Raw genomic sequence first — 57,671 nt, forward strand, 5'->3', positions numbered from 1 at the left:
CGCCAGCCGTGGCGCGGCCCAGGCGGCTAACTCAGCCAGGGTTACCGTATCTTTTAAGGTCACCAGCGCCACCGGACGATGACCAAACTCCTCATCCGCTAGCGGCACGATAAACAGCTGCTCCACTGCCGGATGGGCCTGCAACACCGCCTCGATCTGCTCCGGCTGGATCCCTTCTCCGGCAGAGAAAAACTGATTATCCAGGCGACCGGTCAGATGCAGTCCTTCGTCATCCAGCCAGCCCGCGTCGCGGGTGATAAACCAGCCGTCCACGCCGGGCAGCGGCAGCAGCTGACCACCCTGCCAGTAACCGCTGGCCAGCGCAGCAGAGCGCACCTGTACTTCACCCGCCGCCACTCTGAGCTGATGTCCCGCCAGTGGCCGCCCCACACCGCCCCGCCCGTCAGCCCTTCTGGCGGTGACGGTGGAAGCCGTTTCCGTCATACCATAGCCGCACCAACAGGCGATACCCGCCGTTTCAGCGCGCCGGGTCAGTTCTGGCGGAATGACCGCACCGCCCAACAACACCCTGCGCAGACGGTGCGGCAGGCGTGGCTGTTGTAACAGCCGCCAAAGCTGCGTGGGCACTAACGAGGCAAAAGTCGCCGGTTCCAGCGCCTGATGCAGCGGCGCACCCTCCGACAGCGTCAGGCTGGCACCCACGGTTAACCAGCGCCAGAGGATCCCCTGCCCTGACACATGATAAAGCGGCAGAGAGAGCAGCCAGCAGTCGTCAGCGCTGAAATTCATCTCCGCCACCACGCCAGCGGCGCTGGCAAGGTGAGCCTGAAAGGTATGCGCCGCCGCTTTGGGCAGACCAGAAGATCCCGAGGTTAAGGTCAGCGTTGCCAGCGCCTGCGGCTGCCAGCTGACGTCGGTTTCTCCGGCCAGGGCGTTCATCGCCAGCGCAGCCAGCTCAGGCGGCGGTTCGCCGTTAAGCGTCAGAGCAAAATCGATGTTTAATGCCGGCAGAAGCGCGGCGACCTGGGCCGCCGGTAGCTGAGGATTTAACGGCAGTAAACGTGCGCCGCATTGCAGTAAAGCAAGATAAGCCAGCACCGCGCGCTGGCTGTTGGCCGCTTTCAGTACCACTCCGCACCCCGCGCTGACGCCCTGGCGATGAAAGCCGACGGCCAGCGCATCCACCCGTTGCGCCAGCTGTGACCAGTTCAGTCGCTCCCTGCCGGAATGCAGAGCGGTCTTATCTGGCTGTAACCGCGCATATTGTCGCCAGGGCCAGTCATCCGGTCCTGACGACGCACTGGCTCCCGGCGGCGGGCAACCGGCTACATCGTTCAGCCCTGCCACAGTACCTCCAGTTCACGGGCCTCAAGCAGCGGTTGCTGACAGCCAGGCCAGCGTCGCACCAGCTGCTGCGCCATCAGCTCCAGCGTGTCCAGACCGGGTAAAGATTCCGGGGTCAGCCAGGCAGCAAGACGAGCCAGTTGCGTCAGACCCAGGCTGGACTCCAGTGAGGAGCTGATCACCACGGCGATACCTGCCCGCTGAGCCTCTGTCACCAGCGCCCTGATATGCGCAAGGCTTCCGGTCAGCGACGGCTTAATGACAATCGCCGCCAGATGCGGTTCGGCCCGCGGCCGGTAGCCCGGATCCCGCACGCTCTCGTCCCATGCCAGCGCGATGCTGCTCTCCTCAGCAAACGCCTGAGATTCCTGCCGGGTCCGGCAGGGCTCCTCAATAAAGGCAATGCGTGAACGCAGTGGTTTCGCCACCGAGCTGGCGAATTTACGCGCCTTTTCGGCGGACCACTGGCGATTGGCATCCAGCCGCAGGGTCAGCGAGGGAATAGCTTCCAGCAGCAGACTGACCATCATCGCATCGCGCACCGCTTCATACATGCCTACCTTCATCTTCGCCACCGGACAGGGCTGCTGGCGGAGCTGTTCAAACAGATCTTCCGGGTCGCCAGTACATAGCGTGGCGCTGGAATATTGTGCCGCCTGCGGCAACTCACCATGCAGTTCCGCCAGCGCACAGCTCAGACCAAACGCCACCGATGGCAACGGACCGTCGGCCACCACGTTTTCCCCTGAGCACCAGCGTTGCAGCCACGCGGTGGTCCGGGCCTGCGCGTCACTGAGCGTCTCCTGGCTGAAACCCGGCAGCGGGGCAATTTCGCCCCAGCCCTGCTGCTGATCCTCAGTCAGTTTTACCAGCAATCCGGCACGCTCCTTCAGCCGCCGGTCACGGAGTACGGTGCCGGCCGCCAGCGGGATACGGTAAGAAAACAGCGTTGCGCGACGCATTACGGATTACGCTTAAATTTGCTGAAGTCAGGCTGGCGTTTTTGATTAAACGCATTGCGCCCTTCCTGCCCCTCTTCGGTCATGTAGAACAGCATGGTGGCGTTGCCTGCCAGCTCCTGTAAGCCAGCCTGACCGTCGCAATCGGCATTGAGTGCCGCCTTCAGGCAGCGCAGCGCCATCGGGCTGTTTTGCAACATTTCCCGACACCAGCGCACCGTTTCCCTTTCCAGTTCTGCCAGTGGCACCACGGCGTTAACCAGCCCCATCTCCAGTGCCTGTTGCGCGCTGTACATCCGGCACAGGAACCAGATTTCACGCGCTTTTTTCTGCCCGACGATCCGCGCCATGTAGGCCGCGCCCCAGCCGCCGTCAAAGGAGCCGACTTTCGGTCCGGTCTGACCAAAGCGGGCATTATCCGCAGCAATGGTTAAATCACAAAGCATATGCAGTACATGCCCACCGCCGACGGCATAGCCCGCCACCATGGCCACCACCGGCTTGGGGCAGCTGCGGATCTGTCGCTGAAAATCCAGCACGTTAAGATGATGCACGCCCGCTTCATCACGATAACCGCCGTAATCCCCACGGATTTTCTGATCGCCACCGGCGCAGAATGCCTGATCGCCTTCTCCTGTCAGCACGATCACCCCGATACCTGCGTCATGTCGGGCATCGTCCAGTGCCAGCAGCATCTCTTTTACCGTCTGTGGGCGAAATGCATTACGGACCTGTGGACGATTGATGGTAATTCTGGCGATGCCGTCGGGCGATTTTGCATAGCGAATGTCAGTGAAGTCAGCAGCAGAGTCGTGCCATTCCACCGGGGCATACAACATTTCTTCTTGCGGGTAGATCATGATAACTCCTCATAGTGGCTAAGCTTTCGCGCCAACAGCCTGGCGAAAGCCTGCGGATTAGCGCGATGCGCGTTATGGCCGGCCTGGGGAACAAGGTCAAAATGCAGCGCGGCCTGCTGTGCCAGCTGGTGAAATTTGCGGTCACGCTCACCGCACAGATAATAAAAACCGGGAAGTGATTGCAGGTCGTTCAGCAGGCAGGGCTGGTGGGCCAGGGACGTGGCCAGCAGGGTGCTGGCAAGCGCATCAGCATGATGGACGCTACGCAGCAGGACCAGCGCCTGTCGCTGTGCCGGGGTGAGATCGGCAAAAACCGGCTGGCGATACCATGCGTCCAGCGTCAGACGCAACGGCTGCCGACTGAACGTCTCCGCCCAGCGCTGGTCATGCGCCAGCCTGTCACGCCGCGCCGTCGCCGAATCAAGGCCATAATGGCCGCCTTCAACAACGATTCCCTGCAATCCGCGAGGCGCATGGCGACAGGCGTAATACATTGCCGCCCGGCCACCCAGTGAATAGCCAATCAGCCAGTAGCGTTGCAGCCGGTGATGGTACAGAGTGGCGCTCAGTTGTTCACAGAGCTGGTCCATATCCTTAACCCGCCGGGCGGCAGATCCACCATGACCGGGCAGATCAATACTCAACTGCGGCCAGTCAGTAAAGCAGGACTGCACCGGCTGCCAGTCCTCTCCACTACCAAGAAATCCATGTAACCAGACCAGCACAGGCCGGTCATTGTGGTGTAACCCCTGCCAGCGGGCATGGAGGATCATACCCTTTCCCCTGGGTCTTTCAGGCTGCGAGCCCCCTCATCCCCGGCTACGCAGAGTTCAACCAGCGTGGCACCACCGTGTTGCCATCCGCTGGCAACCGTCTCCTTCAGCGCCTGCCAGCTGCGGGGTTGATGATAGTCCAGCCTGAACATCGCGGCGGCAGGGGCAAAACTGACCTGCTGCGGCATGGCAAAAAGGCGTTGCCGTTCGGCTTCTGGCGTTGGCAACATACTGAAAATCTGTCCGCCGTTGTTATTTACCACGATCAGCACCAGAGGGGCCGTAACCTGACGCAGCAGGGCCAGGCTGTTAAGATCGTAAAGCGCAGAGAGATCGCCCAGCACCACCAGCAGCGGTCTGGCCCTTCCCCGCTGGATACCGGCCGCAGTGGCGATCAGGCCATCGATACCGCTGGCACCCCGGTTAGCGAAAACCGGGTAAGCGGCGGGCAATCGGGCAAAGGCGTTAGCCAGCCGCACGGTCAGGCTGTTGCCCAGAAACAGGCCGCCGTGCACAGGCAACAGCGCCGGTAAACGGGCGGCCAGTTGGGCTTCACCAAAAGTGGAGAAGGCTTCACCCGCCGCGCGATGCGTCTGCTCTGCCAGCCCGCGGAGAAAACCACACCAGGCAGGACGTGAAACAGCCGGGTGCCGGGCCAGCCAGCCAGAAATATCCGCCGTAATCCGCAGGCTGCGATGATAAGCGGGATCGCGGTGACCAGGCAGCGGCTCAATCAGCCACCAGGCTTCAGGTGTTATCTCCGCCAGCCAGCCGGTAAGCTGTTTCCCAACCAGATGACTGCCAAACTGCACCACCAGAACCGCGCGGTTCAACGCCTGCTGTGCAGCAGGCTGATGCAGCCAGCGTTCGGCGCAGGGCAATGGGTTGCCGGTCTGGGACTGCACATCAGCCAGCAATGGCCAGCCCAGCATTTCCGCCCACTTCGCAATGGCGACCCCCTCTTCTGCGCTGACTTTACCCACAATCACCAGCCCGTCGCGCTGTCGCCATTGCGACCAGTCCGCCACCACAGGCACCGGCGGGGTAGCAGGCATGGTCGTCCAGGGTTGGTTGTCGTGCCACCACTCTCCCAGCGGTTGATGCCAGGCCTGGTGAGCAGTGGGATCGCCACCGTACAACGGCTCGGCGAAGGGGCAGTTCAGATGGAGCGCGCCAGCCAGATGCTGTTGCAGCAGACCGTCCACGGCGGCCACCAGCCAGCGGGCAGGAATGTCAGGAGAAGGTAGCGGAAGATTGAGTACGCCACTGACGTGGCTGCTAAACAGGCCAGGCTGCTCAATGGCCTGATTCGCACCGCAGTTGATCAGCTGCTGAGGGCGATCGGCGCTCAGTACCACCAGCCGTTCGCCGCTCAGTCGCGCTTCGGCTACCGCCGGAAAAAGGTTAGCCAACGCCGTACCGGACGTCACGATGATGGCTACCGGCTGCCGGGTCGCTTTTGCCAGCCCCAGAGCCAGATAGCCCAGACCGCGCTCGTCGAAGTGGGTATGACAGAGGAATTTGTCGTTATCTGCGGCAGCAAGCGTTAGCGGAGCCGAGCGGGAACCTGGAGCAATACAGAGATGCTGTACACCGTGGCGTGTCAGGGCTTCAAGAATGACGGCAGCCCAGCGACGGTTAAAGATGCTGTGTGACATAACCCACCCCAGATCAAATTAATCGGATGAGTATAGTCTCGTGTTTCAAGCACAATTTTGATTTAAGCCAGGGTTGACGGGGGTTTGCGGCCAGTGGAAAGTAAAACGGGCGCCCACCAGGACGCCCGTAAACAGCCATCAACGAACTTAGCGGCGGGCCAGCAGTAAACCGACAACCAGTCCCAGGGTGGCACCCACGCCGATACCCTGCCACGGTTTTTCATGGACATAGTCATCCGCACGGTAGACAGCCTGCTTAGCACGGTAGTAATAGGTGTCAGAGGCGTTACTGATGCGCGATTTCACCTCCTTCAACGACTTTTCTGCTTTCGCTTTCAGCTCGATGTATTTCTGGTCAGCCGGATCGCCGGAAGACTTCAGAACTTCTTCCAGCGTTTCGCTCAGCAACGCCAGATCATCATCCAGGTGCGTCTCTAGTGGTTCAGTCTTTGTAGCCATACCATCTCCTTGTGCAAATTGACCTCCTGAGTATAGACACTTTTAGCCGGACCGCCGGACAGCGCCGCCAGGAATCGCCTGATAATGCTGTCTGTCACGCGCTGTTGGACAGGAGAGGTTTTACCTGGAAGTAAAAAAAACCGGCCACGACAGCCGGTGACCGGATCAGGTCTTGAAAGGATGCTCGGGGTGACAGGGCAGATTACTTAGCAAACATCTGACCAATATCTTTAAAGGCTTTGAACTCCAGCGCATTACCGCTGGGATCATAAAAGAACATGGTGGCCTGTTCGCCAGCCTGCCCTTTAAAACGGATATAAGGCTCAATTTCGAAGGCAATATTAAAATCACGCAGGCGCGCGGCCAGCGCTTCCCACTCCTGCCAACTCAGTACCAGCCCAAAGTGCGGCACGGGCACACCATGACCATCGACGGCATTTTTATGCAGCGCCTGTGGTGCGACCTCTGAGGGATGCGCATGGATCACCAACTGGTGACCGTAGAAATCAAAATCCACCCACTGCTCACTGGAACGGCCTTCTTTTAAGTTGAAGACCGTGCCGTAGAAATGGCGGGCAGCCGCAAGATCCGTAACCGGGATAGCCAGGTGAAACGGGCAAAGCGCCATGTCCGATCCTTAAATGAGAGGTTGTGTGTCGGGTATGTTAACGATAATATTTTTTATGAAAAGCGAATATTATTAGTTTGATTCAATCAATATTTTGATGAGTAGACCATGTTGCGGGAACTGAAAACCTTTATCACCATCAGCCAGTGCGGCACCTTTGCCGCCGCAGGACAGCAGATTGGCCTGACACAATCCGCCGTCAGCGCGCAAATGCGCATTCTTGAACAGGCGCTGGGGATGAAGCTGTTTGACCGTTCTGGGCGGGCGGTGGCGCTGAATGCTAACGGTAATCGTGTGCTCCCCCTTGCGCAGGAGATGCTGACCCTCTTCGAACGCATGGCACAACCCGAAAGCCTCAGTGAATATCGTGGAGCAATAAAAATCGGTGCCATCGCCTCGGTGCAAACCGGCATACTGCCCGCCGTGCTGGTTACGCTACGCAGCCAGGCACCAAAGCTGGAAACCAGGCTGGTCCCGGGCGTCTCTTTCAGCCTGCTGAGCCAGGTGGACGCAGGCAATATCGATCTGGCCGTGGTGATTAAGCCCGGCTTTACACTGACCAAAGATCTCTGGGCAGAAACGCTGTTGAAAGAGCCTTTTGTCCTGATTGTTCCCGCCGATGTAGACGGTGATGATCCGCTGCGGCTGATCCGCGAACATCCTTTTATCCGCTACGATCGCACTTCATTTGGCGGCAGACTGGTCAGCCAGTTTCTGCGGGAACAACGGCTGGAACCCCAGCTGGCACTGGAAATTGATGAGATAGATGCCATCGCGAGAATGGTGGAGATGCGCCTTGGCGTGGCGCTGGTGCCGCTGGCAGGGCTGTGGGTTGAACGCACCAGCGCGGTGCGCATCGTCCCGCTGGGTGAGCTGACCTTTTACCGTGAACTGATTGTGGTGATGCGCCAGGCTAATCGCCATGCTCCGCTGCATCAGTTTATTGCCGCAGCGCTGCAACAGCAGGCCCGACTTTGCAATGCAGAAACATCGTAAAAAAAGAATATAAATCAGCGTAAAACGCAGCTTTACCAGGAATTATCTGATAAGTTTTTAGCGACTGAATTATCCCCCTTACCGGCTGTCGTACTTCGTTCTGGCCTGGTCGACAATTCAGGTAGCGCAGGCTGTTAAAAGCTCAGGGTTAAGACTCCGGGCACAGCTGCACGACAGTCACTACAAACTCCGTTCAGCAAAGGAAATGGCTTCTGGCATGAATCGAAGAATGTTTATGAAAGCGTCAATGGCTTGTGCTGCGGTCAGCGGCATGTCCGGTTTATCCACGCTCTTTGCTCAGGCCGCCTGGGCAGACAGCGACATTGCCGACGGCTCCGCAAAGCAATTTGATTTTGACGTGCTCAAAAAAATGGCCGCCGGGCTGGCAAAAAATGCCTATGGTGGCGCACCTGCTCCCCTGCCAGAGACGCTGGCAACGCTGACCCCACAGGCCTACAACGAAATTCAGTACGATGCTAATCATTCTTTATGGAATGGTAATGGCGACCGTGAGCTGGATGTTCAGTTCTTCCACGTTGGTATGGGCTTTAAACGTCGGCTGCGCATGTTCGCAGTGGATGATAATCGCCAGGCGCGTGAAATCCATTTTCGTCCTGAGTTGTTTAATTACAACGACGCCAAAGTGGATACCAAACAGCTGGAAGGTAAAACCGATCTGGGCTTTGCCGGTTTCCGCGCCTTCAGGAAACCTGAACTGGCCAGTCGGGACATTGTTTCCTTCCTTGGTGCCAGCTATTTCCGCGCGGTAGATGAAACCTACCAGTATGGCCTGTCAGCCCGAGGGGTGGCGATTAACACCTTCGGCAGCAAGGAGGAGTTCCCGGACTTCACCGCATTCTGGTTTGAAACGCCAAAACCGCAAGATACCACCTTTACCGTTTACACCCTGCTGGATGGCCCCAGCTGTACCGGCGCATTCAAATTTATCATCCACTGCGAAGAGAAACGCGTGGTGATGGAGGTGGAAAACCATCTGTACGCCCGTAAAGATATTGAGCAGCTGGGTATCGCACCAATGACCACCATGTTCAGCTGCGGCAATAACGAGCGCCGGATGTGTGACACCATTCACCCTCAGATCCACGATTCCGACCGACTGGCAATGTGGACCGGCAACGGAGAGTGGATCTGTCGACCGCTGAATAACCCTCAACGTCTGACTTACAACGCCTATCAGGATGAGAATCCGCGTGGCTTTGGCATGTTGCAGCTCAATCATGATTTCCAGGATTATCAGGACGTGATTGGCTGGTACAACAAACGCCCCAGCCTGTGGGTTGAGCCGGTCGGCAAGTGGGGTAAAGGAGCGATCAATCTGATGGAGATCCCCACCACCGGGGAAACGCTGGATAACATTGTCTGCTTCTGGCGTCCGGATGATGCGATTAAAGCGGGCAGTGAGCACAGCTTCAGCTATAAGCTTTACTGGAGCGGCCTGCCGCCGGTTCGCAGCGGTCTGGCGCGTGTTAATGCCACTCGCACCGGCATGGGCGGTTTCCCGGAAGGCTGGGCGCCTGGTGAACACTACCCGGATGTCTGGGCTCGTCGGTTTGCAGTGGATTTTGTCGGTGGCGATCTGAAAGCGGCTGCGCCGAAAGGCATCGAGCCGGTAATTAACGTCACCTCCGGCACCATTAAACAGGTTGAGATCCTCTACGTTGAGCCCATCGACGGCTATCGCATTCTGTTTGACTGGTATCCCAACGGCAATTCGGTGGAGCCGGTCAACATGCGGCTGTTTCTACGTACCAAAGACGAAACCCTCAGCGAGACGTGGTTGTATCAGTACTTCCCGCCCGCGCCGGACAAACGAAAATATGTTGATGACCGTCAGATGACGGCAGGCTGACAAAACAGGGGGCGCATCATGCGCCCCCTGTAACATTCAGCCGTCACTGACTTCGCGATAAATCACTCCCTCATGTTCGGGAAAAGCGCCCTCAACTCAGTCAGCGAATTGACGGTATAACTGCGGTAACATCCTTCCCAACTGGGTGAATTCAGTCATATCGTGAACGGCCATTTCATAGGAGAGCGCCTCCAGCATTTGCCGGTTCATACCGGCCGCCTCCGCAGTGGCCCGAACGTCGGGCTGCGACAGGCCAGAAATCCGGCTGAACTGCTGGTGCATCCCGATAAAATAGCAGGAGTAAAGTTCAAAACCTCCTGCCACGTCCCGCCCGATGTGCAACATCAGGGTATTGGCTATATCAGGCCTGTCAGCCTGTGTCGCCCAGCCACTGGCCGAAAATCTGAGGTTATGTCTCTCCAGCAGCGCTTTGTCGAGCCCCAGCGACACCGGGTCGGTAAAATGAATAATGGCATCCAGTTTCGTGTCGCCAATATATTCAATAATGTGATTGGGATTGCCATAGAGCTTTTCTGCGTAGCTCAGATGAGGATCGTTCATCCTGTGTGGCTCAGCCACACTGTTATCAACATGCGCATAAGGAAACCACAGGGAATAGCGCTCTTTTTCTGCCACATGCCACAGAAACCACCACTCCATCATGGCTACCGTCACACCCGGCATAAAATGTCGGGTGACATTGCAGGTGGTTATCCCCTGTTCACCATCATCCGCCACGCCATAAACGGCACGGGGAAAATGCGACAGTTCAGTAAACAGAGAGTTGAGGCGGTCGGGTACAGGTGGGAAGGTTTTTTCCGGCGGTAAGGGGCCGTTCTGCGTGGCGTGCACCAGGTCAACCGGGACTTTCAGCTGTTTGCAGAAATAGTCAGCATAAGGTTTGTTGCCAATTGCCCGCTGATTTTCCTGCCACAGTTGCTGTGAGACCACCGGAAAATATGTCACTAATGTTGTTTCCATAGAAGCTCCTTTTCAGTTTTGCGCTCCTTCATTAACATCAAAAAATGTTTCTGTTTTAGGCATTCGGTGCCGGATTGCTTATCGCGATTGATTGCAGGACGAGCTTTTCGTTATCGGCAAAGGCGGGAAAAGAGAAAAACAGATGGGATTGGGTGAAAAAAACGGGCTACTGAGAGCCCGTTCGTTATCGCTGTAAAATTACATCAGCGGCTGTGCCATCTGCACCAGCGAGATCAGCGGTTGCGGGTAGATCCCTAACAGCAGAACCAGCACGGCAGAGATCAGTACCACCACCCCACCGGCAGTAAATGCCCAGTTGGCCGGGGTATCACGCTGCAACAGCTCCGGTGGCGTCAGATACAGGCTGACGGTGACGCGCAGATAGTAATAGAGACCAATCGCACTTCCCACCACAACCGCACCGGTAAGCCACCACAGATGTGCGCCGACGCCAACCGCAATCACATAGAACTTACCGATAAAGCCCAGCGTCATTGGGATCCCGGCCAGCGACAGCATCATCACGGTCATCACCGCGGAAAGGATTGGACGGTGCCAGAACAGACCGCGATAAGAGTACAGCGAGTCGGCATCCGGACCGCGATAAGGACTGGACATCAGGCTGACCACGCCAAACGCACCCAGGCTGCTGAACAGGTAACCGGCCAGATAGACGCCGACGGTTTCCAGCGACAGCTGATGCGTCTGAATGGCAATCAGCGCGACCAGCAGATAGCCAAGGTGAGCAATCGACGAATAGCCCAGCAGACGTTTGATATTGCTCTGCGAAATCGCCATCAGATTACCAAACAGCATTGACGCCACGGCGATAATCGACAGCACCAGACGGACGGCTTCGCTGTCAGCCACCGGCGCGTATAGGAACAAACGCATCACCACGCCAAAAATGGCAATCTTACTGGCGGTGGCGAGGAAGGTCGAAACCGGCGCAGGCGCACCCTGATACACATCCGGCGTCCACAGGTGAAACGGCACCAGCGACAGCTTGAATCCCAGCCCCACAATCATCATGCCCAGACCAGCCAACAGCAGCGGCTGATGCAGCATGGCGCTGTTCAGGCTTTTACCCAGCGCAACAAAACTCAGGTCACCCGCGTTGGCATACAGCAGCGCCATACCGAACAGCAGGAAGGAGGAAGCGACTGCCGACATAATGGTGTATTTGATACTGGCTTCCAGCGAACGCTTTTGCTGGAAGGCATAGCCCACCAGACCAAACAGCGGCAGAGAGATAAGCTCAATACCAATAAACAGCGCGGCCAGGTGATTAGCGCATGCCAGCACCACTCCACCCGCAGCGGCAATCAGCACCAGCAGGTAGAACTCTTCGCGGTTATCCGGGTAGGTTGCCAGCCACGGATAAGCAAAGGTGCAGGTAGCCAGGCTGGCGACAATGACCAGCCCGGTGTAGAGCATGGAATAGCCATCCACGCGCAGCAGCGGCGTAACATCCATTGCGCCAGCGTGGCCGACGAAGAACAGTGACAGCAGGGCAAGGTTCAGCCCGACCACTGCCAGCGTCTCATTAACGAAGTGATTGCGTCGCCACGCAATGGAAAGCATCACAACCACCACCGTCAATCCGACGATCAGCAGCGGCAGAAGCGCGATCAATTGTTGAGGAGTTATTGTCATGGCGAATTACGGCCTTGTAGTTGAAATTGAAGCAGTAAACCACTGCTGAATGTTGCTCATCGCAGCATGTGAGGTATCCAGCACCGGCTGAGGATAAAAGCCCAGCAGCAGCAGCAGAACCACCAGCACCATGTTGATCAGGAATTCACGCGGCGACATACCACGCAGAGGTTTCTCAGATTTTGCCGGGCCGTAGTAAGCGCGCTGCATCATAATCAGTGAATAGACCGACGCAAACACCAGGCCAAAGGTGGCGATCACAATAATCAGCGGCACCGATCGGAAACTGCCGGTCAGGATCATAAATTCACCGACAAAGTTCCCGGTTCCCGGCATCCCCAGGTTTGCCACCGCGAAGAACAGCGACAGACCTGGCAGCCATTTGATTCGTGACCACAAACCGCCCATCTGACGCATGTCGCGAGTATGCAGACGTTCGTACAGCTGCCCACAGAGGATAAACAGTGCCGCAGCGGAGAGGCCGTGGGCAATCATCTGTACCACCGCCCCCTGGAACGCCAGCTGGCTGCCGGTGTAGATAGCAATCAGCACAAAACCCATATGTGAAATCGAGGTATAGGCGATCAGACGTTTGATGTCGTACTGCGAGAAAGCCATCCACGCGCCATAGAAGATACCAATAATGCCCAGCCACATAGCAATCGGGGCAAATTCTGCCGAGGCGGAAGGAAACAGCGGCAGCGCGAAACGCAGCAGACCATAGGCCGCCGTTTTCAGCAGGATCCCCGCCAGGTCAACGGAACCGGCTGTCGGTGCCTGGCTGTGCGCATCCGGCAACCAGCCATGCAGCGGCACAACCGGCATTTTCACCGCAAAGGCAATAAAGAAGCCCAGCATCAGCAGGTACTCAACGGTGTGAGACATCGGCGTTTTCAACAGATCTTCGTAGTTGAAGGTCCACACCCCGGTGGCGTTGTAGTTAACAAATACCAGCGCGAGAATGGCGATCAACATCACCAGACCACTGGCCTGGGTATAGATGAAGAATTTGGTTGCCGCCGTGATGCGCGTTTTGCCGTCCGATGCTTTGTGTCCCCACAGCGCAATCAGGAAGTACATCGGCACCAGCATCATTTCCCAGAAGAAGAAGAACAGGAACATGTCGATGGCAAGAAACACGCCGATAACGCCACCGAGGATCCACAGCAGATTAAGGTGAAAGAACCCCTGCCACTTTTCAATTTCGTTCCAGGAACAGAGGATAGCCATCACGCCAAGCAGGCCGGTTAACACCACCATCAACAGCGAAAGCCCGTCCAGCGCCAGGTGCACGTTGATGCCGAATCGTGGGATCCACGAAAGCAGATATTCCGACTGCCACTGCGGAACCCCGGCAGGTTGAGTCAGTGAGTAGCCACCCTGCAACCAGAGCTGCAATGAGAGCGCCAGCGTCAGTCCCATTGCGATCAGGGCAATCCAGCGCGGCACTTTGCTACCAAAACGCTCAAACTGCCAGCACAGCAGGCCGCCGATGAACGGGATTAATATAAGCCAGGGTAATAACATGGCGATTTGCTTCCCTTTTCTGAACCTGCATGGGCTATCTTACTTGCCAGTTTCGCCCCCGGCAGTGCTCGCAATCCTCACATACCTAAGTATGCTGCGGTTGCTCCGCGCTGGCGGTGTCGATACTGACTGCGCCGATGACGCCCAACTCTCAGGTAATTTTCAACATCTTTCAACATGGGGACAGGACACAGCCTGGCCCGCTCACAAACCTTAAACCACCATCAACAACGCCAGTACCACCACGGCACCCAGGCTCATTGAGGCGACATACCAGCGCAGATAGCCGTTTTCGCTGACCACCAGACCTTTGTTCGCCAGACGGGAGAACAGAGCCGGGATGTTCATGACGGCGTTGAGCGGATCGCGTGACAGCAAACGCGCAATAAACAAATAAGGTTTGACGAAAATCTGATCGTACAGCCAGTCGAATCCCCAGGCCGCAAACCACCAGGTGGAGAAGAAACGCCCCGGCGCGCTGCGGGCAATACTGCTGACCAGCGAACGCTTACCCAGCCACAGCGCGGCTGCCAGCAAAATACCTACCACTGCAACCACACCAGAGGTAATTTCCAGGGTCAGTACCCGGCCATGCGCCAGTTCGGCCGTATCAGGCAGGACGCCCTTCAGTGGCGGCACGATCATTGCGCCAACAAAGGTGGAGAGAACCAGCAGCACCAGCAGCGGCAGATGATGGGTTATCCCTTTACCGGCATGAGCGTGAATTTTTTCTTCACCGTGGAAGGTGATGAAAATCATTCTGAAGGTATACAGCGAGGTCATAAATGCCCCGACCAGACCGGCCACCATCAGGTTGATATGACCGTTTGCCAGCGCACCGGCCAGAATCTCATCCTTACTGAAGAAGCCTGCGGTAATCAGCGGCAGAGCGGATAGCGCCGCGCCACCCACCAGGAAACAGACATACACCAGCGGGATGCTCTTACGCAGGCCACCCATTTTGAAGATGTTCTGCTCGTGGTGGCAGGCAAGGATCACCGAGCCGGAGGAGAGGAACAGCAGCGCCTTGAAGAAGGCATGGGTCATCAGATGGAAGATGGCCGCATCCCAGGCCTGCACGCCCAGCGCCAGGAACATGTAGCCAATCTGACTCATGGTTGAGTAAGCCAGCACACGTTTGATATCGGTCTGTACCAGCGCGGCAAACCCCGCCAGCACCAGGGTAACGGCTCCCACAATGCCAACCAGATGCAGTACTTCCGGCGTCAGCAGAAACAGGCCATGAGTGCGGGCAATCAGATACACCCCGGCGGTAACCATGGTCGCGGCGTGGATCAGCGCTGAAACCGGCGTTGGACCGGCCATCGCATCCGCCAGCCAGGTTTGCAACGGCAGCTGCGCAGATTTACCCACAGCACCGCCCAGCAGCATCAGGGTGGCCCACTGCAACATATGATTGTTGGCCGCAAAGTGCTCAGGTGCCAGCGCCACCATCTCACGGAAGTTCAGCGTCCCCAGTTCATTCCACAGGATAAATAATCCAAAGGCGAGGAACACATCGCCGACGCGGGTGATGATAAAGGCTTTCATTGCCGCCGCGCCGTTTTTCGGTTCGGTGTAGTAGAAACCAATCAGCAGATAGGAGCACAGCCCCACCCCTTCCCAACCCAGATACATCAGCATCAGGTTATCGGCCAGCACCAGAACCACCATGCTGGCAATAAACAGGTTGGTGTAGGCGAAGAAGCGGGAGTAGCCCTCTTCACCACGCATGTACCAGGAGGCGAACATGTGGATAAAGAAGCCCACGCCGGTCACCACCGACAGCATCGTCAGCGACAGGCCATCCAGCGTCAGGGACATTTTCATGTCAAAGGTGCCGACATGCATCCAGGTCCACAGCGTCTGGTTAAACAGCGCCTGTCCATGACTGAAAAAGTCGATACCGACATACAGAGTGGCCAACGCCGCCAGCCCGACGGAACCCATTCCCACCGTAGCAGACAGATTCTCTGACCAACGACCACGGGAAAAGGCCAGTAGCACAAAGCCAATCAGCGGGAACAAAATGGTTAAAAAGAGAAGATTCATCCGCGCATCTCACTCACTTTGTCAATGTTGAGGTTCTGGCTGCGGCGGTGCAGTTGCAGCAATAATGCCAGTCCGATGCTGGCTTCCGCCGCTGCCAGACTGATTGCCAGGATATACATCACCTGACCGTCAGCCTGGCCCCAGTAGCTACCAGCAACCACAAATGCCAGCGCTGCCGCATTGATCATAATTTCAAGGCTGATCAGCATAAACAGCAGGTTGCGACGAATGATCACCCCGGTCAGACCGAGAACGAAAAGAATGGCGGCCAGAATAAGACCGTGTTGCAAAGGGATCATGCGTGTTCCTCCTTCTTCGCTGCCACGGTATCTTCCGGGCGATTACTCAGCACCTCACCCGCACGCTGTTCACGTCCGATGTGATACGCCACGACCAGTCCTGCCAGCAGCAGCATCGATGCCAGTTCTACCGCAAGGACATAAGGGCCAAACAGGCTGATGCCTACGGCTTTCGCATCAATCATCCGTCCATCAATACCGTGGTCATGCACGGAATGAATGGCCCAGACCATCACCACCAGCAGCAGCAGAGAGCAGAGGCCTGGCCCCAACCACACCGCTGGCTTCAGCCATTCACGCTCCTGGGCCTGCACGCTCTCGCCGAGATTAAGCATCATCACCACGAAGACAAACAGCACCATGATCGCCCCGGCATAGACGATGATTTCCAACGCCCCGGCAAAGTAAGCCCCAAGGGAGAAAAACACCCCGGCCACCGCCAGCAGAGAGATGATCAGATATAACAGTGCGTGAACCGGGTTGGTGTGGGTGATAACGCGCAACGTTGTCAGCACCGCGACCAGTCCGCAAAGATAAAACGCAAATTCCATGCCTGGCTCCTTAAGGTAACAAGCCCTTGACGTCGATGGGTTTAGCTTCGTTAGCCGCTTCGCCTTTGTCTTTCCCGTCGATCGCCATGCCCGCCATCCGGTAAAAGTTATATTCCGGGTATTTGCCCGGACCGGAGATCAGCAGGTTCTCTTTCTCATAAACCAGATCCTGACGCTTAAACTCACCCATTTCGAAATCGGGGGTAAGCTGAATAGCGGTGGTCGGGCAGGCCTCTTCACACAGGCCACAGAAAATGCAGCGAGAGAAGTTGATACGGAAAAACTCGGGATACCAGCGACCATCGGCCATTTCCGCTTTTTGCAGGGAAATACACCCCACCGGGCAGGCTACCGCGCAAAGGTTACAGGCCACGCAGCGCTCCTGACCGTCAGGATCGCGCGTCAGCACAATGCGGCCACGGTAGCGAGGCGGCAGATAGACCGGCTCTTCCGGGTACATCATGGTTTCACGTTTGGCAAAGGCGTTTGAGCCAATCAGCACGATACTGCGGATCGTGGTGCCAAACCCCACCAGAATGTCTTTTAATGTCATAGTCTTAACCCCAACCTCAGGCGTTGTACAGAATCACTGCGGCAGTTGCCAGCAGGTTCAGCAACGTTAACGGCAGACAAACTTTCCAGCCGAACGACATCACCTGGTCGTAGCGCGGACGTGGTAACGCCGCGCGGATCAGAATGAACATCATCATAAAAAACGCCGTTTTAATGGCGAACCAGAAAACAGGCGGCAGCCACGGGCCGTTCCAGCCACCGAAAAACAGCGTCACAATCAGTGAGGAAACGGTGACGATACCGACATATTCACCGACAAAGAACAGGCCGAACTTCATCCCGGCGTATTCAATGTGGTAACCGTCCGCCAGTTCCTGCTCTGCTTCCGGCTGGTCGAACGGATGACGGTGGCACACGGCCACACCGGCGATGGCAAAGGTCAGGAAGCCAAAGAACTGCGGGATAATGTTCCACAGGTGCTGCTGGCTGTTGACGATATCGACCATATTGAACGATCCCGCCTGCGCCACCACGCCCATCAGCGACAGGCCAAGGAACACTTCATAACTCAGGGTCTGCGCCGAGGCACGCATCGCGCCTAACAGCGAGTATTTGTTGTTACTGGACCAGCCAGCGAACAGCACCGCGTAGACCGCCAGCCCCGCCATCATCAGGAAGAACAGCAGGCCGATATTCAGATCGGCACCCATCCAGGTTGAGGTCACCGGCACGATAGCCATCGCCAGCAGCAGTGAGGTAAAGGCGATCATCGGCGCGAGGGTAAAAATTACCCGGTCGGTAAAGGGCGGCGTCCAGTCCTCTTTGAAGAACATTTTGATCATGTCCGCCACCAGCTGGAGCGAACCACCCCAACCCACACGGTTAGGCCCGTAACGGTTCTGGAACAGGCCAAGCAGACGACGTTCGCCAAAACTCATAAAGGCACCGCAGCCCACCACCACAAACAGGATCACTAAGGCTTTTGCGACGGCAATAATGACGTCAATAACTTCCGGTGTCAGCCAGCTCATTGTGCCGCCTCCCGCAGATTATCAATGCTCGCACCCAGCAGGAACGGCGGAATACCCGGCATCCCCAGCGGCAAACCGACCTGCCCTGCCTGCAAGGTTTCAGAGAAACGCACCGGCAGACGCAGCGTTTCGCCTGCGCAGGTAAACTCAACCGATGCGCCGGCATTAACACCGAGCGCGGCGGCGTCAGCAGGATTCACCATCAGATAAGGCTCTGGCATCCGTTGCTGGATAACCGGTGAACGCTGGGTCATCTCCTCGCTGCCGAACAGCTGGAAATAAGGCGCGACACGCCAGCTGTTTTGCTGACCGCTGAACGTCTCTGGCACCGTATCGAACCAGTCAAGCTGGCCGCTACCGGCTTCAAACAGGCGAACGCCGGGGTCGCCATTGCGCAGCTTTCCACCCACTTCATCCTGGAATTTATTCCACGCCTGCGGGGAGTTCCAGCCCGGAGCCCAGGCAAAAGGAATTTGTGAACGGGCGGCAGACGGCTGGTTGTTTCCTTCCATTGAGAAAGCAAACATGGTGTCTTTATCCTGCGGCTGACGCGGCTCATGCACGCTGATATTGGCGCGCATGGCGGTACGACCACTGGAGCGGGCTGGTGAACGAGCCAGCTTCTGACCACGAATACGGAAGCTGGCATCCGGCGCAGCATCTTTAATGCCAGCCAGCTGCGGCAGGGCCGTAACACAGGCATCGATAACATGGTCCAGCTGCGTCCAGTCCACCTGGCGGCTGCTGATAGTGCTTTGCAATGAGTGCAACCAGCGCCAGCTCTCCAGCATCGCCACGTTATGGTCATAATAGGCCGGATCGTAAACCTGGAAGAATCGCTGAGCGCGCCCCTCCTGGTTAACCACGGTACCGTCGCTCTCTGCAAAACTGGCGGTTGACAGGATCAGCCCCGCTTTCTCCATCGTCGCCGTGCGCTGATGATCGATAACGATCACGTTTGGCGTGTTACTCAGCGCCGCATCGACCGTGGCTTTTGGCGCATGACGGTAGAGATCGTTTTCCATGATGATCACCGCATCTGCCGATCCATTTTCCAGTTCGCTCAGCGCCGCATCCAACGGCTGGCCACCAATCAGGCCAAGTCCAACGCTGTTTGCGCTGCCGGCCAGCAGGGTGATACCGACATCCGCGCCACGGCCTTTCAGGGCTCTGGCAACGTTAGCCGCAGCCTGGATCATCGCCTCGCTGCCTGCATGCACGCCGGAAATAATCAGCGGTTTCTTCGCACCGGCCAGCGCCTGGACCACCACGTCAATTTTGCTGGCCAGTGAACGATCAATCCCTTCCACCGCTGGCGCGGTTTCATCCAGTGCGTGAGCAATGGCAAAGCCAACGCGAGCCTGATCTTCGATCGGCGCACGATAACTCCATGCGGCGATATCATCCAGACGGGTGGCATCAACGTTAGTGACAAACAGCGGATGTTTGGCGTGCTGTCCGATGTTCATGATGGCCGCAATCTGCCAGTCAGCCACTTTTTGTGCCGCCGCCATCTGGCGGGCCTTGCCCTTGACCGCCTGACGCACTGACAGCGCCACGCGCGCGCCAACCTGAGTCAGGTCTTCACCCAACACCAGCACCGCATCGTAACTTTCAATTTCGCGCAGGGCTGGCGTATGGATGCCGCCGTCGCGCAGTACGCTCAGCATCAGCTCCAGACGGGCCTGCTCACCGGCAGGGATGCCCGTGGAGAAGTTCTCTGCGCCCACCAGTTCACGCAGCGCAAAGTTGCTTTCAATGCTGGCGCGTGGTGAGCCGATGCCGATAACTTTCTTCGCCTGACGCAGTACATCTGCCGCACCCTGCATTGCCTGTTCCGCATTGAGCGCGATCCAGTCATTGCCACGACGCTGCATCGGCTGGCGTGGCCGGTCTTTCAGGTTGACGTAGCCATAGCCAAAGCGACCACGGTCACAGAGGAAGTACTGGTTAACGGTGCCGTTGTAACGGTTTTCAACGCGACGCAGTTCGCCATAACGCTCGCCCGGGCTGGTGTTACAGCCAATGCTGCACTGCTGGCAGATGCTTGGTGCATACTGCATGTCCCATTTACGGTTATAGCGTTCAGAGTGCGTTTTATCGGTGAATACGCCGGTCGGGCAGATTTCTACCAGGTTACCGGAGAATTCGCTCTCCAGCACCCCATCTTCCGGGCGGCCAAAATAGACGTTGTCATGTGCGCCGTAGACACCCAGATCGCTGCCATCAGCGTAATCTTTGTAGTAACGCACGCAGCGATAGCAGGCGATACAACGGTTCATTTCATGAGAGATGAACGGCCCCAGATCCTGATTACGGTGGGTACGCTTGGTGAAGCGGTAGCGACGGAAGCTGTGCCCGGTCATCACGGTCATATCCTGAAGATGGCAGTTGCCGCCCTCTTCACACACCGGACAGTCGTGCGGGTGGTTGGTCATCAGCCACTCCACCACGCTTTCACGGAACTCTTTGGCCTCTGCATCATCAATAGAGATGAAAGTGCCATCCGATGCTGGGGTCATACAGGACATTACCAGGCGGCCACGCGTATCTTCGGCGTTCTGGAATTGCTTTACCGCACACTGACGGCAGGCACCGACACTACCCAGCGCCGGATGCCAGCAAAAATAAGGAATATCAAGACCGAGTGAGAGGCAAGCCTGTAACAGGTTGTCCGCACCATCGACGTCATATTCTTTACCGTCTACATGAATTGTAGCCATAGTGAACATGCTCAAGTAAGGCTCGTACCAGACGAGCGTTAAACAGAATTCTTCTACCTGTCATCTTGTCTGTCACAGCGGCGTTGACTGCGTTTTTATCCTGGACACTGGCTAATCCCTGCGTCCGGAGTGCTTTTGATGTCGCCTGACTGTGACTGAAAAACCTCAGGTAAAATCAGCGATGACTTCTCGCATCTTAATTTTTCTTTACCAACGGGACTTCAGCAGGTTGGCCTGGATTCCGGCTATCGCGTGTGCGTTGCCCCATACCTGTGGCGCGATGCCTGCCTCAAACTCTTCACGGAAATATTTGATTGCGCTTTGCAGTGGCTCTACTGCACCTGGCGCGTGCGCACAGAAGGTTTTACCCGGGCCTAACTGTCGACAGAGTTGCATCAGCGTTTCGATATCACCCGGCTGCCCCTCTTTACGTTCCAGCGCGCGCAAAATTTTTACGCTCCACGGCAGTCCGTCACGGCATGGCGTACACCAGCCGCAGGATTCGCGGGCAAAAAACTCTTCCAGATTGCGCACCAGCGAAACCATGTTGATCTCGTGATCAACCGCCATCGCCAGCGCGGTGCCCAGACGGCTGCCCGCTTTGCCGATGCTGGCAAATTCCATTGGCAGGTCAAGGTGCGATTCAGTCAGGAAATCGGTCCCTGCGCCCCCCGGCTGCCAGGCTTTAAACTTCAGGCCATCACGCATACCGCCAGCATAGTCTTCCAGGATTTCACGGGCGGTCGTACCAAACGGCAGCTCCCAGACGCCTGGGTTTTTCACCCGACCGGAGAAACCCATCATCTTGGTGCCAGTGTCTTCACTGCCGGAAATGCCTTTGTACCACTCGACACCATTGGCAAGAATGGCCGGCACGTTGGACAGGGTTTCGACGTTGTTTACGCAGGTCGGTTTACCCCATGCGCCTGCCGAGGCGGGGAATGGGGGCTTTGAACGCGGGTTAGCGCGCCGTCCTTCCAGCGAGTTAATTAACGCGGTTTCTTCTCCGCAGATGTAGCGGCCCGCGCCGGTATGCACGATCAGCTCAAAATCGAAACCGGTGCCGAGAATATTTTTTCCGAGATAGCCTGCTTCTGTCGCTTCCGCTATGGCCCGGCGCAGATTGACTGCGGCTTCGATGTACTCGCCACGCAGGAAGATGTAGCCACGATAAGCCTTCAGGGCAAAGGCGCTGATCAGCATTCCCTCAACCAACTGGTGCGGCATCTGCTCCATTAACAGGCGGTCTTTATAGGTGCCTGGCTCCATCTCATCGGCGTTACACAACAGGTAACGGATATTCATGGATTCGTCTTTCGGCATCAGGCTCCACTTCAGTCCGGTGGAAAACCCCGCGCCGCCGCGACCTTTTAATCCGGAGTCTTTTACCGCCGCAACAATATCTTCCTGCGACATGGTCTTGAGCGCTTTGTCGGCACCGGCATAACCGTTTTTGCTACGATATTCGTCGAAAAATACCGGCTGTTTATCGTCACGCAGACGCCAGGTCAGCGGATGCGTCTCCGCAGTACGAATGATCTCTTTAAATGTCATTGATACTGCTCCAGTAAGTTGACGATGTTTTCCGGCGTCAGGTGAACATGGGTGTCTTCATCCACCATCATCGTCGGGCCTTTATCGCAGTTACCCAGGCAGCAGGTCGGCAGCAGTGTGAAGCGACCATCCGCCGTAGTCTGGCCGGGCTTAATACGCAAATTCTCTTCCAGTGCCGCCTGAATACCCTGAAAACCGGTGATGTGACACACCACGCTGTCGCAATAGCGGATCACATGGCGGCCAACCGGCTGACGGAAAATCTGGCTGTAAAATGTCGCCACACCTTCCACATCACTGGCGGGGATGCCCAACACTTCAGCAATGGCATTGATGGCACCATCCGGCACCCAGCCGCGCTGTTTCTGGACAATCTTTAACGCTTCGATGGAAGCCGCACGGGCATCTTCGTAATGGTGCTTTTCATGTTCGATAGCATCATGCTCAAGCGCGCTCAGCACAAAGGGGGCGTCGTCTTCGATCGTTTCAATCGCAATTCGTTGATCGTGCATAATTAGCGGTCCACGTCTGACATAACAAAATCGATACTACCGAGGTATACGATCAGGTCGGATACCAGGCTGCCGTTGATCACCGAAGGGATCTGTTGCAGGTGCGGGAAGCTGGGCGTTCGCACACGGGTGCGATAGCTCATGGTGCTGCCGTCACTGGTCAGGTAGTAACTGTTAATCCCCTTGGTCGCCTCTATCATCTGGAAGGATTCATTGGCTGGCATCACCGGGCCCCATGAAACCTGTAAGAAGTGAGTGATCAGGGTTTCGATATGCTGGAGCGTGCGCTCTTTTGGCGGCGGTGTGGTCAGCGGATGGTCAGCTTTGAACGGGCCTTCCGGCATGTTTTTCAGACACTGCTCAAGGATGCGCATACTCTGGCGCATCTCTTCCATTTTCAGCATCACACGGGTGTAGGCACAGCTGACACCATCACCAATCGGCACTTCAAAATCGAAATTCTGGTAACCGGAATAAGGACGCCATTTACGCACGTCAAAATCCAGGCCGGTGGCGCGCAAGCCTGCGCCGGTGGTTCCCCAGGCCAGTGCTTCGTCCAGACCATAAGCAGAAACCCCTTTGGCACGGCCAATCAGCACGGAGTTTTTCAGTGCGGTTTGTTCGTACGCTTTCAGCCGTTTTGGCATCCAGTCGAGGAATTCCCGTAGCAGGCGGTCCCAGCCTTTCGGCAAATCGTGCGCCACGCCGCCAATGCGGAACCAGGCCGGGTGCATACGAAAGCCGGTAATAGCTTCTACGACATCATAAATTTTCTGGCGATCGGTAAAGGCAAAGAACACCGGCGACATGGCACCGACGTCCTGAATAAAGGTGGAGATGTAGAGCAGGTGGCTGTTAATTCTGAACAGCTCTGAAAGCATTACGCGAATCACGTCAACGCGCTCTGGCACTTTAATACCAGCCAGTTTCTCCACCGCCAGTACGTAGGGCATTTCGTTAACACAGCCGCCAAGGTACTCAATACGATCGGTGTAAGGAATATAGCTGTGCCAGGACTGACGCTCCCCCATCTTTTCTGCGCCACGATGGTGATAGCCCACATCCGGAACGCAGTCGACAATCTCTTCGCCGTCCAGTTGCAGAATGATACGGAATGCGCCGTGTGCAGAGGGGTGGTTCGGCCCCAGGTTGAGGAACATAAAGTCTTCGTTGGCGGTGCCGCGCTTCATGCCCCACTCTTCCGGCTTGAAGGTCATCTGCTCCATTGCCAAATCTTCGGTCTGTTTTGTTAACTCAAACGGATCGAATTCCGTGGCACGCGCCGGATAATCCTTACGCAGCGGATGCCCTTCCCAGGATTGCGGCATCATAATGCGTGTCAGATGCGGGTGACCATCAAACGTGATGCCAAACATTTCCCAGGTTTCGCGTTCGTACCAGTTCGCATTAGGGAAAATGTTAGTGATGGTGGGCAGATGCAGGTCTTTTTCAGACAGCGCCACCTTCAACATAATGTCGCGATTGCGCTCAATGGAGATGAGGTGATAGAACACGGAAAAATCGGCAGCAGGCAAGCCCGCCCGATGGGTTCTTAACCGTTCATCCATGCCGTGAAGGTCGTACAACATTACGTAAGGTTTCGGCGATTTCCGCAGAAACACGATTGTTTCCAGTAATTGTTCACGCTTAACCCATACCACCGGAACACCGGTGCGGGTTGGCTGAACGGTAAAGGCATCAGGCCCAAAACGGTTACGCAGATCCTGGACAACCGGATCATCCAGATGATCCCGGGTTTGCCATTCTGGCTGAGCAAGATCTTGCGTGGTCAAATCTGTCATAAGTCGTTCACCATGTGTGTGACTCAGTATTGGCATCAGGATGAGGCTGGCGCGGATGTTATTTTGATATGCGCCGGATTATTCGGGACCTCACCCTTTACGTGCTTTAAATTTCATCCGGGGTGCGCAGGTTAGTCACCGCGATGCGTTCGCCCTGCTTTCTTTCACGCTCTGATTGCATATTGGCACGGTAGACACCCTGATCGCCTACCACCCAGGAGAGCGGGCGGCGCTCTTTACCGATCGATTCCTGTAACAGAAGCAGTGCCTGCATATAGGCTTCAGGACGAGGTGGACAGCCAGGAATATAAACATCGACCGGCAGGAACTTATCAACACCCTGCACGACAGAGTAGATATCGTACATGCCGCCTGAATTGGCGCAGGCTCCCATTGAAATTACCCACTTGGGCTCCAGCATCTGATCATACAGACGCTGTACCACCGGAGCCATTTTGGTAAAACAGGTTCCTGCCACCACCATAAAGTCGGCCTGGCGCGGCGAGGCACGAATAACTTCGGAACCAAAACGCGCCACGTCATGTACCGAAGTAAATGACGTGGTCATCTCGACATAACAACATGAAAGACCGAAGTTAAATGGCCAGAGAGAGTTTTTGCGTCCCCAGTTGACCATGTCATGAAGGGCGTGCTCAAGTTTGCCCATGTAGACGGTCTGGTTAACGTGCTTCTCCAGAGGATCGGTGACAATCTCCTGTTTCTGCAATGGGTAACGGTCGTTCTCACCGTTTGGGTCGGCGCGGGTGAGCGTGTAGTCCATCTTTGTGCCTCGCTGTTACTGCGTATGACGTTTGGAATGCGAAATGGTGGTTGATTTGACCACGACACGACGTGGGGGCGGGGCCCAGTCCAGCGCGCGGATACGGATCAGATAAACCAGACCAGCAAGCAGTACCAAAATGAAAATTGTGGCTTCGACAAAGCCCGTCCAGCCGCTCTCACGAATGGCCGTTGACCAGGCGTACAGATAGAGCGCCTCCACGTCGAAGATGACGAAGAACATGGCGACCAGATAGAACTTTGCAGACATGCGCAGTTTGGCAGTACCAACCGGGGCTGCACCGGATTCAAAAGGGGTGTTGGTGTAACGCCCACGGGCTTTTCCACCGAGAAACCACGCTCCGGCCAACATTGCACAGCACAGACCGATAGAGACAATCAGAAAGACGGCAAACGCCCAGTGATGAGCGACGACTTCAGTAGTTGTTGACATATACTCTGCTTCATTCAAAAACGTGGAATCAGATTTCCTGCACTTATTAACGGCAGTCTTTCTGGCACGTGATTCAAGGGAAAAACAAAAAACCTTATAAATCTTGCTGTCTTTGTTGATTAAGCAGCAATTTTATGGGGTTTTTTACTCCTTTACATAACCTTTTGTCAACTTTAACAAAAGTATCCACACATTATTTTACACCAGTATCATTTATTTAACATTTGATGCGTAAAAAATGAGCTAAATCGTGTCAGTCGCATTCTGTGAATAGAGTGTAGCGGGTATTTCCCTGTGTGGATCGGGGATTTAACAACGCGTATTCTCGCAGGATTCACACGCTTTTCCTTCCCCTTAAAAGGGTTATTTTTTTGATCCAGAACACAGTTTTGTCTTTTATAAGATGAGGGTAACTCAGAGAGTTGGCGTAAAGATCAATTCAGCATAAAAGGCCATCGCTGAAAGCGGTCGGTTAAATTTTTTTTCAGATGAAAAAAACATCTGCTGAAAGATGTGGAAAATAAAAGGGATATTCGGAAACGCATGTCAAAAGATAACAAAAAAGCCTTTTGGCTCAGAATAGTCACCAAAAGGCTTTTTTAAACAGAATGTAGTTTTTAATCTTAGAGAATTAACAATTAATATTAAACGCTAAGAACTGAAAAATCACTCGTCATCATCCGGGAAAGAAGTGCCGTCCTGAAGGCCGGTGGTCAGATTATAAGGATCGTTACTTGATTCCATGGCGTTAAAAATAGCCAGAGCAAGTTCACTCGAACTGTCCGGATTACGGCAAAGCAAATATTCAGTGTCTGGTAAAACCGGCAGACCCTCTGCCGCACCCATTACACGCAATTCCGGGCTCATCATCTCAACCGGACGGGCTGTCACCCCCAGTCCGGCTTTGACCGCTGCCCTGACTGCTGCAAGTGTGGAAGCAACATAAGAGATGCGCCACGGAATGCCCGCTTCGTTGAGATGATCGATAGCCATATCCCGATAAGGGCTGGGCTCATCCAGCAATACCAGTGGAATTGCCTCCCCACGCTGAAAAATATAGTCCGCAGCGCAGTACCAGAGCGTTGGAGAAGTACGCAACACCTGCCAGGTAAAGTTCATCGGACTGGACGTGGTAACCACCAGGTCAACTTCACCCTGATTAAGCATCTCCATCATAAACGGATTGCGCTTCACCCGAACGTCGATCGCCAGCTTGGGATAGACTGACGTCACGCGGTTGAGCAGAAACGGCAGAATGGTATCGGAGGTATCATCAGAAGCACCAATGGTCAGCACTCCCTGGATATTACTGTACATCAGCGATGTACAGGCCTCGTCGTTAAAACGCAGGATCTTTCTGGCGTAACCCAGTAACTGTATCCCGTGTTCCGTCAACAGTTTGTTGCGCCCGTGGCGGGCGAACAGCTCTTTGCCTACCAGTTGCTCCAGTCGTTGCATTTGCTGACTGACCGCCGACTGCGTTCTACACACTGCCGCCGCTGCCGCCGCGAAAGTATTCAGATCGGCAACAGCAACAAAAGTTCTCAGCAGATCGAGGTCGAGATTAAGGATTGGACGATTTGCACTAGTCATGTTTTCTTCACTTTTATAAGTTTTTTAATAACAGCTACCCTGGTGTTATTACCTTCTTTATCAGAGAGATAAATCGGTAATCATGCTGTAATGTAGTAAGATTTTCACCCTGACTGCATTACTTTCTAACGCAGACGTTGCAACCCCGGCGACCATAATATCTCTGGTTAACCCAGAGGTGAGCCGCCAACAGGCTCTTACGTCTGATACATCACTAATGCTTGCTTTGCTTCACTTTGCAGATGACAGAAAGTGTCACCTGACGCCTCAGCATTTCGGTAAATGCCAGATAACCAATTCATATCAGTGACACTCACCCTCAACCATTCAACGAATCGGAGCAGGTCCATCTCTTCACAGAAATGATTAATAATCTTTAACACTATCGATAAGAGAATCGTTAATTTTTCGCTTTTAGCGCCTGAGAGCCAGGTGCTAAATCTACTCAACATTATCCTGACATACTGTCGATTACTTTTTAAGCCTGAATCCGATTATTCTTATCAATAAAATAAGATTTTATTGGTTAACCCGTCAGAATAGTGCCTGTTTGTACAAAAATTTATCATTCAGTACCATTCTGACCAGGAAAGAAGCGGATTGGCACACATTTTTTCTGCATTTATTGTAAGAGTATCACAATGACACAAGGTTCATTTTTTAAACATTCAATTAAGCCTTATTTAACAGTTTAATCCTCCCTTTATCCATCAATAGTTACCAAATAAGGACAAAAAAAATCTTCAGGGCGCATCAACCTGCTAAAACCCGTGATGCCACTTCAAAAGCGCTTTGGAGAGGAGTACATTGTGCTGGTTCACTTTCCACGGCAGGAATGCAGCTTAGTCAAAGGCAGAAGAAATGACCCCAATTGATAAATCCAGCAAGCTGGATAACGTGTGCTACGACATCCGCGGCCCGGTATTAAAAGAAGTAAAACGCCTGGAAGAAGAAGGTAATAAAGTTCTCAAGCTTAATATCGGCAACCCTGCCCCGTTTGGCTTTGAAGCCCCTGATGAAATCCTGGTTGATGTCATCCGCAATCTGCCAGGCGCGCAAGGGTACTGCGACTCCAAAGGCTTGTATTCTGCCCGTAAGGCCATTGTGCAGCACTATCAGGCTCGCGGCATGCGCGAGATGACCGTGGAAGATGTCTATATTGGTAACGGTGTATCAGAGCTGATTGTGCAGTCGATGCAGGCATTACTGAACAGCGGCGACGAAATGCTGGTCCCTGCCCCGGACTACCCACTGTGGACAGCCGCAGTATCCCTCTCCAGCGGCAAAGCCGTACATTACCTTTGCGATGAGTCCGCAGGCTGGTTCCCGGACCTGGATGACATTCGTAGTAAAATCACCCCACGTACGCGCGGCATCGTCATTATTAACCCCAACAACCCCACCGGCGCGGTTTACAGCAAAGAGTTACTGCTGGAAGTGGTTGAACTGGCCCGACAGCATAACCTGATTATTTTTGCTGATAAAATTTATGACAAGATCCTCTACGACGCAGCTCAACATCATTCTATTGCGGCGCTGGCTCCGGATTTGCTCACTATCACCTTTAATGGCCTCTCCAAAACCTACCGCGTGGCCGGATTTCGCCAGGGATGGATGGTACTGAACGGGCCGAAAAAACATGCCAAAGGTTACATTGAAGGACTGGAGATGCTGGCGTCGATGCGCCTGTGTGCCAATGTTCCAGCCCAGCACGCCATTCAGACCGCGTTGGGCGGCTATCAGAGTATCAGTGAATTTATCGTGCCTGGTGGCCGGTTGTATGAACAGCGTCAACGCGCCTGGGAGTTGATCAATGATATTCCCGGTGTCAGTTGCGTGAAACCCGACGGCGCACTCTACATGTTCCCAAAGATCGATGCTAAAAAGTTTAATCTGCATGACGATCAGAAAATGGTGCTGGATTTTCTGCTCCAGGAAAAAGTACTGCTGGTTCAGGGAAGCGCTTTCAACTGGCCGTGGCCCGATCATGTGCGCATTGTAACCCTGCCTCATGTTAACGATCTTGAAATGGCGATAAGCAAATTTGGCCGTTTTCTTGAAGGCTATCATCAGTGATTGCCCTGCCCTGACGATCTGGCGTTCACTCCACTCAGGGCGCGCTCTGCCAGCGCGAACAACGTTTCACCAGGTCTGCGTAGCCGGATGTCCGGCTACCGCGTCACAGGAAAACCGTACCTTATGAATCAAAGCCACTTTTTTGCCCACCTCTCACGTCTGAAGCTGATTAATCGCTGGCCGTTGATGCGTAATGTACGAACCGAAAATGTCTCCGAACACAGTTTGCAGGTAGCCATGGTCGCTCATGCGCTGGCGGTGATAAAAAACCAGAAGTTTAATGGCAATCTCAACGCCGATCGTATCGCCCTGATGGCGATGTATCACGATGCCAGCGAAGTTCTTACCGGAGATTTGCCCACCCCGGTGAAGTATTACAATGCGCAAATTGCCCATGAATACAAAAAAATAGAAAAAATAGCTCAGTTAAAGCTGGTAGAGATGCTGCCGGAAGAGTTGCGAAATGCCTATCGTCCATTGCTGGATGAACAGCAGCGGAGCGAAGACGAAACGGCCATCGTTAAGCAGGCAGACGCGCTATGCGCCTACCTGAAATGCCTGGAAGAACTGTCAGCCGGAAACCACGAGTTCCAGCTGGCAAAAGCACGACTGGAAAAAACTCTCAGTTCACGTCACAGCCCGGAAATGGACTATTTTGTGGAGGTGTTCGTTCCCAGCTTTAACCTTTCGCTGGACGAAATCAGCCAGGAGTCGCTGTAAATTGTTCAGAACGGGAAAAGCACCGGCACCAGCATGACGCTCGCCACCATAATCAGCAGGGTAAAGGGCACACCAATTTTCACAAAATCGCCGAACCGGTAACCGCCCGGCCCCAGCACCAACGTATTCACTGGCGATGATACCGGGGTCATAAAAGCTGCCGAAGCGGCTACCGCAATAATCAGGGTAAACGGATAGGGGGAGACCCCCATCTGATGCGCCGCCGCCACGCCAATAGGTGCCATCAGCACCGCCGTGGCAGTGTTGGAAATAAACAAACCTATAGTGGCGCAAAGTACAAACAGACAAAGCAACATGACGTGTGGACTTCTGTCACCCGCAAGATTCATCAGCCCGTCAACTATCAGCTTCACACCGCCGGTTTTTTGCAAGGCCAGGGCAAAAGGCATCATACCGACGATCAAAATAATGCTGGGCCAGTGTATGGCCCGCAATGCACTTTCCATGTCTATACAGCGGAACTTCCCCATCAGCAAACAGGCAATCAGCGCAGCGACGGGATTAGGGATCTCATTGGTAAGCATCATTGCCACCATCAGCGCCAGAGAGAAAATGGCATGAGGTGCCTGACTATTCGCCGGGACAACATCGTCCACCTCAGCAGGCAAATTCAGCAAGATGAGGTCGCGTTTTTGTTGCTGCAACTGCGTGATTTTCTTCCAGTCACCAATGACCAGCAGGCTGTCACCCAACTCCAGAGGCAGGTCGTTAAGCGCGCCTTCGGCCACCTCTCCTTTACGCCTGACCCCAATCACACTGACGCCAAATCGGGAACGAAAAGCGATCTCTCGTAACGTTTTTCCTTGCAGCTCCGAGTCCGGGATCACCAGCACCTCGGCCATACCGACGTCCTGCGCACGGTCGGAGAAATAATCGCCACGCAGGATCATCGGCTCCAGTAAGTTTGCACTGCAAAACTCACGCAAATCGATACCTGCGGCTGACATATCAATTAATAAGACATCCCGGGCATGAAATTCCGTGGTGCCGGTAACTGGCACCATCACCCGGCGAAATTTACGCCAGCGCTCAAGTCCAACCACGTTAATGCCGTAACGCTGGCGCAGCTGTAAGTCATCCAGAGGCATTCCAATCAGCGGCGAACCCGCGCGCACCGCCAATCTGCGCGCCCGGCCACTTAATTTATAGTCCCGGATTAAATCACGAAATGTCCTGCGGGTACGCTTTTTAGCCTCGTCCTGATTATCCGGAGTGACCAGCCAGAAGCGGGCCAACAGCATGTAACCAATCCCCAGTATCAGCGCGACAAGGCCGACTGGCGTCACATCAAAAAAACGAAATCCGTTGAGTCCCTCACGCAGCAGTTCACTGTTGACAACCAGGTTAGGCGGCGTAGCGACCAGAGTCATCATGCCACTGATTAACCCGGCAAAACTCAGCGGCATCATCAGTCTGCCGGGAGAGGTTTTCATTCTGGCAGCCACGCTCATCACTACCGGAATAAAAATAGCCACGACGCCGGTGGAACTCATAAAGGCACCGAGACCGGCAACGGTTAGCATCAGCAGCACCAGCATTTTCGACTCGCTGCTGCCCGCCATTTTAATCAGCCATTCCCCCATTTTCAGGGCAACGCCGGTGCGCACTAAGCCTTCACCAATAACAAACAGCGCCGCAATCAGGATCACATTGGGATCGCTGAAACCAGCAGTGGCTTCCTGCAAGGTGAGAGTACCACTAAGGACAAAAGTAATAATGACCAGCAACGCCACTACTTCCATACGTAGTTTGCCGCTGATAAACAGCATAATTACCAGACATAAAAGGCTGAGAACCCAGATCAGTTCTTTATTCACAATCATTCTCTGTTTAGTGGCAGGACAACTGAGAATGCCATAAATTTAACCCCGCTGGTGCGGGGCTAAATCATAACTTAGTGTTTTCTGTGGATATTAATGCTGCCGTCAGGGTTTTTATGGACAACAAGCTCCTCCAGTGAAGTCAGTTGCATATCCACGTCGGCAAGACGCGGTGAACCCGATGGCACATTGACAGCAATAACATGGCAGCCCGCCGCCAATCCGGAGAGTATGCCTGCGGGGGCATCTTCCAGCACGACACACTCCTCTGGCTCAAGCTCGAGCAGTTGTGCTCCCAGAAGATAGGCATCAGGCGCAGGTTTACCGTTTTGCACCTGTTCAGCCGTTACTAAAACCTCTGGATCGGGCAATCCGGCTGCTCGCCGCCGGGCCGAGGCGACCGGCATGGAACCGGATGTAACGATCGCCCAGGGCACATCAAGTTCATCAAGGATAGCAATAAGTTGACCTGCTCCCGGCAGGGCAACAATTCCCTCAGTGTCTTCTGATTCCAACTTTTCCAGCGCGTAAAACTCCTGCTGGATGGCCTCTTCAGAAGCACCCGCCATAAAGTGACGTAATGAAGTGATAGCCTGCTTGCCATGAATGAAGTTCAGCACTTCATCAGCTGCGATTTGATGACGTCTGGCCCAATTTATCCAGGCACGCTCCACAGCAGGCAGGGAATCCACCAGTGTGCCATCCAGATCAAACAGAAAACCTTTACACTTCACTACGCTTTTCCTTATCAGGCGTTGATGACTTGCGCGATCTCATTCGCGCTCAGATGATACTGCCTTGGACAAGTATGCCACAGGGCCAGCATTCGTTGGTATTTCTGCCACATAGGTGTTTGCGCGTTGAAACCATGCGTGCCGGAATCGAATTGGGTGTAACGCCCTTCCACATTGACCATAAAACGTACGTAGCCGAGATAGCGGGCTTCCGTCGCGGCGTCAAAGCCGAGGAAAGCCAGGCGGCGCTCCTCAAACGCAGAAGGATCTTTCAGATTACTCCAGGAAACATGCAGCGCATGATGCAGCTCCATGATGTCGATAATAGTGCGGCAGACTTCTTCGCTCAGCTCGCCGAATTCGCGGTCAAGTTCACGCATTTGCAGGCCGTAGCCTCGTTCAATAATGGTTTGCTGACGACGATAACGCTCAGCATTATCAGGGTCGAGCATGCTCATCATTTTATACTGGTTTGAAAGGATTAAGCGTTGGGCGTGGGTCATTTCCATTATTCACTCCGGTATCACTGGGACAAGGCAACATTGAGAATGGGGATGTCACAAGGATCGCACAGGCCGCAGCGAAGCCGTACAGCAAACAGCGGCTTCTTTGACACAGACCGGGTTTTTGCAGGTAAATCAAAAAAAACGCAGCATCTTACAGATCGTCGAGAAAGGTTTTATCCAGCTGTTTAAATGCGCGCCTGAGCACATCCGCCAGAGACTGATAGGTCGGTTTACCTTCAACGGGCGCCAGCGCCTGCCCTGCCGCCAACAGCTTCTCGCGTACATCATGGAACCAGTTCAACAGCCCCGGAGGTAAAGGCGTCACTGAGCGTTTACCCAACCACCATAATCCCTGCATCGGCAGGCTACAGGCAAAGAGTGCTGTCGCCACGGCTGGCCCCAGTTGCCCACCCAGAGCAATCTGCCAGGTCATGGTAAAAACGGCCACAGGCGGCATATAACGAATGGCAAAACGTGTCACTTTGGTGACCCGGTTTTCAGGAAACATGGGGGCAAGACGCTTATCAACAGGCCATGTCTTCATATAATGCTGTCCGTGCTGAAAGAGTTTAAACCAACCGACAGAACCGGATTCATTAGCCATGCCTGACCTCAACTTCGGAGAGAAAAAATAAACAAAAACCACAACACAACAACTTTACCTTACAACTTTCAAAATATTTTGTCTTTAAGGGAGACACTGGTTATCCTGTGCTCGTTTCTTTACTGACCGTTAACGCCATGTTGTCAGCCGCAGGGATTCAGGCATATCAACATGGATTAACTCAACAACTCCCAACATTTTTATGAGATTTCTTGCTTTTGCACAAAATTAGCGGTCAGCATGATGTTCATCATTAATCTACACACTTTCATGCGCTACGCTGAAAGTCTGTTTGCTTTTCTTTTCGCCAATTTAACCAATAGGGACCTTCCATGTCGAGTAAGTTAGTTTTGGTTCTGAACTGCGGCAGTTCATCGCTCAAATTTGCCATTATCGATCCGGCAAACGGCGATGAATTCCTCTCCGGTTTAGCCGAATGTTTCCACCTGCCAGAGGCACGTATTAAGTGGAAAATGGAAGGCGCTAAGCAGGAAGCGGAACTGGGCGCTGGCGCAGCCCACAGCGAAGCACTTAACTTTATCGTTAAATCTATCCTGGCACAAAAACCTGAACTTTCTGCACAAATCACTGCAATCGGTCATCGTATTGTTCATGGTGGTGAAAAACTGACGCAATCCGTTGTTATCGATCAGACTGTTTTGCAGGGAATCAAAGATGCTTCATCTTTTGCTCCTCTGCACAATCCGGCACATCTGATCGGTATTGATGAAGCAATGAAAAACTTCCCCCACCTTTCTGACAAGAATGTCGCTGTTTTTGACACCGCTTTCCATCAGACTATGCCGGAAGAGTCCTATCTTTACGCCCTGCCTTATCATTTGTACAAAGAGCATGGCGTCCGTCGCTATGGCGCGCATGGCACCAGCCATTTCTATGTGACTCATCAGGCGGCAAAAGCACTCAATAAACCACTGGCAGAGCTGAACATCATTACCTGCCATCTGGGTAATGGCGGGTCTGTTTCCGCTATTCGTAACGGTGAATGCGTGGATACCTCAATGGGTCTTACCCCGCTGGAAGGCCTGGTGATGGGAACCCGTTCTGGCGATATCGATCCGGCAATCATGTTTTTCCTGCACGATACGCTGGGCATGAGCGTCGATGCCATCAATAAAATGCTGACCAAAGAGTCTGGCCTGCTGGGACTGACTGGCGTCACCAGCGACTGCCGTTACGTAGAAGATAATTACGAAACGAAGGACGATGCTAAACGTGCCATGAACGTTTACTGCCACCGTCTGGCGAAATATATCGGCTCTTACACCGCGTTGATGGATGGCCGTCTGGATGCGGTAATCTTCACCGGTGGCATTGGTGAAAATGCCGCGATGGTGCGCGAACTGACGCTGAACAAGCTGGCTCTGCTCGGCTTTGACGTTGACCATCAGCGCAATCTGGACGCGCGCTTTGGCAAGTCCGGCTTTATCAATAAAGAAGGCACCCGACCTGCGCTGGTGATACCCACTAACGAAGAGTTAGTCATTGCCCAGGACGCCAGTCGTCTGACGGCTTAAGTCATCAACACCGCCAGCCCTGCTGGCGGTGTTGTTTTCCGACACCAAATTACATAACCACCATGATGAGTGTCATCGTAAAGCGGCAGGTTAATCAATTCCCGGAAGTTCACTTCTGTCATCAACCGGGTAAACAGGTGCTGCTGTGCGACCCGTTACCAGGGTTATGATCTGAGAGGTTTACCGTGTCCCGTACAATTATGCTAATCCCGACCGGCACCAGCGTCGGCCTGACCAGTATCAGTCTTGGCGTTATCCGCGCCATGGAACGCAAAGGCGTTCGCCTGAGCGTATTCAAACCCATCGCCCAGCCCCGTGCCGGAGGCGATTCGCCCGATCAGACCACCAATATCATCCGTAAAAGTTCATCGATTCCTGCGGCCGAGCCGTTGCAGATGAGCCGGGTTGAGTCGCTGCTTGGTTCCGATCAGCAGGACGTGCTGATGGAAGAGATCATCGCACGCTACCATGAAAATACCAAAGATGCTGAAGTGGTACTGGTTGAAGGCCTGGTGCCGACCCGTAAGCATCAGTTCGCTTCCGCGTTGAACTACGAAATTGCTAAAACGCTGAATGCCGAAATTGTGTTTGTCATGTCACTGGGCAATGACTCCCCTGCCCAGTTAAAAGAGCGTATCGAACTGACCCAAAGCAGTTTTGGTGGTAACAAAAATAAAAATATCACTGGGGTTATCATCAATAAACTCAACGCGCCGGTTGATGACCAGGGGCGTACCCGACCAGACCTGTCTGAAATATTTGATGATTCTACCAAGGCCAGCGTCGCTAATATCGATCCGAAGCAGCTGTTTGCTAACAGTCCTCTGCCGGTACTGGGCTGTGTTCCCTGGAGCTTCGAACTGATCGCCACTCGCGCCATCGATATGTGTCATCACCTGAATGCTGAAGTGATTAACGAAGGTGATATCAGCACCCGGCGGGTGAAATCTGTCACCTTCTGTGCGCGTAGCCTGCCACACATGCTTGAGCACTTCCGTCCGGGGTCGCTGCTGGTCACTTCAGCAGACCGCCCTGACGTACTGGTTGCCGCCTGCCTGGCCGCAATGAACGGCGTGGAAATTGGTGCCATTCTGCTTACCGGTGGCTACAAAATTGATGACCAGATTAACGCACTCTGCCAGCGCGCCTTTGCTACCGGCCTGCCGGTATTTATGGTGAAAACCAATACCTGGCAAACCTCGCTGAGTCTGCAAAGTTTCAATCTGGAAGTTCCTGCTGACGATACGCAGCGCATTGAGCGGGTGCAGGAGTATGTGGCCAGCCATATCGACTCCGACTGGATCGAATCGCTGACTGCCGCCTCTGAACGCAGCCGTCGTCTGTCACCTCCGGCTTTCCGTTACCAGTTAACCGAGCTGGCACGTCAGGCTGGCAAACGTATTGTCCTGCCGGAGGGTGATGAACCCCGTACGGTAAAAGCGGCAGCCATCTGTGCTGAACGCGGTATTGCCACCTGTATCCTGCTGGGCAATCCGGATGAGATCCAACGGGTTGCCGCCGTGCAAGGTGTGGAACTGGGTAAAGGCATCGAAATTGTTGACCCGGAAGTGGTCCGTAAAAATTACGTCGCCCGTCTGGTAGAACTGCGTAAAAACAAAGGAATGACTGAAGTGGTCGCGCAGGAGCAGCTGGAAGATAACGTTATGCTCGGCACCATGATGCTGGAACGTGGTGAAGTGGATGGTCTGGTTTCCGGTGCCGTACACACCACGGCCAACACCATTCGTCCGCCATTACAGCTGATTAAAACTGCGCCTGGCAGTTCGCTGGTTTCCTCCGTGTTCTTTATGCTGCTGCCGGAGCAGGTGCTGGTATACGGTGACTGCGCCATCAATCCGGATCCTAACCCGGAACAGCTGGCCGAAATCGCCATTCAGTCCGCCGATTCTGCCACCGCTTTTGGCATCGAGCCGCGCGTGGCGATGATCTCCTACTCCACCGGCAATTCGGGGGCAGGTAGCGATGTGGAAAAAGTACGTGAAGCCACACGCATTGCGCAGGAAAAACGGCCGGACCTGGTGATTGATGGCCCGTTGCAATACGATGCTGCCATTATGGACGACGTGGCTAAATCTAAAGCGCCGAACTCCCCGGTTGCGGGCCGCGCAACGGTATTTATCTTCCCGGATCTCAACACCGGTAATACCACTTATAAAGCCGTGCAGCGTTCAGCCGATCTAATCTCTATCGGTCCGATGTTGCAGGGAATGCGCAAGCCGGTGAACGATCTGTCTCGCGGCGCGCTGGTTGACGACATTGTCTACACCATCGCACTGACCGCGATTCAGTCAAAACAGGCTGAGCAACAGTAAGCTTCAACGAATAAGGCCGCCAGCGCGGCCTTATTTCATTCTGAACACCCCTCCGCCAGCCCGGTTAAAAAAAACCTGCATTCAACCAGTCGGCAAAATCAACGCGCGTTTGTCGCCGAACACAAAAACCACAGCCATTTTTCACAACCCGATAGCAGCCCTGAGAAGCGTTAATTGTCGGCGTGTTATTTAATGCAAAACCAGCTGTTACGTTATCAGCCACGGCATTTATGAATGCGGATTTATGACATCAGGCCGCTGGTGCAGCCTGATTTAACTGGCAGGTAAACATTACTGAATCATCACGTCCAGCGCTCGCAGATGCTGCGGCTGCCATGACAGGGTGACCTCGCTACCGGGTTTCCAGCGGCTGTCCATCTTCACCGGACTGAGTTTAACCATAAAATTCCCCTGCCCGGCCACTTCGGTCAGCATCCGCACATGATCACCGAGATAGATAAACTGCTGGATACGCGCCTGAACCTGCTGGTCGCCTGTTTCCGGTGCATTGACGTTCACCCGTTCCGGACGAATACTCAGCTGGATTTTCTTACCCGGCGAACTGGGTCGAACTTTCAGCGCATCCAGTCGCGTACCGTCATCCAGCTGCACGTTGTAGTAATCCCCCTGACTTGCCAGCTGTGTTGCCAGCAGGCCATTGTTTTCACCAATAAACTGCGCGACAAACGCATTAGAGGGCTGTTCATACAGCCGCTCCGGACTGTCCATCTGCTGGATCATGCCATCGTTAAATACCGCCACGCGATTGGACATGGTCATGGCTTCACTCTGGTCGTGGGTAACGTAAACAATGGTCAGCCCCAGCATCTCATGCAACTGCTTGATTTCCATCTGCATATGCTCACGGAGCTGCTTATCCAGCGCGCCGAGTGGTTCATCCATCAGCACCAGTTTCGGTTCGAAAACCAGCGCCCTCGCCAGAGCAACACGTTGTTGCTGGCCTCCGGACATCTGCGCCGGATAGCGGTCAGCCAGCGAGGTCAGTTTGATCATATCCAGCACCCGACTGACCCGCTCCTTCACGTCGGCTTTACTCAGGCGACGAATGGTTAACGGGAATGCCAGATTTTCTGCCACCGTCATATGTGGAAACAGTGCATAGTTCTGAAAGACCATGCCGATATCACGCTGGTGTGGCGGTAATGTGTGCAGTGGTTGATCGCGCAAAAATATTTCGCCAGCGGTCGGTGTTTCAAACCCTGCCAGCATCATCAGACTGGTGGTTTTGCCCGAGCCGGAGGGGCCTAACAGCGTCAGGAACTCACCCTCTTCCACGTCCAGATTGAGATTACGCACCACCAGCTTTTCGCCGTCGTAGCTCTTTTTGATGTTCTTGAAACTGACCAGCTTTCTCATGGCATTTTCTCGTGCAGACAGAATAAATGACTGACGGGCTCAGAAATCATCTTCTGGCCGCCGGGTGGCTCTTTTTAGCTCTACCACAACATTTTTCCTTTCGACAAGCAGAATTTGACAATGCCAGGAGACATACACCGGAATAACCATCTATAACAATTTGATTATTATCATTTTAAATTATTTAAAATTAAATTGTTCTCAGCGACCCGGCAGGATCAGGCAAGCGCAACGCACCTTCTCAGTGCATTGCGCCCCATTATGAGGCATCAGCTCAGGCGGGTTGCAGGCGTCGTTGTAAACAGTGCAGTACCGGCTCGAAGGTGGCCGCCATCTGCTGTTCCTCCACGCAGGCATAACCTAACAGCAGGCCACGTCGCTGGGTTCCTGACAGATAGTAGGCCGACAGTGGGCGGGTCAATATCCCTGTCTGCTCCAGCTCTGCGGCCAGCGCCACGTCGTCAATGCTGTCCGGCAGGGAGAGAATCAGATGCAGCCCGGCATTGCTCTGCGAGGCCAGAAAAGCCGGACCCAGCCGGGTAGTAATCACCTCCACCAGCGCATCCCGGCGTCGGCTGTAAAGCTGGCGCATCCGACGCACGTGCGCCGCGTAATGTCCCTCGCGAATAAATTCCGCCAGCGTCAGTTGCACCAGACCATTGCCCCCACGATAGAGTTCGGAGTGCGCCATTTTCATTCGGGCCGCCAGCGGTTTTGGCACCACCATGTAACTCAGACGCAGCCCCGGATAGAGCGATTTACTGAAGGTGCCGAGATAAATAACCGGCGCATCCGCTGACAACCCCTGCAAGGCCGGAATTGGCGTATCGCCAAAGCGAAATTCGCCGTCGTAATCGTCCTCCACCACCCAACTGCCGGAGGATTTCGCCAGTGCCAGCAACTGCTGTCGACGTTGCAGGCTCATCACCGAACCCAACGGATACTGATGTGACGGCGTGACACAAATCAGTTTTGGCAGCGGCGTCTGGTTATCCCGCGCGGCGATGTCCGGCAGCACCATCCCCTGCTCATCCACCGGCGTGGGCAACAGCTCCACGCCGTTAACCGCCAGAACGTTACGAAACCCCCAGTAACCCGGCTCTTCAATCCACGCGCCATCGCCCGGATCGCACAGCATTTTTGCCAGCAGATCCAGTGACTGGTGCGTCCCGGCGGTAATCAGAATCTGGTCGTGGGTACAGTTCAGTGAGCGGATCACCCGCAGATAGTCGGCCAGCGCCTGCTGCAATTGCAGGCAGCCACCGTGACTGGAATAACTCAGCGCCTCGACGGGCATCCGGCGGCTGAGCCTCAGCTGAATTTTGCGCCAGATATCATGCGGCATATGGCTGACGTCCGGTACGCCGGGCATAAATGCGCCCCACTGGTAGGCCCCCGCCCCACTGCGGGTCAGAACCCGGATCCCCCGTCGGGACAGGCTGGCATAGCGGAATGGCCTGGCCGATACCAACTCTGGCTCACTGTTTTCCGGAGCCACTTCCGGCAGCTGCTCACTGACGAAGGTTCCGCTGCCGGTGCGGGTTTGCAGGTAGCCTTCTGACTGAAGCTGCTCATAAGCAGCCAGCACCGTATTACGCGAAACGCCCAGCTCTTTAGCCAGATCGCGTGAAGCAGGCAGTCTACTGCCGGTGGCTATTGCCCCTTCCTGGATTGCCGCCTGCAAAACATCGTACAGGCGCTTGTTCAACGCACCCGCCGGAGCCTGGCTCAGGCGATGTGCCAGAAGATCGCCAAGTAACGTTCGCAAAAATTGGTACCTCCAAATAAAAAAAACTGGCTCTGGATCCTCCATCCCACAAAACGGTACAAACCAGATAGCCCAATGCGTGTGCTACAGGCCACGCACCGACATCCGATGAGGTACAGCCATGAGCAACAGTGAAGTTCAACAGCGTCGTTTAGCTGCCACGCCGCGTGGCGTTGGCGTGATGAGTGATTTCTACGCCGTTCGCGCCGAAAACGCCACGCTGTGGGATCATCAGGGACGAGAGTATACCGACTTTACCGCCGGGATTGCCGTTCTTAATACCGGTCATCGCCATCCAAAAGTGGTTGATGCGGTCAAACGCCAACTGGACTGCTTCACCCATACCGCCTTTCAGGTGATCCCTTACGAAAATTATCTGCTGCTGGCTGAACGCCTGAACCAGCTTGTGCCCATCGATGGCCCGGTCAAATCGACCTTTTTCTCTACCGGCGCAGAAGCGGTGGAGAATGCGGTCAAGATCGCCCGCGCCGCTACCGGACGTGCCGGCGTTATCGCCTTCACCGGCGCGTTTCATGGTCGCACCATGATGACAATGGCGCTGACCGGCAAAGTAGTGCCGTACAAAACGGGATTCGGCCCGTTTCCTGGCCCGGTATTCCACGCCCGCTATCCTAATGCCCTGCATGGCTACAGTACGGAAGATGCCATGGAAAGTCTTGAGTCGATTTTCCGCTGTGATGTCAGCCCACAGGATATTGCGGCAATTATTTTCGAACCGGTGCAGGGTGAAGGGGGATTCAATATTGCGCCAGCCGAATTCGTCAGCAAACTGCGCGAGCTTTGTGACAGGCATGGCATTTTACTGATTGCTGATGAAATCCAGACCGGTTTTGCCCGTACCGGCAAGGTGTTCGCCAGTGAGTACTATTCCGCGAAGCCCGATCTGATCACCATGGCTAAAAGCCTCGGCGGCGGCCTGCCGATCTCAGCCGTGGCCGGACGGGCGGAAATCATGGATGCGCCGCTACCCGGCGGGCTGGGCGGAACTTATGCCGGTAACCCGCTGGCCGTTGCCTCGTCGCTGGCGGTGCTGGAGGTGATAGAAGAGGAGCAACTGTGCCAGCGAGCGCTTCGCCTGGGAGCGGAACTGGTGGAAACCCTCAATGGCTGCGGCAACCCGGCGCTGGCGGAAGTTCGCGCGTTGGGATCGATGGTGGCAGCCGAATTCATCGATCCGGCCAGCGGCCAGCCCTCTGCGGCGACCGCCCGTGAAATCCAGCAGAAAGCGCTGGAACAGGGGCTGATCCTGCTGACCTGCGGGGTGCATGGCAACGTTATTCGTTTCCTTTATCCGCTGACCATTCCGGATGCACAGTTCAGAGCGGCGCTTGCCCTGCTCTCCTCCATTTTAACGCACTGAAAATCAGGCACCAAAGGTGCACAAGTCTGTCCGGCGGGTTATCCGCTGATAACAATAATGACGGGAGTATCGGGATGGTTAAAAAGTTAGCAGCACTGGTTCTGGCAACGTTCGCACTGCATGCACAGGCAGAAACACTGACCGTTGTCTCCTTTGGCGGCACCAATAAAGATGCACAGGACAAAGCCTTTTATAAACCCTTTGCTGCCGCAGGCAAAGGCACCATTGAGGCCGGTGAGTACAACGGCGAGATGGCCCGTATTCGCGCCATGGTTGAAACCGGTCAGATTGGCTGGGATGTGGTGGAACTGGAAACCCCGGAGTTGCAGCGTGGCTGCGAAGAGGGGCTGTTTGAAACCCTGGACTGGAATAAGTTGGGCAAAAAGGCAGACTTCATTCCTGCCGCCGTCACCGAATGTGGTGCCGGTATCTTTGTCTGGTCCACGGTGCTGACTTACGACGCCAGTAAACTGAAGAAAGGTCCCACCAGCTGGGCTGACTTCTGGAACACCAAAGATTTTCCTGGTAAACGCGCGCTGCGTAAAAGCGCCAAATACACGCTGGAAATCGCGCTGATGGCCGACGGTGTTAAACGCGAAGATGTCTATAAAGTGCTGGCTACCCCGGCGGGTGTCGACAGGGCATTCAAAAAGCTGGATCAGATTAAGCCAAACATTCAGTGGTGGGAATCTGGCGCGCAGCCGTTGCAATGGCTGGTTTCCGGCGATGTGGTAATGAGTTCAGCCTACAATGGCCGTATCGGTGCCGCGCAGAACGAAGGGCATAACTTCAAAATCGTCTGGGACAATGCGCTGTATGACCTCGACAACTGGGCGATCGTTAAAGGCTCGAAACATAAAGCGCTGGCGGAACAGTTTATCGCTTTTGCCAATCAGCCTGAAAATCAGAAAGTATTTGCAGAAAATATTCCCTATGGCCCAACCAACGTTAACGCAGGTAAGTTGCTCGATCCCAAACGCCTGAGCACGCTGCCTACCGCGCCGGAAAACCTGGCGAAATCGGTTCAGGTGAGCAGTGACTTCTGGCTGGAACATGGTGAAGAACTCGAACAGCGCTTTAACGCCTGGGCGGCTAAGTAAATCAGGCAGGTCGGGCCTTGCTACCGGTCCGACCGCCGACCAATAAAGGAGCCTGCAATGAGTCAAAACCCGGTTATGGAGTCCGCCAGCGCCCCCAGCATGAAAAAAGAGCCGGATCTGATCCAGCGGTTACGTCAGGTGGACCGTGCGAAAACCCGCCGTTCGCTGCTACTGATAGCGCCCCTTTTTGCTTTTGTGTTGATCTGTTTCCTCTTTCCCATCCTGTCGATTCTCAGCAAGAGTGTCGAAAACCCTGAATTCAGCGACACGTTGCCGCAAACCACCGCCGCACTGAAAAAGTGGTCTGGCGAAACATTGCCGGACGAATCACTGTATGCCCTGCTGGGTAAAGAGCTGACAACAGCACGCGAACATGGACAAATTGCCGTGGTCGCCAAGCGTATGAGCTATGAAGATCCCAGCTTCCGCCGTCTGATCATTACCGTTCCCCGGCTGGTGCCGGAAAATGGTCAGAAGGTCAAAGAAGCGATGATAGCGGCACAGCCGCTGTGGGGCGACATCGCCACCTGGAAAACGCTGCAACGCGCCGCCAGGCCGGTGACCAGTTACTATCTGCTGTCGGTATTTGACCGCAAAGTTGACGCCAGAAGTGGTGAAATCACCGCACTTCCTGCCGACCAGGCGCTGTATGTGAATGTTTTGCTGCGCACCCTGTGGATGGCGCTGGTGGTAACGCTGCTGTGCGTCGGCATCGGCTATCCGCTGGCCTACTGGATGGCTAAGCAACCTTCAAACCGTGCGAATCTGCTGATGATCCTGGTACTGCTGCCGTTCTGGACCTCGCTGATTGTGCGGACCGCCAGCTGGATTGTGCTGTTGCAGTCAGGCGGGCTGATTAACCGGGCGCTGATGTGGACAGGCATCATTGACCATCCGCTGACGCTGGTATTCAATCGCGTTGGCGTCTTTATTTCCATGACCCACATTCTGCTGCCTTTTATCGTACTGCCGCTGTATGCGGTGATGAAGGGTATCTCTCCGGGCTACATTCGCGCCGCCGTTTCGCTGGGTGCACATCCCTTTGTTGCTTTCTGGCGCGTTTATGTCCCGCAGACTTACGCCGGTATCGCGGCGGGCGCACTGCTGGTGTTTATGATGGCGATTGGTTATTACGTAACGCCAGCCCTGCTGGGTGCACCGGACGATCAGATGGTCAGTTACTTCGTTGCCTTCTTTACCAATGGCACCATGAACTGGGGTATGGCCGCCGCACTGGGCAGCCAGCTGCTGATTATCGTCATGCTGCTCTATATCGTTTACGTGCGCGTGACCCGGACGTCTGCCGAAGCGGCAGCGCATTAAGGAGAGGATGATGAGACAAAAAGGTAGTCAGACGCTACGCCTGTGGAACGCATTTTTTAACCTTTACAGCGCGGCGATATTAATTTTTCTGATTGTGCCGATCCTGGTGATTGTGCCGCTGTCATTTAATTCAAGTTCATTTCTCAGCTACCCGCTCAGTGGCTTTTTACTGCGCTGGTATCAGACCTTCTTTCACTCACAGGAATGGCTGAATTCCCTGCTCAACAGCCTGATGATTGCTCCGCTGGCAACGCTGCTGGCCACGGTCCTGGGGGTGCTGGCTTCGATGGGGCTGGTTCGCGGTGAGTTTCGCGGCAAAGGGCTGGTGATGGCGGTGCTGATTTCTCCGATGGTAGCACCCGTAGTGATTATCGCCGTGGGCATGTTTTTCTTTTTTGCTAAATTGTCACTGCTCAACAGCTATCTGGGCCTGGTGCTGGCCCATGCCCTGCTCGGCGTGCCTTTTGTGGTGATTACCGTCGTGGCAGTACTGAAAAGTTATGACACCAACCTGTCACGGGCAGCGGCCAGTCTTGGCGCGCCGCCATTACTGACTTTCCGCAAAGTCACGCTGCCGCTGATTGCTCCCGGCGTCTTCTCCGGTGCGCTGTTTGCCTTCGCGACCTCGTTTGACGAAGTGGTGGTGACGCTGTTCCTCGCCAGTCCACGCCAGCGCACCCTGCCGATTCAGATGTTTGCCGGTATACGTGAGAATCTTGATCCCACTATCGCCGCTGCCGCCTCGCTGATGATTGGTGCGTCATTAATTCTGCTGATCGTCATGGAATTGCTGCGACGTCGTGGTGAAAAAATGCGCCAGAGTAGCCCTGCCCACTGATATCAGCCCTTCAATCAGCCGGCTGCCGCTGGCTGATAACCTTTACCCCCGGACGTCAGCTTCAGATTAATAAAAAACGCGGTATTTTCCCCGGCAGCAGCTACTGAGGGCATTATTTACCCTGTTCAGAAAAATATATTCCCCGCCCGAAAATCGTATTAATACATCGTGGTGAATTAATAATAAAAGTTCCATTATTTAAATTATTTTTCTCAGGCAGCCTCCAGGTCGTGAAATAACACGCAATTAATCCGCACCCTGCTTCCAGGATAACTCCCAAAACATAAAATTCATTTTACAACAGCATCAGCTATGATAAATTTCCCTCACAAATAACGGAGGGTTACCAAATGAAAACTGTTTTTAAATTTGTCGTGTTGATCTCCCTGTCAGCATTCGCTGCCTTTAGCGCAAATGCGGCACATGGTGGCGGTGTTAAATCATATCCACCAGAGACCGGCTCTGGTTTTATCTCTGACTGCCCGGATAATAATCCTTACTGCACCAGTGATAACGGCCTGAACTAATCAGTCTGCCACGCGGATTAATACGTACTGCGCCTTAAAATCATTCAGCTATCAGGCCGGCATTATTTCATCGGATAATCCGGCTTTTATTATTTTAACAGCACCTGATATCTGTCTGGTGGATATCCGTTCATTCGGAAGAGATTAACCAGTCTTACGATAAGAGTAATAATTATCACTCCCGCCTCAGCAATATAAAGCCAATATTTCATCCTCTTTTTTACTCCCTTATTTTTACCCTGATGGCAATAAGAACCTGTCCCACCACGCGTTATTGTCGCCAGTCTGGACACGGACAGAAACCGGAGCGTACAGGGATAAAATCCCTGCGTCACACGGCTTCAGTCAGGAATATAAAAATCACTGTTGTGCCAGCTTTCACCAGAAAGCGGCGGGTGAAACAAAGGACGCGAACGGCCAACGCGTCCTCTGGCTGAGGCTGATATCAGATCAGGCCTGGCGGTTAACGGCGTGGCCCTGTTCGCTGTTACGGCTGAGCCACAGTGACAGCGCCTTCAGGGAATCATCGGTAAACTCATCACAGCGTGCGGTGATCTCTTCCGGCGTCATCCAGAAAATTTCATCCACCTCTTCTTCCTGCATGGCAAAAGGGCCATGCGAAACGCAGCTGAACAGTCCGCCCCAGACCCGACAGTGCTGATCTTCAAAATAGAAAACGCCGTGCTCAGCAAAAGGCACATCGGCTATGCCCAGCTCCTCTTCCGCTTCACGACGGGCTGACTCCAGCAAAATCTTCACCGCTCTGCACCACGCCACCCGCAGTGGCATCCAGCATCCCCGGCATAAAATCTTTGATCGCCGTGCGCCGCTGAACCAGGATGTTCCCCATACCATCGTGCACCACAATATAGGTCGCACGATGGCGAAGGCACTGCGCCCGCATCTGTGCCCGGCTGGATTGTGCAATAACCTCGTTATCTTCATTAACGATGTCCACCCACTCCACGCCGCTGTCTTGCTCCACCATCCGTCACCCTTTTTCTGTTCTGGCGCATCAGCGCTGGTCTGTTTTTTTCCCGCACAGTGTGCCACGGGAAAGTGAAAAATTATAATCCCACAATGTCATTCAGCCAGGCTTCTGGAGGATTCCGCCAGCCACAGCTGCACGGAAGCGCGTTGCCACTGAAAATGTGCGTAGTTGGCCACAAATTCGGGTACCTCATCGCCATGTAATGCCAGGCGATTAATCATTACTGCCAGATCGGTATCGGCGATCGACCATTCACCAAACAGGTTCTGCTGACCGGGTTTAAGCAGGCGGCTGACGGCGGCAAACAGATGTTCCGCTGCCTGCTGCCCTTGTGCGCTCAGGGGAGCAAAGCGTTCACCGGCAAACAATACCTCTGTTGGCCGCTCCTGACGAAGAGGCAGCAGATCACTGCGCAGCCAGGCCTGGAGTTCGCGGGCTCTGGCGCGATTTTCTCCATCACGCGGGTAGAGACGCTCAAATTCTGGTGCCGGAAAACGCTCCTCAAGATATTCAGTAATGGCAGAGGATTCTGACAACATAAAATCATCCACCTGAAGCGTGGGTACCCGGCGGGTCAGCGAAATGTCGCGATAAGGCTGCGCAAGGTGTTGCTGACTCGTAAGGTCAACATACCTGAGAGAGAACGGCACGCCTTTCTCACTGAGAGCAACATAAATAGACATCACATAAGGACTGAAAAAACAGGCATCTGACCAGAGCGTGATAGCGGGATAATTCATCCTGATTTCCTTAGAAGGCGGGGTTCATCTTGTTTACCCACTTTTTCAACAGAAGGCAATCTCTGTGCAACATGTTAATCACAATAGCGGCCTGAATCCGCGTAGCGCGGCTGAGTTATCGCTGCGGGTGCTAAGCTTTACCGCTTTTCCTGCCAACATATTCTAAGCTGAACGATAAAGCGTTGCGTTTTAACTTCACCGATTAAGGATCAAAAGGATGCACATTTTACTGACCGGCGGAACCGGCCTGATTGGCCGACATCTGATACCCCGATTGTTACAGAGAGGCGCACAGGTCAGCGTGGTCACCCGCGATGTGGCGGGTGCTCGCCGCAAACTTGGCGAAGGGGTCAATCTGTGGTCAGGGCTGGATCAACAGCGTGATTTAAACGCTGTCGATGCGGTCATCAACCTTGCGGGAGAGCCGATCGCAGACAAACGCTGGACAGAGCAACAAAAACAACGGCTTTGTCAGAGCCGCTGGCAGATTACCGGGAAGCTTGCAGCGCTGATCAACGCCAGTGAGACACCACCGGCAGTGTTCATTTCCGGCTCAGCCAGCGGTTATTACGGCAACAGCGGCGATGGCGTGCTGACTGAAGAAGATGATGGTCATCAGGAGTTCACTCACCTGCTTTGCGCTGAATGGGAAGCGCTGGCGCGGGCGGCAGAAAGTGATCAAACCCGGGTTTGCCTGCTGCGTACCGGCGTGGTACTGGCAAAAGAAGGCGGTGCGCTTGGCAAAATGAAATTACCGTTTCGCCTGGGAGCGGGCGGTCCACTGGGCAATGGCAGGCAGTATATGCCGTGGATCCATCTTGATGACATGCTCAGTGCCATACTCTGGCTGCTGGACAATCCGCATCTCAGCGGCCCTTTTAATATGGTGGCACCTTATGCGGTGCGTAACGAACAGTTTGCCGCGGCGCTGGGCCACGCCATGCACCGTCCGGCCTGGGTTCGCGTCCCCGCCAGCGCTGTCAGAGTGATGATGGGTGAGTCCTCGGTGCTGGTGCTGGGAGGTCAGCATCTGCTGCCGAAACGCCTGGAAGAGTCGGGCTTTGTTTTTCGCTGGTATCAACTGGATAAGGCGCTGGCCGATGTGGTTTAGCCCCGCAGAGGCGTCACCGTCTCCTCCGACGGAGGAGACGAACTTTAACCCCTCTGCACCAGGTAACCTGCATGCCCGGTGCGACAGAGTAGCCAGCGCTGTTTGCAGAAAAGCTACTTCAGTGCGCCAGAGAGAAACTGTTGCAGACGTGGGCTTTTGGGATTGCTGAACAGTTCGTGTGGCGGCCCCTCTTCTTCAATTTTCCCCTGGTGCAGGAAAATCACATGGCTGGAGACGTGGCGGGCAAACTCCATTTCATGGGTCACCACCACCATGGTTTTGCCCTCTTCCGCCAGTTTCTGCATGATCTTCAGCACCTCACCCACCAGTTCAGGATCCAGGGCAGAGGTCGGCTCATCAAACAGCAACACTTCCGGCTCCATCGCCAGCGCTCTGGCGATAGAAACGCGCTGCTGCTGACCACCAGAGAGATTAACCGGATATTTAGCGCGAGCGCGTTCATCAATGCCCACTTTATCCAGATAGCGGATCGCCCGCTCCTGCGCCTCTGCCTTACTCAGTCCCAGTACCTGGATCGGGGCTTCCATCACGTTCTGCAATACCGTCATGTGGCTCCACAGATTGAAGTGCTGAAACACCATCGTCAGGCTGGTACGCAGTTCACGCAGCTGCTCTTTATTCGACACCTTAAGCTGCCCATCGGTATCACGCACCAGATTAATGGTCTGATTATTCACCGCGATAGTGCCTTCGCTGGGCTTTTCCAGGAAATTAATGCAGCGTAAAAAGGTGCTTTTCCCCGAACCGGATGAGCCGATAATGCTGATAACATCCCCGGCATTTGCCTGAAGAGAAACCCCTTTAAGTACCTCAAACTCGCCATAGCGTTTGTGCAGTTCCGTCACGCTTAATTTTTTTTCACTCATAATTTTGCTCAATGGGTTGATGAGGGTTTAACGTGCTTCAGCCAGCGTTTTTCCGCTTTGCGGAACAGACTAATCAACACCGTCGAGATAAGCAGATACAGTACGGCGGCGATACCGAAGGCGGTGAACGGCTGATAAGTCGCAGAGTTGATATCGCGCGCCACCTTCAGCAGGTCGGGCACCGTGGCGGTGAAGGCCAGCGCCGTCGAGTGCAGCATCAGGATCACTTCATTGCTGTATGCCGGCAGCGCAGTACGCAGCGCCGAAGGCAGAATAATGCAGCGATACAGCTTAAAGGTGGAGAAGCCATAAGCCCGGGCGGCTTCAATCTCACCATGTGGCACCGCACGGATGGCTCCGGCAAATATTTCCGTTGTGTAGGCGCAGGTATTCAGCGTCAGGGCCAGCAGCGTACAGTTAAGTCCGCTGCGGAAAAAAGCGTTCAGCAGATCGTTTCCCTTCACCACTTCCAGCGTGTACATACCGGAGTAGAACACCAGCAGTTGCACATAGAGCGGCGTGCCGCGAAAAATGTAAGTGAACAGCCAGACGGGAAAACGTACCGCCCTGAGGGGAGAAACCCGCGCCACCGCCAGCAGCACCGCCATGCAACCGCCCAGCGCAACGGAAATAATCAGCAACCACAACGTAATGGCCACCCCACTAAAACGATAGCCGTCACTCCACAGCAGGGCTTTCCAGTACTCCTGTATAATCTCTGTCATAAATCAGCCCTTCTTACCCCCACTGAATAGCGACGGTTAAGCCACCACAGCACCCCATTGGAAAGCGTGGTGAAAATCAGATAAATAATGCCCGCCACGATGGCGAACCAGAAAGGCTGCCAGGTGCTTTTTCCCGCCAGCTGGGTGGCTTTTACCACATCTTCCAGCCCCAGCAGCGACACCAGCGCCGTGGCTTTCAGGATCACCTGCCAGTTATTGCCAATTCCCGGGAGCGCATAGCGCATCATCCCCGGAAACAGGATGCGGCGAAAAGTCTGGGAGGAGGTAAAACCAAAAGCGGTAGCCGCTTCAATCTGCCCCTTAGGAACAGCCATCCACGCACCACGAAAAGTTTCAGTAAAGTAAGCGCCGTAGATAAAACCGAGGGTGATAATCCCGGCCACCATCGGGTCAATATCAAACTGGGCGATGCCGAGCAGATCGGTAAGAGAGTTGAGGGCAATTTGTAGCCCGTAAAAAATCAGCAGCATCAGCACCAGGTCGGGAACGCCCCGGATCAGGGTGGTGTAGCCTGCAAAAATCCACGCCAGTGGCCGACGGCCCGAGAGCTTCCCGGCGGCACCGACCAACCCCAGTATCACCGCCAGTAACACCGAACTGAGCGCCAGCTCCAGCGTGACCAGCGCCCCTTTAAAAATGACTTCAGAATAGCCATACAGCATAAATATGTCCTGTCCCCTTAACTTCGCGTTTTATCCGCCCGGAGCGTACAAAACGGGGGCCGCCGTCCACGGGCAGGCCCCCCCTGACAGGTTTTTTTTAACCGCCGTATACGTCAAAGTCGAAATATTTTTTTGCCAGCTTCGCGTAGGTGCCATCTTTGCGCATGGCATCGAAAGCTTTATCGATCGCCGCTTTCAGTTTGGCGTCATCTTTGCGCATTCCCATACCGGTGCCCACGCCGAAGATTTTGTCATCTTTTACCGCAGGCCCCGCAAAGGCATAACCTTTACCGGCGGGTTGCTTCAGAAAACCTTCGCTGGCGGCAACTTCATCCTGGAATGCCGCATCAATACGTCCGGCGGCCAGATCCTGATAAACCAGATCCTGATTAGCATAAGGCGTGATGGTAATGCCCTGAGGACGCCAGTACTGATTGGCATAGGTTTCCTGCACGGTGCCCTGTAACAGACCGATGGTTTTCCCCTTCAGCGATGCCACGTCCGGCAGAATTTTTGATCCCTTCGGCGCAATCAGACGAGAGTTAGCCGCATACAGTTTTTCCGAGAAGGCGATCTCCTGCTGACGTTTTTCGGTGATCGACAGCGAAGAGATAATCGCGTCAATTTTTTTCGCTTTCAGCGACGGGATCAGCGCATCAAAATCACTTTCCACATAGGTGCATTTGGCCTGCATACGCTTACAGATTTCGTTCGCCAGATCGATATCAAAACCCACCAGCTGACCCTGCGCATTTTTCGATTCAAACGGCGCGTAGGTTGGATCGGTGCCAATACGAAGCGTTTTTGGCGCCGCAGCAAAGGCGCTGCTGCTTCCTGCCAGAGCCAGCAGCAGTGAAAAGGCCAGGACCTGCTTTTTCATAGATTCCCCTCAATTGTGGTTTTTATTATCAAATCGTGATGTGTGTATAGCGCCGTAGCAGCACATTTCATTTGCAGCTTTCGTGCCACTTTTTTTACCCGCCTGCCCCATTTCAGCGCATCGGGGCAGCGACCTGTCTTGCCGGGACCCTCGTCCGACAGGCGTGAGAATATATAGCAGGTTTCTGGTGATGAGGTGGCGACTATGACGCATTATGGTGCACGCAATGCATGAAAAGCGATTCAGCAACGATTTGCGCACCAATACAATGCAAGGACGTACCCTTTATGCACCCTGCCAGCGCGTGAAGAGATCGTTATCCAGCGTGATATCAAACTGGTCGAGAACACGGTTGACGGTCTGATCAACAATATCCATCACGCTTTCAGGACGATGATAAAAAGCGGGCACCGGCGGCATGATCACCGCGCCCAGCTCGGCAGCCGCGGTCATCATCCTTAAGTGTCCCAGATGGAGGGGCGTTTCGCGCACGCACAGTACCAGCCTGCGCCGCTCTTTCAGGGTCACGTCTGCCGCGCGGGTCAGCTGACCGTCACTGTAGCTGTGCACTATGCCGGAAAGGGTTTTCATCGAGCAGGGAAGGATCGCCATACCGTGGGTTTTGAATGAGCCCGAAGAGATACTGGCGGCGATATCGCGCACATCATGAACCACATCGGCCAGCGCCTGCACCTCGCGTAGTGAGTAATGGCTCTCCAGCGCCAGCGTCTGTCGTGCCGCATGGCTCATCACCAGATGCGTCTCGATGTCAGCCACCTGCTGCAATATTTGCAGTGTGCGGATACCGTAAATCACGCCGCTGGCACCGGAGATACCAATAATCAGTCGTTGCATTGTATTCCCTCGCTGTTTCTGTCCTGCCTGCAAAAGTAAAAGGGCCGGAATCACTTCCGGCCCATCATACCTGCTGCGACATCAGAGGGCATCAGCCTTCGTTATGCATTTCCAGATTTTCCACCTCGTTCTGACGCGCCAGAGCTTTGGCATCGTCATTGCGCAGTGACTGGAGATATTCCAGATATTGCTGATCCACGTCTTTGGTGACGTAAACGCCATTAAACACCGAGCATTCAAACTGAGCGATATCCGGATTTTCCTCGCGTACTGCCTCAATCAGATCATTGAGGTCCTGGAAAATCAGCGCATCAGCACCAATCAGCTGACGGATTTCTTCCACTTCGCGCCCGTGAGCAATCAGCTCGGTGGCGCTGGGCATATCAATGCCGTAAACGTTCGGGAAACGAATTTCCGGCGCGGCTGAAGCCAGATACACTTTTTTCGCACCGGCTTCACGGGCCATTTCGATAATCTGTTCAGAAGTGGTGCCCCGCACAATAGAGTCATCCACCAGCAGAACGTTCTTATCGCGGAATTCAGCCCGATTGGCGTTCAGCTTACGGCGCACGGCGCTACGGCGCAGATGCTGACCCGGCATGATAAAGGTCCGGCCCACATAGCGATTTTTTACAAATCCCTGGCGGTAAGGTTTGTTGAGAATGCGGGCCATTTCCAGCGCGATATCGCAGGAGGTTTCCGGAATCGGGATCACCACGTCGATATCCAGATCTTCCCATTCACGAGCGATTTTCTGACCCAGTTTGGTGCCCATACGCACGCGCGCGCTGTAGACAGAAATTTTATCAAGGAACGAATCCGGACGGGCAAAGTAAACATATTCAAACAGACACGGATTGAATTTCGGGTTTTCAGCACACTGGCGGGTAAACAGCTGGCCTTTTTCCGTTACATATACCGCTTCGCCGGGGGCCACGTCACGCAGGAACTCAAAGCCCAACGTATCCAGCGCCACGCTTTCAGAAGCGACCATATATTCTGTGCGTCCATCGGCCATTGGACGTTTACCAATCACCAGCGGACGAATACCGTTTGGATCGCGAAAGGCGACCAGTCCGTGACCGATAATCATCGATACGCAGGCATAGGCACCGCGAACCTGCTGATGCATCGCCGCCACGGCGGCAAAAATGTTTTCTGCTTCCAGCGGGTAATGCTGAAACCTGTCCAGCTCAGCGGCGAAAATGTTGAGCAGGATTTCGGAATCTGAGGTGGTGTTAACGTGGCGACGGCCACTCTCGAACAGCTGCTTACGCAGCTCATGGGCATTGGTCAGATTACCGTTATGCGCCAGAGTAATGCCGAAGGGTGAATTGACATAAAAAGGCTGCGCCTCAGAGGCACTGGAGCTGCCCGCTGTGGGATAACGAACATGGCCGATACCCATATTGCCCTGCATACGCTGCATGTGGCGGGCTTCAAAAACATCGCTAACCAGACCGTTCGCTTTACGCAGGCGAAAGCAATTCAGGGCATCAATGGTCACAATGCCTGCGGCATCCTGGCCACGGTGTTGAAGCACCGTTAACGCATCATAAATCGACTGGTTGACCGGCATAAAACCGGCGATCCCGACAATACCGCACATGTGGTCATTTCCTCATTAAGCCGCAACCCCGACGTATTTATCGGGGCAAAAAACTCGACGTGCTTTTCAGGTAGTCAAAAAACCACCTGATGATGTAACTGAACTGGGGAACTAACTGGGACTGCTGCCAGTCAGGACTTTTGGCAAAACCGGTGAATGTATCGAGGAAAAACAGAATGGCAGACACGATCAGTACGCCACGCAAGGCCCCGAAACAGACGCCAAGTACTCTGTCAGTCCCCGACAGGCCGGTCTTTTCAACCAGCGAACCAATCACATAGTTAACAATTGCCCCGACAATCAGCGTGGCAATAAATAACACCGCGATAGCAATGCCATTGCGAACCAGCTCGTCTTCAAAACCGGTGAACCAGACCGCAAGGAAGGAGTAGTAATGACTGGCGACAAAAAATGCGCAACCCCAGGTGACAAGGGATAATGCTTCCCGGACAAACCCACGGATCAGGCTGACCAGAGCCGAAAAACCAATAACCGCAATAATGACGTAATCTATCCAGATCATGAACTCTTCCAGCGACAGTGCTCCGCATCCAGTTCGGGGCGAATTCTAACAGAAAAAGAAAACGTTTGCGTAGGGTTTTCCTTTACCAGTTTAATTAAAAAGCGGCGCTGAAAAAATCAGCAAAAAGGTCCTGCCAGCGCCCGCAACATGCCACCTGGCAGGCATCCGGGCAACTGGCTGATTTGCATCAGATAACCCGTTACCGCCACGTCGGTTACCGCCCGTACCTGACTGGCCGTAACCCGCGCCAAAAGGCGCAGGCTGTTACAGTAATAGCGGCTGACTACCAGAGTCAGCGTGCACTGTAAGGCTTAACCACACCACCCAGACCGGAAAGGCTTTTCAGCTCCGTCACCGCAGCCTGCATTTTCGCCTTCGAGGCATCCGGCCCGACGTAAATACGGGTGATTTCCCCCTGTACCGGCGTGGAAGGCACGGTGAAGGCCCGGTATCCGGAGAGTCGCAGTTTAGCGACGATCTCGCTCACTTTAGCGGCATTCTTCAGTGGGCCAAGCTGGACCACATAGGCCTGACCAGTTGGTGCGCGCTCCTCCACGGCAGCGGGAGCCTGCTGCGGTTCAACAGGTTCGGACCTGGGTGCCGTTTTGGGTTTTTCAACCGGTTTTTCGACCGCTTTGGCTGGGGCTTTGGTGGTTTCTGTTGGTCGGGATTTTTCCACCGGTTTGGCTTTTTCAACCGGCTTATGCTGTACCGGCTCTGACGGCTGCACCGGCGGTGGCGTAACCACGGCAGGCTGATTAGCCGACTGCGGCGTGGTTGAGCCGCTCTCCGCCTGCGAGGTGTTGCCGCCGCTGTGTCCCTCTGCTGCCGTACCCGCACCTTCCGGTGGCTGAGCAGGTAGCGCCTGGGTCACCGGTGGCACACCGTCAGCCTCAAGCTGATCGCCAGGCCTTGGCACCAGCGGAATTGCTGCAAATTCTTCTTTGTAATGCTTTTTCTTACCGTCGAGTATCCCCGGCAGAATAATCACACCCAGTGCCACAATAACCACAGTCCCGACCAGTCGGTTCTGAAATTTACTTGCCACTACCACTCTCCGTTTCCAGCGTTTCCATGACCTGTGCAACCGTCAGGAAAGAGCCACACACCAGCACCACATCCTGCTCTGACGCCTGCTGACGCGCATGGATAAACGCGTTTGCAATATCAGCAAAAGCACGGGCGTCAGGCAGATGTGCAATCAACTCATCAGCGCTTGCTCCGCGGGGACCCGACAGGGGGGCGCAGTACCAGCTGTCCACGTGTGGCTTCAGGCAGGCCAGGGTTCCGGCAATGTCTTTATCGTGCAACATTCCCACCACCGCATGAACTTTGCCGCCTTTCGTCAGCTCGCTCAGTCGTCCGGCAAGCCAGGCCGCCGCGTGCGGATTATGCGCCACATCAAGGATCACCCGGGGCGATGCAGAAACGACCTGGAAACGCCCCGGCAGTACGGCCTTGTCCAGCCACGAATAAATCACCGCCGGATCAACCTGGAGAGAGGACGCCCGCAGCGCCGCCAGCGCCGTTGCCGCATTGGGTAAAGGAATCTGAGGCAGCGGAAGCCCGTTCAGTTCGCCCTGCCCGTCACGGAAGGTCCAGTCATGCTCACCGACCGTATAAGACCAGTCGCGCCCGACTCTGCTCAGCTGTGCGCCAACGGTGTCGGCCACCTCAGCAATGGTGGCAGGCATATCCGGCTCGCCGACCACCGCCGGTTTTCCGGCACGAAATATACCTGCCTTTTCACGACCAATGCTTTCGCGATCGGGGCCGAGGTAATCGGTATGATCCAACGCAATGCTGGTAATAACGGCAACATCAGCATCAACGATATTGGTTGCATCCAGTCGGCCACCCAGCCCCACTTCAAGGATTACCACGTCTAACGCAGCGCGTCTGAACAACCACAGTGCCGAAAGCGTACTGTACTCAAAATAGGTGAGTGAGGTTTCGCCACGCCCGCTTTCAATTTCTGCAAAAGAGGCGGTGTGTGCCGACTCTGCCAGTTCGTCGCCCTGAATACGCACCCGCTCAGTGTAGCGCAGAAGATGCGGCGAACTGTAAACGCCCACCCGGTAACCGGCCGCCATCAGCAGCGTTTCAAGGGTGCGGCAGGTGGTGCCTTTGCCATTGGTTCCGGCGACGGTAAACACCACCGGCGCAGGCTTCAGGAGTTCAAGCTGTTTGGCCACCTGCTGAATACGTGTCAGCCCAAGATCAATAGCCTGAGTATGCAGATTTTCGAGATAATGAAGCCACGTAACCAGGGGCGACGTGGCTTGAGGAAGATTATCCATTTGCACAGTTCACAAGGTTGCGGTTCAAAGGAGAAAGGAGCGATTCGCTCCTTTTTGTCATCGATCAGGCCTCGTGGCTCTGAGGCGCTGCGTCAGTCATCACCTCTGGCAGGCTCTCTTCCTGAGGCTCAGGCAGATTCATCATTTTTGCCAGAACCCCGGCCAGTT

At 54.5% G+C, this 57,671-nt stretch carries 50 protein-coding genes and 1 pseudogene (1 of these 51 running past the window's edge); 11 read left to right on the forward strand and 40 right to left on the reverse strand.

Features of this window, described 5'->3' with window-relative positions:
• The 7 genes from menE to BG55_RS12260 form a co-directional block, all read right to left on the reverse strand.
• Positions 1-1,308, reverse strand: a 1,308-nt coding sequence (gene menE / locus BG55_RS12230; protein ID WP_052018820.1) for an o-succinylbenzoate--CoA ligase, incomplete at its 3' end; no start/stop codon positions are given.
• A complete protein-coding gene (menC, locus tag BG55_RS12235; RefSeq protein ID WP_034938075.1) occupies positions 1,296-2,267 on the reverse strand; it encodes an o-succinylbenzoate synthase in 972 nt (323 codons plus the stop codon). The genes menE and menC, both read right to left, overlap by 13 nt.
• Positions 2,267-3,124 (reverse strand): 1,4-dihydroxy-2-naphthoyl-CoA synthase, encoded by an 858-nt coding sequence (gene menB / locus BG55_RS12240; RefSeq protein ID WP_034938076.1) that lies wholly within the window; start codon positions 3,122-3,124, stop codon positions 2,267-2,269. Before menB ends, menC begins: the two co-directional genes overlap by 1 nt.
• Entirely contained in the window at positions 3,121-3,897 is a 777-nt protein-coding gene (gene menH / locus BG55_RS12245; protein ID WP_034938079.1) for a 2-succinyl-6-hydroxy-2,4-cyclohexadiene-1-carboxylate synthase, read from the reverse strand. Before menH ends, menB begins: the two co-directional genes overlap by 4 nt.
• Positions 3,894-5,555, reverse strand: coding sequence for a 2-succinyl-5-enolpyruvyl-6-hydroxy-3-cyclohexene-1-carboxylic-acid synthase (menD, locus tag BG55_RS12250; protein WP_034938081.1), 1,662 nt, complete (start codon positions 5,553-5,555; stop codon positions 3,894-3,896). Before menD ends, menH begins: the two co-directional genes overlap by 4 nt.
• A gap of 147 nt (positions 5,556-5,702) precedes the next feature.
• On the reverse strand, positions 5,703-6,014 hold the full coding sequence (gene elaB / locus BG55_RS12255; protein ID WP_034938084.1) for a stress response protein ElaB: 312 nt from the start codon (positions 6,012-6,014) through the stop codon (positions 5,703-5,705).
• Positions 6,015-6,216: 202 nt separating this feature from the next.
• On the reverse strand, positions 6,217-6,642 hold the full coding sequence (locus BG55_RS12260) for a VOC family protein (protein WP_034938086.1): 426 nt from the start codon (positions 6,640-6,642) through the stop codon (positions 6,217-6,219).
• A 108-nt stretch (positions 6,643-6,750) separates the two neighbouring features.
• Here BG55_RS12260 and BG55_RS12265 point away from each other — a divergent pair, with 108 nt between their 5' ends.
• Both BG55_RS12265 and BG55_RS12270 read left to right on the forward strand, forming a co-directional pair.
• Positions 6,751-7,638, forward strand: a complete 888-nt coding sequence (locus tag BG55_RS12265; protein ID WP_034938089.1) for a LysR family transcriptional regulator — start codon at positions 6,751-6,753, stop codon at positions 7,636-7,638.
• 217 nt (positions 7,639-7,855) lie between these two features.
• A complete protein-coding gene (locus tag BG55_RS12270) occupies positions 7,856-9,508 on the forward strand; it encodes a glucan biosynthesis protein D (RefSeq protein ID WP_034938167.1) in 1,653 nt (550 codons plus the stop codon).
• A 96-nt stretch (positions 9,509-9,604) separates the two neighbouring features.
• On the opposite strand, the gene BG55_RS12275 is transcribed toward BG55_RS12270, so the two are convergent.
• From BG55_RS12275 to lrhA, 15 genes are all read right to left on the reverse strand, one after another.
• Positions 9,605-10,489, reverse strand: a complete 885-nt coding sequence (locus BG55_RS12275) for a DAPG hydrolase family protein (RefSeq protein WP_052018823.1) — start codon at positions 10,487-10,489, stop codon at positions 9,605-9,607.
• A 198-nt stretch (positions 10,490-10,687) separates the two neighbouring features.
• The gene (gene nuoN / locus BG55_RS12280; RefSeq protein ID WP_034938092.1) at positions 10,688-12,145 is read right to left on the reverse strand and encodes an NADH-quinone oxidoreductase subunit NuoN; all 1,458 of its coding nucleotides are present in this window, start codon (positions 12,143-12,145) and stop codon (positions 10,688-10,690) included.
• A gap of 6 nt (positions 12,146-12,151) precedes the next feature.
• Complete coding sequence (nuoM, locus tag BG55_RS12285) at positions 12,152-13,672, reverse strand: NADH-quinone oxidoreductase subunit M (RefSeq protein ID WP_034938095.1); 1,521 nt, start codon at positions 13,670-13,672, stop codon at positions 12,152-12,154.
• Positions 13,673-13,885: 213 nt separating this feature from the next.
• The gene (nuoL, locus tag BG55_RS12295; RefSeq protein WP_034938101.1) at positions 13,886-15,724 is read right to left on the reverse strand and encodes an NADH-quinone oxidoreductase subunit L; all 1,839 of its coding nucleotides are present in this window, start codon (positions 15,722-15,724) and stop codon (positions 13,886-13,888) included.
• Positions 15,721-16,023 carry an NADH-quinone oxidoreductase subunit NuoK gene (gene nuoK / locus BG55_RS12300; protein ID WP_034916091.1) on the reverse strand — a complete coding sequence of 101 codons (303 nt, stop codon included), beginning with the start codon at positions 16,021-16,023 and terminating at the stop codon, positions 15,721-15,723. Before nuoK ends, nuoL begins: the two co-directional genes overlap by 4 nt.
• Entirely contained in the window at positions 16,020-16,574 is a 555-nt protein-coding gene (gene nuoJ, locus BG55_RS12305) for an NADH-quinone oxidoreductase subunit J (RefSeq protein WP_034938103.1), read from the reverse strand. The genes nuoK and nuoJ overlap by 4 nt, the downstream gene beginning before the upstream one ends.
• 10 nt (positions 16,575-16,584) lie before the next feature.
• Positions 16,585-17,127 (reverse strand): NADH-quinone oxidoreductase subunit NuoI, encoded by a 543-nt coding sequence (nuoI, locus tag BG55_RS12310; RefSeq protein WP_034938104.1) that lies wholly within the window; start codon positions 17,125-17,127, stop codon positions 16,585-16,587.
• A gap of 16 nt (positions 17,128-17,143) precedes the next feature.
• Positions 17,144-18,118: an NADH-quinone oxidoreductase subunit NuoH gene (nuoH, locus tag BG55_RS12315; RefSeq protein WP_034938105.1), complete on the reverse strand. Its 975-nt coding sequence runs from the start codon at positions 18,116-18,118 to the stop codon at positions 17,144-17,146.
• A complete protein-coding gene (gene nuoG, locus BG55_RS12320; RefSeq protein WP_034938106.1) occupies positions 18,115-20,841 on the reverse strand; it encodes an NADH-quinone oxidoreductase subunit NuoG in 2,727 nt (908 codons plus the stop codon). Before nuoG ends, nuoH begins: the two co-directional genes overlap by 4 nt.
• Positions 20,842-21,048: 207 nt before the next feature.
• Complete coding sequence (gene nuoF / locus BG55_RS12325; protein ID WP_034938107.1) at positions 21,049-22,395, reverse strand: NADH-quinone oxidoreductase subunit NuoF; 1,347 nt, start codon at positions 22,393-22,395, stop codon at positions 21,049-21,051.
• Positions 22,392-22,907, reverse strand: a complete 516-nt coding sequence (gene nuoE / locus BG55_RS12330) for an NADH-quinone oxidoreductase subunit NuoE (protein ID WP_034938108.1) — start codon at positions 22,905-22,907, stop codon at positions 22,392-22,394. The genes nuoF and nuoE overlap by 4 nt, the downstream gene beginning before the upstream one ends.
• A 2-nt stretch (positions 22,908-22,909) precedes the next feature.
• Positions 22,910-24,709 carry an NADH-quinone oxidoreductase subunit C/D gene (gene nuoC / locus BG55_RS12335; RefSeq protein WP_034938109.1) on the reverse strand — a complete coding sequence of 600 codons (1,800 nt, stop codon included), beginning with the start codon at positions 24,707-24,709 and terminating at the stop codon, positions 22,910-22,912.
• 106 nt (positions 24,710-24,815) lie between these two features.
• Entirely contained in the window at positions 24,816-25,490 is a 675-nt protein-coding gene (locus BG55_RS12340; RefSeq protein WP_034938110.1) for a NuoB/complex I 20 kDa subunit family protein, read from the reverse strand.
• Between the two features lie 15 nt (positions 25,491-25,505).
• Positions 25,506-25,943, reverse strand: coding sequence for an NADH-quinone oxidoreductase subunit A (locus tag BG55_RS12345; RefSeq protein ID WP_034938111.1), 438 nt, complete (start codon positions 25,941-25,943; stop codon positions 25,506-25,508).
• 666 nt (positions 25,944-26,609) lie between these two features.
• A complete protein-coding gene (gene lrhA / locus BG55_RS12350; protein ID WP_034938112.1) occupies positions 26,610-27,536 on the reverse strand; it encodes a transcriptional regulator LrhA in 927 nt (308 codons plus the stop codon).
• Between the two features lie 861 nt (positions 27,537-28,397).
• Here lrhA and BG55_RS12360 point away from each other — a divergent pair.
• Together BG55_RS12360 and yfbR are read left to right on the forward strand one after the other, a co-directional pair.
• On the forward strand, positions 28,398-29,612 hold the full coding sequence (locus BG55_RS12360; RefSeq protein WP_034938116.1) for a pyridoxal phosphate-dependent aminotransferase: 1,215 nt from the start codon (positions 28,398-28,400) through the stop codon (positions 29,610-29,612).
• Positions 29,613-29,735: 123 nt separating this feature from the next.
• Entirely contained in the window at positions 29,736-30,332 is a 597-nt protein-coding gene (yfbR, locus tag BG55_RS12365) for a 5'-deoxynucleotidase (protein WP_034938118.1), read from the forward strand.
• Between the two features lie 5 nt (positions 30,333-30,337).
• On the opposite strand, the gene BG55_RS12370 is transcribed toward yfbR, so the two are convergent.
• From BG55_RS12370 to yfbV, 4 genes are all read right to left on the reverse strand, one after another.
• A complete protein-coding gene (locus tag BG55_RS12370) occupies positions 30,338-32,170 on the reverse strand; it encodes an SLC13 family permease (RefSeq protein ID WP_034938170.1) in 1,833 nt (610 codons plus the stop codon).
• A gap of 77 nt (positions 32,171-32,247) precedes the next feature.
• Positions 32,248-32,907 carry a sugar phosphatase gene (locus BG55_RS12375; RefSeq protein ID WP_034938120.1) on the reverse strand — a complete coding sequence of 220 codons (660 nt, stop codon included), beginning with the start codon at positions 32,905-32,907 and terminating at the stop codon, positions 32,248-32,250.
• A gap of 14 nt (positions 32,908-32,921) precedes the next feature.
• Positions 32,922-33,416, reverse strand: coding sequence for a YfbU family protein (locus BG55_RS12380; RefSeq protein ID WP_034938121.1), 495 nt, complete (start codon positions 33,414-33,416; stop codon positions 32,922-32,924).
• Between the two features lie 148 nt (positions 33,417-33,564).
• The gene (gene yfbV, locus BG55_RS12385) at positions 33,565-34,017 is read right to left on the reverse strand and encodes a terminus macrodomain insulation protein YfbV (protein ID WP_034938122.1); all 453 of its coding nucleotides are present in this window, start codon (positions 34,015-34,017) and stop codon (positions 33,565-33,567) included.
• 332 nt (positions 34,018-34,349) lie between these two features.
• Between yfbV and ackA the strand changes: the two genes are divergently transcribed.
• Together ackA and pta are read left to right on the forward strand one after the other, a co-directional pair.
• Positions 34,350-35,552: an acetate kinase gene (ackA, locus tag BG55_RS12390; RefSeq protein WP_034938124.1), complete on the forward strand. Its 1,203-nt coding sequence runs from the start codon at positions 34,350-34,352 to the stop codon at positions 35,550-35,552.
• A gap of 185 nt (positions 35,553-35,737) precedes the next feature.
• Positions 35,738-37,885 carry a phosphate acetyltransferase gene (gene pta / locus BG55_RS12395; RefSeq protein WP_152542765.1) on the forward strand — a complete coding sequence of 716 codons (2,148 nt, stop codon included), beginning with the start codon at positions 35,738-35,740 and terminating at the stop codon, positions 37,883-37,885.
• A 291-nt stretch (positions 37,886-38,176) separates the two neighbouring features.
• Here the strand turns inward: pta and BG55_RS12400 are convergent, their stop codons facing one another.
• Positions 38,177-39,262, reverse strand: a complete 1,086-nt coding sequence (locus BG55_RS12400) for an ABC transporter ATP-binding protein (RefSeq protein WP_034938128.1) — start codon at positions 39,260-39,262, stop codon at positions 38,177-38,179.
• A gap of 274 nt (positions 39,263-39,536) precedes the next feature.
• A complete protein-coding gene (pdxR, locus tag BG55_RS12405) occupies positions 39,537-41,030 on the reverse strand; it encodes a MocR-like pyridoxine biosynthesis transcription factor PdxR (RefSeq protein WP_034938130.1) in 1,494 nt (497 codons plus the stop codon).
• A gap of 121 nt (positions 41,031-41,151) precedes the next feature.
• On the opposite strand from pdxR, the gene BG55_RS12410 reads away from it, so the two are divergent.
• The 4 genes from BG55_RS12410 (at position 41,152) to BG55_RS12425 (ending at position 45,672) form a co-directional block, all read left to right on the forward strand.
• Entirely contained in the window at positions 41,152-42,411 is a 1,260-nt protein-coding gene (locus tag BG55_RS12410) for a 4-aminobutyrate--2-oxoglutarate transaminase (protein ID WP_034938132.1), read from the forward strand.
• Between the two features lie 74 nt (positions 42,412-42,485).
• Positions 42,486-43,511, forward strand: a complete 1,026-nt coding sequence (locus BG55_RS12415) for an ABC transporter substrate-binding protein (RefSeq protein ID WP_034938134.1) — start codon at positions 42,486-42,488, stop codon at positions 43,509-43,511.
• A 57-nt stretch (positions 43,512-43,568) separates the two neighbouring features.
• The gene (locus BG55_RS12420; protein WP_034938136.1) at positions 43,569-44,834 is read left to right on the forward strand and encodes an ABC transporter permease; all 1,266 of its coding nucleotides are present in this window, start codon (positions 43,569-43,571) and stop codon (positions 44,832-44,834) included.
• Positions 44,835-44,844: 10 nt separating this feature from the next.
• Positions 44,845-45,672, forward strand: a complete 828-nt coding sequence (locus tag BG55_RS12425; protein WP_034938137.1) for an ABC transporter permease — start codon at positions 44,845-44,847, stop codon at positions 45,670-45,672.
• 977 nt (positions 45,673-46,649) lie between these two features.
• On the opposite strand, the pseudogene yfcD reads toward BG55_RS12425, so the two are convergent.
• Together yfcD and yfcF are read right to left on the reverse strand one after the other, a co-directional pair.
• Positions 46,650-47,187, reverse strand: a pseudogene (gene yfcD / locus BG55_RS12430) (NUDIX hydrolase YfcD).
• Positions 47,188-47,282: 95 nt separating this feature from the next.
• Positions 47,283-47,930 (reverse strand): glutathione transferase, encoded by a 648-nt coding sequence (gene yfcF, locus BG55_RS12435; protein ID WP_034938139.1) that lies wholly within the window; start codon positions 47,928-47,930, stop codon positions 47,283-47,285.
• Between the two features lie 217 nt (positions 47,931-48,147).
• Here yfcF and BG55_RS12440 point away from each other — a divergent pair, with 217 nt between their 5' ends.
• The gene (locus tag BG55_RS12440) at positions 48,148-49,041 is read left to right on the forward strand and encodes a TIGR01777 family oxidoreductase (RefSeq protein ID WP_034938141.1); all 894 of its coding nucleotides are present in this window, start codon (positions 48,148-48,150) and stop codon (positions 49,039-49,041) included.
• Positions 49,042-49,154: 113 nt separating this feature from the next.
• Here BG55_RS12440 and hisP read toward each other — a convergent pair whose 3' ends face one another.
• The 10 genes from hisP to accD all read right to left on the reverse strand — a co-directional run.
• Positions 49,155-49,928 (reverse strand): histidine ABC transporter ATP-binding protein HisP, encoded by a 774-nt coding sequence (gene hisP, locus BG55_RS12445; RefSeq protein ID WP_034938142.1) that lies wholly within the window; start codon positions 49,926-49,928, stop codon positions 49,155-49,157.
• 8 nt (positions 49,929-49,936) lie between these two features.
• Complete coding sequence (locus BG55_RS12450) at positions 49,937-50,653, reverse strand: ABC transporter permease (protein WP_034938144.1); 717 nt, start codon at positions 50,651-50,653, stop codon at positions 49,937-49,939.
• Positions 50,650-51,336, reverse strand: a complete 687-nt coding sequence (locus tag BG55_RS12455) for a histidine ABC transporter permease HisQ (RefSeq protein ID WP_034938147.1) — start codon at positions 51,334-51,336, stop codon at positions 50,650-50,652. Before BG55_RS12455 ends, BG55_RS12450 begins: the two co-directional genes overlap by 4 nt.
• Before the next feature lie 97 nt (positions 51,337-51,433).
• The gene (argT, locus tag BG55_RS12460; protein ID WP_034938149.1) at positions 51,434-52,216 is read right to left on the reverse strand and encodes a lysine/arginine/ornithine ABC transporter substrate-binding protein ArgT; all 783 of its coding nucleotides are present in this window, start codon (positions 52,214-52,216) and stop codon (positions 51,434-51,436) included.
• Between the two features lie 285 nt (positions 52,217-52,501).
• Positions 52,502-53,071, reverse strand: a complete 570-nt coding sequence (locus tag BG55_RS12465; RefSeq protein WP_034938150.1) for a UbiX family flavin prenyltransferase — start codon at positions 53,069-53,071, stop codon at positions 52,502-52,504.
• A gap of 91 nt (positions 53,072-53,162) precedes the next feature.
• Complete coding sequence (purF, locus tag BG55_RS12470) at positions 53,163-54,680, reverse strand: amidophosphoribosyltransferase (protein ID WP_034938152.1); 1,518 nt, start codon at positions 54,678-54,680, stop codon at positions 53,163-53,165.
• A 37-nt stretch (positions 54,681-54,717) separates the two neighbouring features.
• Positions 54,718-55,203 (reverse strand): colicin V production protein, encoded by a 486-nt coding sequence (gene cvpA, locus BG55_RS12475; protein WP_034938153.1) that lies wholly within the window; start codon positions 55,201-55,203, stop codon positions 54,718-54,720.
• A 292-nt stretch (positions 55,204-55,495) separates the two neighbouring features.
• Positions 55,496-56,251: a cell division protein DedD gene (dedD, locus tag BG55_RS12480; protein WP_034938155.1), complete on the reverse strand. Its 756-nt coding sequence runs from the start codon at positions 56,249-56,251 to the stop codon at positions 55,496-55,498.
• Entirely contained in the window at positions 56,241-57,503 is a 1,263-nt protein-coding gene (gene folC, locus BG55_RS12485; protein ID WP_034938156.1) for a bifunctional tetrahydrofolate synthase/dihydrofolate synthase, read from the reverse strand. Before folC ends, dedD begins: the two co-directional genes overlap by 11 nt.
• A 64-nt stretch (positions 57,504-57,567) precedes the next feature.
• Positions 57,568-57,671 carry the 3' portion of an acetyl-CoA carboxylase, carboxyltransferase subunit beta gene (gene accD, locus BG55_RS12490; RefSeq protein ID WP_034938158.1) on the reverse strand. Its footprint extends 811 nt past the window's final position, so the window shows 104 of its 915 coding nt (coding positions 812-915); its start codon lies off the right edge, out of view; its stop codon occupies positions 57,568-57,570.

This window comes from Erwinia mallotivora, from assembly GCF_000590885.1.
GTDB lineage: Bacteria > Pseudomonadota > Gammaproteobacteria > Enterobacterales > Enterobacteriaceae > Erwinia > Erwinia mallotivora.

What these genes read in the sequence shown, in the direction of transcription:
- menC (WP_034938075.1), bottom strand. Translation starts at nt 2,267, where the DNA reads ATGCGTCGCGCAACGCTGTTTTCTTACCGTATCCCGCTGGCGGCCGGC.
- menB (WP_034938076.1), bottom strand. Translation starts at nt 3,124, where the DNA reads ATGATCTACCCGCAAGAAGAAATGTTGTATGCCCCGGTGGAATGGCAC.
- menH (WP_034938079.1), bottom strand. Translation starts at nt 3,897, where the DNA reads ATGATCCTCCATGCCCGCTGGCAGGGGTTACACCACAATGACCGGCCT.
- menD (WP_034938081.1), bottom strand. Translation starts at nt 5,555, where the DNA reads ATGTCACACAGCATCTTTAACCGTCGCTGGGCTGCCGTCATTCTTGAA.
- elaB (WP_034938084.1), bottom strand. Translation starts at nt 6,014, where the DNA reads ATGGCTACAAAGACTGAACCACTAGAGACGCACCTGGATGATGATCTG.
- BG55_RS12260 (WP_034938086.1), bottom strand. Translation starts at nt 6,642, where the DNA reads ATGGCGCTTTGCCCGTTTCACCTGGCTATCCCGGTTACGGATCTTGCG.
- BG55_RS12265 (WP_034938089.1), top strand. Translation starts at nt 6,751, where the DNA reads ATGTTGCGGGAACTGAAAACCTTTATCACCATCAGCCAGTGCGGCACC.
- BG55_RS12270 (WP_034938167.1), top strand. Translation starts at nt 7,856, where the DNA reads ATGAATCGAAGAATGTTTATGAAAGCGTCAATGGCTTGTGCTGCGGTC.
- BG55_RS12275 (WP_052018823.1), bottom strand. Translation starts at nt 10,489, where the DNA reads ATGGAAACAACATTAGTGACATATTTTCCGGTGGTCTCACAGCAACTG.
- nuoN (WP_034938092.1), bottom strand. Translation starts at nt 12,145, where the DNA reads ATGACAATAACTCCTCAACAATTGATCGCGCTTCTGCCGCTGCTGATC.
- nuoM (WP_034938095.1), bottom strand. Translation starts at nt 13,672, where the DNA reads ATGTTATTACCCTGGCTTATATTAATCCCGTTCATCGGCGGCCTGCTG.
- nuoL (WP_034938101.1), bottom strand. Translation starts at nt 15,724, where the DNA reads ATGAATCTTCTCTTTTTAACCATTTTGTTCCCGCTGATTGGCTTTGTG.
- nuoK (WP_034916091.1), bottom strand. Translation starts at nt 16,023, where the DNA reads ATGATCCCTTTGCAACACGGTCTTATTCTGGCCGCCATTCTTTTCGTT.
- nuoJ (WP_034938103.1), bottom strand. Translation starts at nt 16,574, where the DNA reads ATGGAATTTGCGTTTTATCTTTGCGGACTGGTCGCGGTGCTGACAACG.
- nuoI (WP_034938104.1), bottom strand. Translation starts at nt 17,127, where the DNA reads ATGACATTAAAAGACATTCTGGTGGGGTTTGGCACCACGATCCGCAGT.
- nuoH (WP_034938105.1), bottom strand. Translation starts at nt 18,118, where the DNA reads ATGAGCTGGCTGACACCGGAAGTTATTGACGTCATTATTGCCGTCGCA.
- nuoG (WP_034938106.1), bottom strand. Translation starts at nt 20,841, where the DNA reads ATGGCTACAATTCATGTAGACGGTAAAGAATATGACGTCGATGGTGCG.
- nuoF (WP_034938107.1), bottom strand. Translation starts at nt 22,395, where the DNA reads ATGACATTTAAAGAGATCATTCGTACTGCGGAGACGCATCCGCTGACC.
- nuoE (WP_034938108.1), bottom strand. Translation starts at nt 22,907, where the DNA reads ATGCACGATCAACGAATTGCGATTGAAACGATCGAAGACGACGCCCCC.
- nuoC (WP_034938109.1), bottom strand. Translation starts at nt 24,709, where the DNA reads ATGACAGATTTGACCACGCAAGATCTTGCTCAGCCAGAATGGCAAACC.
- BG55_RS12340 (WP_034938110.1), bottom strand. Translation starts at nt 25,490, where the DNA reads ATGGACTACACGCTCACCCGCGCCGACCCAAACGGTGAGAACGACCGT.
- BG55_RS12345 (WP_034938111.1), bottom strand. Translation starts at nt 25,943, where the DNA reads ATGTCAACAACTACTGAAGTCGTCGCTCATCACTGGGCGTTTGCCGTC.
- lrhA (WP_034938112.1), bottom strand. Translation starts at nt 27,536, where the DNA reads ATGACTAGTGCAAATCGTCCAATCCTTAATCTCGACCTCGATCTGCTG.
- BG55_RS12360 (WP_034938116.1), top strand. Translation starts at nt 28,398, where the DNA reads ATGACCCCAATTGATAAATCCAGCAAGCTGGATAACGTGTGCTACGAC.
- yfbR (WP_034938118.1), top strand. Translation starts at nt 29,736, where the DNA reads ATGAATCAAAGCCACTTTTTTGCCCACCTCTCACGTCTGAAGCTGATT.
- BG55_RS12380 (WP_034938121.1), bottom strand. Translation starts at nt 33,416, where the DNA reads ATGGAAATGACCCACGCCCAACGCTTAATCCTTTCAAACCAGTATAAA.
- yfbV (WP_034938122.1), bottom strand. Translation starts at nt 34,017, where the DNA reads ATGGCTAATGAATCCGGTTCTGTCGGTTGGTTTAAACTCTTTCAGCAC.
- ackA (WP_034938124.1), top strand. Translation starts at nt 34,350, where the DNA reads ATGTCGAGTAAGTTAGTTTTGGTTCTGAACTGCGGCAGTTCATCGCTC.
- BG55_RS12400 (WP_034938128.1), bottom strand. Translation starts at nt 39,262, where the DNA reads ATGAGAAAGCTGGTCAGTTTCAAGAACATCAAAAAGAGCTACGACGGC.
- BG55_RS12410 (WP_034938132.1), top strand. Translation starts at nt 41,152, where the DNA reads ATGAGCAACAGTGAAGTTCAACAGCGTCGTTTAGCTGCCACGCCGCGT.
- BG55_RS12415 (WP_034938134.1), top strand. Translation starts at nt 42,486, where the DNA reads ATGGTTAAAAAGTTAGCAGCACTGGTTCTGGCAACGTTCGCACTGCAT.
- BG55_RS12420 (WP_034938136.1), top strand. Translation starts at nt 43,569, where the DNA reads ATGAGTCAAAACCCGGTTATGGAGTCCGCCAGCGCCCCCAGCATGAAA.
- BG55_RS12425 (WP_034938137.1), top strand. Translation starts at nt 44,845, where the DNA reads ATGAGACAAAAAGGTAGTCAGACGCTACGCCTGTGGAACGCATTTTTT.
- yfcF (WP_034938139.1), bottom strand. Translation starts at nt 47,930, where the DNA reads ATGAATTATCCCGCTATCACGCTCTGGTCAGATGCCTGTTTTTTCAGT.
- BG55_RS12440 (WP_034938141.1), top strand. Translation starts at nt 48,148, where the DNA reads ATGCACATTTTACTGACCGGCGGAACCGGCCTGATTGGCCGACATCTG.
- hisP (WP_034938142.1), bottom strand. Translation starts at nt 49,928, where the DNA reads ATGAGTGAAAAAAAATTAAGCGTGACGGAACTGCACAAACGCTATGGC.
- BG55_RS12450 (WP_034938144.1), bottom strand. Translation starts at nt 50,653, where the DNA reads ATGACAGAGATTATACAGGAGTACTGGAAAGCCCTGCTGTGGAGTGAC.
- BG55_RS12455 (WP_034938147.1), bottom strand. Translation starts at nt 51,336, where the DNA reads ATGCTGTATGGCTATTCTGAAGTCATTTTTAAAGGGGCGCTGGTCACG.
- argT (WP_034938149.1), bottom strand. Translation starts at nt 52,216, where the DNA reads ATGAAAAAGCAGGTCCTGGCCTTTTCACTGCTGCTGGCTCTGGCAGGA.
- BG55_RS12465 (WP_034938150.1), bottom strand. Translation starts at nt 53,071, where the DNA reads ATGCAACGACTGATTATTGGTATCTCCGGTGCCAGCGGCGTGATTTAC.
- purF (WP_034938152.1), bottom strand. Translation starts at nt 54,680, where the DNA reads ATGTGCGGTATTGTCGGGATCGCCGGTTTTATGCCGGTCAACCAGTCG.
- cvpA (WP_034938153.1), bottom strand. Translation starts at nt 55,203, where the DNA reads ATGATCTGGATAGATTACGTCATTATTGCGGTTATTGGTTTTTCGGCT.
- folC (WP_034938156.1), bottom strand. Translation starts at nt 57,503, where the DNA reads ATGGATAATCTTCCTCAAGCCACGTCGCCCCTGGTTACGTGGCTTCAT.